The organism is Paraburkholderia sp. A1BS-2L (genome assembly GCF_051125205.1).
GTDB lineage: Bacteria > Pseudomonadota > Gammaproteobacteria > Burkholderiales > Burkholderiaceae > Paraburkholderia.
In genome coordinates, this window is record NZ_CP120428.1 from 2054043 (window position 1) to 2111099 (window position 57057).

A 57057-nucleotide genomic window follows, 5' to 3' on the forward strand; every position below is an offset into this window, starting at 1 on the left:
GGCCGTTTTGCGCGGCAAGCTCGAACAGGCGCGGCGTGCGCGGATCGATCGGCTTATGCAGCGGGTGTCCGAGGCCTGGAATGGGCGTGCCGCGCGCACGCCATGCGGCCACGGTGTCCACCGCGAGCCTTTCAAGGTCGTGGCATGGCGTGCCGTACCGCAATGCTTCGGAGAGCATACGACATGCACCCTCCATGCTGCCCACGAATACCGAGCCCAGCCCGCACAGTCCTGCCGCCACGGCCGCCTGGAGCGACTCGGGCGCGCCGGCATAGGTCATGCGCGCGGCGATCGCGCTGGGCGTCATGCCGTGTTCGACGAGCGTGATGACAATGGCGTTGAACATCGCGGATTGCTGCGGCGTGGCGGTCTTGCCGGTCAGTTGCAAGAACGCGAAGTCGCCGAGGTTCATATGGCCGAGCACTTCGTCGGGCAGGCTTTTGCCGCGCACGACGATGCGATCGGGCGTGCTGTATGCGATATCGGAGCGCACCAGCGGTTTCGGTTGACGGGCCATGACTGCAGTTCCTTTCTGTTCGTGTTCGAATTCGTGTTGAGTTGTGGCGATGAAGTGGGCCATGTTCAGCGCAGCTTCGCGGTGCCGTGGTCGAGCACCACCACGTCGCGCTCGACCACGCGCGTGCGAAAGCTCACGGCCTGGCCGTCGCGCCAGATTTCCGTGCGCAGGGTCTCGCCCGGATAGACCGGCGCGGTAAAGCGCGCATGAAATCGCGCGAGCCGTGCCGGGTCGCTCGCGCACAGCGTCTTGAGCACCGCGTGCGCGGCCACCGCCCAGGTGGCGAGGCCATGCAGGATGGGCCGCGCGAAGCCGGCCGCGCGCGCGACTTGCGGGTCCGCGTGCAGCGCGTTGTCGTCGCCGCACAGGCGGTAGAGCAGCGCCGTCTCCGGCCGCGTCGGCAACGTGCAGACATGATCGGCCGCACGCCCGGGCACGGCGGGCGGCACGGCGGGCGCCTCGTCACTCGGGCCGCCGCCCGCGCTGAAGCCGCCATCGCCACGGCAAAACGTGAGTTGCGTGAGCGTGGCATAGCGCTCGCCGCTCGCTTTGTCGGTAATGCTGCGTTGTATTTCGAGCAGCGCTCCCTTGCCCTCGCCCTTGTCGACCACGCGCGCGATGCGCGAGCGGCCGATCACCGTCGCTTCGCGCGGCAGCGGCTTGTGAATCTCGATGCCCTGCTCGCCGTGCAGCACGCGCACCCAGTCGATGCCGCTCCTCGGGTCGCGCGCCCAGAAGCCCGGATAGCCGAGCACCACCGCGAACGTCGGCGGCACGCGCAGTTCCTCCCCGTAGACGAACGCGAGATCATCGGGATCCAAGGAATTGGCGCCATAGCCCACCGCGAGGCTATAGAACATCGCATCGCGAGCGGTGTAGGTCTGTTCGATGTCCTTGAACGGCCAGTTGCGCAAGGTGTGGTAATCGATCGTCATGGCTGTGCTAAACGATGAAAGACGAAGCGCTCATGCCACCGCTGCGCGCGCGGGCCAGTTCATCTAGCGCCTTGTCGAGCGCCGCGAGCAGATGCACCGGTTCGACGCCCGCGAACTCCACGTCCTCGCGCGCGAGGAACGCTTCGATATGCGCGCCGCACGCCTCGCGCGTGGCAGCCAGCCCCGCGAAGCCTTCCTCGAGCCAGTCCACCGAGCGCAGCGGCCGGGGATGCCAGTCGCCGTTCACGATCGCGCGCTGCACCGCGCCGCGGCGCACCAGCAGGCTCAGCCAGATGAGCCCGGCCGGCGCCTTCTCGCGGCCCCGCACGACCTGGTCGCCGGCCTGCGTGATGGGCCCATAGCGCGTGGCTTCGCTCTTTTGATGGAACCAGGCATCGTCGACGAGTTCGCTCGCGTATTGCTGCGCGTAGGCCCGCTCCGCTTCGCCCAACTCGCCGGGCGCGAGCGCGACGTTGCCGAATGCGCTGCGCACGCAGGCCTGAGCCCAGGCGCGCAATTCGGCCTCGCTCACCGCGCGGCCCAACTCCTGCTCCAGATACGTGTAGCGCGAACCGAGATCCTTGTGCTTCTTGTCCTTGACCTTCTCCGGCGCCATCGGCATCGCGCGCGCGGCAATCGCCGTGTCGATGGCCTTCACGTTCAGCAGGATGCGGAACGTGAGCACGCCGCCCTCGATCTTCATCGACGTGGCGACCAGCTTGCGGCCATCGATCTCGACGTCGTTGAGCGGCCGGTACGCCGCAGCGAGCCCGAACCCCTCGCGCAACGCTTGCGCCACGTGGCCGAGAATGGCCGGGAACGCAGCCGCCGCCGTGGCCGGCACGCCGGGCAAATCGACCGGCAGATACAGCGCGAGAAATGCCGAGCCACGGCCCGCATAGATCGCCCCGCCGCTGTTCACGCGCCGCCGCACGAGCACGTTGTTGGCGCGGCAGAACGGCAGGTCGAGTACCTGGTTCGGGTCTTCGTTCACCCCCACGGTGATGCTGTCGCCGTCGAAGATGCTCAGGAGCACCGTGGGCGGCGCGAGCCGCTCGGCCACGGCGCGCTCGACGGCGGGCGAAACCGAGGTCGAGAAGTCCGCGTAGTTGTGCTGGCCCACGACATAGCGCCACGGTGCGGGTGCGGCTGTTGCGTTCATGTTGTCTGCCTCCGTTCGTCCTGCACGAGCGCCGCGCCTTCGAGCGTGTCGACTGCCTCGATGGCATCGGCGTGAATCAGCGTCTGGCGCCTGAAGCGCTCGGCGATGGCCTCCATGTCGGCGGGTGTACCTTCGACGAGCAGCGTGAGATGGTCACCGCCAAGCGCCTTCGAGCGCACCACGATCCGGTAAGCGCCCGTCGCGCCCGCGACTCCCTGCAGCACGCGCTTCAACTCGGACGGATAGACCTTCACGCCCTTGACCTTCACCATCGAATCGACGCGCTCGAACACCACGCGCGGCAGCGACACCGTGCGGCCATGCACGCTCGCCGTGCGTTCGAGCACGGCGAGGTCGCCGGTGCGATAGCGCACGAGCGGCTGCAACTCTTTCTGCAAATGCGTGAGCACGAGTTCGCCGCGCTCGCCTTCGGGCAATGGCGCGCCGGTGTCGGGGTCGATCACCTCGGCGTGGAGCAGTTCGTCGAAGACATGCACGCCCGTGCCGCCCGGAAACGTCCGCGCCACCGGAAGACATTCGGATAACGAATAACTGTCGATGAGCAGCGTGCCGGGCATGGCAGCCCGCACGCGCGCATAAAGCGCCTCGTTGCCGCTGAACGGCTCGCCGCCCGCGAAGAACACGCGCGGCACGGGACAGCCCGCTTCGATCTGCTTGAGCGCATGCGTGGGATTGCCCGCGAGCACCGTTACGCCGCACTGGCGCGCCACCTGAGCCGCGCGCTCCGTTTCGCCGGGACCGTGCGGGATGCACGCGACGCCGCGCGCCTCCATCTGGCTTTGATAAAACATCCCCGCGACGAACAGGTGATAGCCGAATGTGACCATGCAGACGTCGCCGGGGCCGATGCCGCAGGCGTCCAGATGCTGGCCGCACGCCGATTCCATCGCGCGCAGATCGGCGGCGCTGTGCAGGATCGGCACGAGCGCCGGGCCCATCGGCGTGAGATGAATGCGCACGGGCGGCACGTGAGGCGCGAACGCTCCATAACCCGTCTTGCCCATTTCGGCCACGAACTGGGCGCGCGACATGAGCGGCACGCGTTCGGCGAATTCCGCCGCGCTCGCGATGCTGCGCGGCAAGCGTCCCGCATGGAACGGATGCGCGTGCAGGCGTTCGAGCTGCGCATTGAGCCGATCGATCGGATCGTGCATGTCTCCTCCGTGATTGAGGCTGCCGGCCATGCCGGCCGCCCGCGCCGCGCGCAAGTTCAGACCGGATCCCAGCTAAATACATCGGCGGAAACATCGAGCGGATGAAACGAGCCGCGCAGCGCGGGCATGGCGTGCTCCGCGATCGTCTCGGGCGTCCAGCCTTCGCCGCGATGCACCGAGCGCACGGGACGCGGCTGGCTCATCAGGAAAATCTCGTTATTGCGCACCGCGAAGATCTGCCCCGAGACATCGGCGGCCTGCTCGCTCGCGAGAAACACCGCGAGCGGCGCGATCTTCGCAGGCGTCATCTGCTTGATTTTTTCGACGCGCGCTTGCTGCTCCTGCGAATCGATCTTGATCGAATCGATCATGCGGCCCCATGCGAACGGCGCGATGCAGTTCGATCGCACCCCGAACTTCTGCAAGTCGAGCGCAATGGACTTCGAAAGCCCCGCGATACCGAGCTTCGCGGCGCTGTAGTTGGCCTGCGCGAGATTGCCGATCAGGCCCGAGGTCGAGGTCATGTGCACGAAAGCGCCGCTGCGCTGATCCTTGAAATGGTCGGCGGCCGCGCGCGACACGTGGTAAGAGCCGTACAAATGTACCTTCACGACCGCATCGAATTCCTCCTCGCTCATCTTGTGGAAAAAGCGGTCGCGCAAAATGCCGGCGTTGTTCACCACGCAGTCGACGCGGCCAAACACGTCGAGCGCGTGCTTCACGATGCGGGCTGCGCCTGCGGCTTCGGCCACGCTGTCCGTGTTGGCCGTGGCCTCGCCGCCGAGCGCCGCGATCTCGTTCACCACGGCCTGCGCGGGGCCGTCGTTGTGACCCTCGCCGGAAAGCGAGGCGCCCACGTCGTTGACCACCACCTTCGCGCCCTGACGCGCCATGGCCAGCGCAATGTCACGGCCAATGCCACCGCCCGAACCCGTCACCACCACCACCTGGCCTGCCAGCATCCGTTGCGTCGTCATCGTTCGTGCTCCCGCTGCCCGCATGGTGCGAGCCTCCGTTCGAATGGGTGAATCCGTTATGCCGGCGCGCTTTACCACAGTTCGTCACGCCGCTTGTTCGGTTTGCAGCTTGACGCAACACACGCGCACACACAATTTGAATATGCCGAATGCCCGATTCGTCCACGATTAACCCGTAATTCCGCTAATGGCGCGTATTGCGCTGCGGCGCAATAATGCGCAGAATCCGCGAGACCTTTGTCATTTGCATCTATCGTTCAAACGAACGTTGAATCAGCGGCGCGCTCTCGCGCAGGCTAGAGCACCATCGAGCGAACCCATGCATTTCGATCTTGTCGACCTCAAGCTCTTCACGCACGTGGCGGAGGCCAGCAGCCTCACGCGCGGTGCGGAACGCGCGCATCTCTCGCTGCCCGCTGCGAGCACGCGCATCAAGAATCTCGAAGAGCAAGTCGGCGTGAAGCTGCTTTCGCGCACGAGCCAGGGCGTGACACTCACCGCGCCCGGGGAGACGCTGCTCGCGCACGCGCGGCGCGTGCTCAAGCAACTCGAGCAATTGCGGGGCGATCTTCAGGAGTACTCGGAGGGCGTCAAGGGTCACGTGCGCGTGTTCGCGAACACCACGGCCATGAGCGAATTCCTGCCCGCCGTGCTGCGCACCTATCTCATCAACCATCCCGATGTGTATGCGGACATTCACGAGCGGCTGAGTCCCGACATCGTGCGCGCCGTGCTGGACGGCAGTGTCGACATCGGCATCGTGGCCGGCGACGTGCGCACCGAGGGCTTGCAGGTCATGCCGTACCGGCGCGACCGCCTCGTGCTTGCTACCGCGCTCTCGCATCCGCTCGCACAGGCAAGCGAAATCGACTTTGCCGACACGCTGGACCACGACTTCGTAGGACCACCCGATGAAAGCGCGATCTACGCATTCCTCAAGCGCGCGTCCTCGAATTTGCAGCGCACCATTCGCTGGCGCATTCAGGTCAGCAACTTCGAAGCCGCCTGCCGCATGATCGAAGCGAACATCGGCATTTGCGTGCTGCCCGAGGGCACCGCGCGCCGCCACGCGAAAACCATGGCGCTCAAGATCGTGCCGCTCACCGACGAGTGGGCCGTGCGCAAGCTGCAGATCTGCGTGGCCGATCGCGAGGCGCTGCCGCTGTTCGCGCGCAAGCTCGTCGATCTGCTGGTGGCCGACGGCATCGGCCGGCTCGAATGAGACGGTCAGGGCCTGTGCATACGGATAGCAGGCCTTGAGGCGCTTTTTAAAGCGCTTGCGCGTCGCGCATCATGTTGCGTGCAATGACGATCTGCTGAATCTGGCTCGTGCCCTCGTATATGCGGAACAGGCGCACGTCACGGTAGAAACGCTCGATGCCGTATTCGGCCATATACCCCGCGCCGCCGAAGATCTGCACCGCGCGGTCGGCTACGCGCCCGCACATCTCCGAGGCAAAGAGCTTCGCACACGCGACTTCGGTGCTCACGTTGCGGCCATCGTCGCGGCGGCGCGCGGCATCCAGCACCATGCAGCGCGCAGCGTAGAGTTCGGCCTGGCTATCGGCGAGCATGGCCTGCACGAGCTGGAATTCGCCGATCGGCTGGCCGAACTGCTCGCGCTCCATTGCGTAGCGCAATGCGTCGTCGAGCATGCGCTGCACCACCGCCACGCAAATCGCCGCAATATGAATGCGGCCCTTGTCGAGCACCTTCATCGCGGTTTTGAAGCCCACGCCCTCCTTGCCGCCGATGATGTTTTCGGCCGGCACTTTCACGTTATCGAAGATCACGTCGCAGGTATGCGCCCCCTTCTGGCCCATCTTGCGATCGCGCTTGCCGAAGCTGATGCCGGGCGTGCGTGCATCGACGATGAACGCGGTGATGCCGCCCGCACGCGGCTCGTCGGGGTTGGTGCGCGCCATCAGCGTGAACATGCCCGCCTGCGGCGCGTTCGTGATGAAGCGCTTGGTGCCGTGTACGACGTAGTGGTCGCCGTGGCGCTCGGCGCGCGTCTTGAGCGAGGCCGCGTCGGAGCCCGAGCCCGGTTCTGTGAGTGCGAAGCTCGCGATGACTTCGCCGGTGGCGAGCTTCGGCAGCCAGCGGGCCTTTTGCTCCTCGGTGCCGTCGATCACGATGCCCTGCGAGCCGATGCCCACCGTCGTGCCGATGATCGAACGAAACGCGGGTGACGTTTTGCCGAGCGCGAACATCACAAGCACTTCTTCTTCCATCGTGAGATCGAGGCCGCCGTAGGCTTCGGGAATCGTGAGGCCGAAAAGGCCCATCGCTTTCATGTCGTTCACGATGTCGGCGGGAATCTCGTCGGTTTCTGCCACGCGCTCCTCGTTCGGCACGAGACGCTCGCGCACGAAGCGCGAGACGTTGTCGAGCAGCACGTTCATCGTTTCCTGGTCGCGAATCATGATGTGTATTCCTTATCAGTTTCATGCCGGCATGCGCGGTTCCACCCGGAGCATGCCGCTTCGAATTGACAGGGCGCGCTAGCGGCGGCGCGCGGCGAGTTCGCGCAGCGGCTGCTTTTGCAGCTTGCCGCTCGCGGTGGTGGGAATCATGTCGATGGGCACGATCTGCACGGGCCGCTTGTACGGCGAGAGGCGCTCGCTGATATAGCGCTGCAATGCGTCGACATCGAGTGCCGCGCCCTCTTTCGGCTCCACGAAGGCCACCACTTCCTCATTGCCTTCGGCGTCGGTGCGGCCCACCACGGCCGACAGGCGCACCGCGTCGTACGTGTTGATGACCGATTCCACTTCGATCGGATAGACGTTGAAGCCCGAGCGGATGATGAGGTCCTTCGACCGGCCGACGATAAAGAGCGCGCCATCCGCTTCGAGCCGCCCGAGATCGCCGGTCCTGAGCCATCCATCGGCATCGATCGTCTCGGCCGTGAGCGCCGGATCGCGATAGTAGCCGTGCATGACGCCAGGGCCGCGCACCCACAGCTCGCCCGCTTCGCCGCGCGCGACGCTCTGGCCATCGGGGCCCATGATGCGCAGTTCCGCGCCTTCGACGATCTCGCCCGATGAGGTGTCCTTGCGCGGCCGGTCCATGCGCGTGATGAAGAGCGAGCCCGCGTATTCGGTCATGCCATAGCCATGGTGGAGCGGCATGCCGAAGAGCGCTTCCACCTGGTGCTTCAAGGTGGGATCGAGCGGGCCGCCGCCCGTGTAGAGGTAGCGCAGACGCGGCGCCCGAACCGCCCCGCCGTGCTCGCGCACCCACGCGACGATGCGCGTGAACATCGTGGGCACGCCCTGCAGGATCGAGATTTCCGACGCGCCCAGCGCCCTCACCACTTCCTCGGCCGAGAAGCGAGCGGCCAGATAGAGGCTCGCGCCCGCCTCGAAGGTGGCGAGCAGCAGCGTCGCGAGGCCGAAGATATGCGACATCGGCATGACCGCATAGGCGCAGTCGGCGGGCGTCATGTTGCGCGAGATGGCAGAGACGCGCGCGAAATGCAGCAGCCCGCGATGCGTGGCCATCACGCCCTTGGGCTGACCTGTCGTGCCCGAGGTATAGATGAGGAGCGCGACCTCGCGGGCGAGCGATTCGGGCTCGCGCACGGCTTGCGGTTCGGGGTCCGCCATCATCAGCGGGCCGAGCCCTTGCGGCGCGATCTCTTTCGCGCGCTGACGCACGCCGTGGCGCAGCGCATCGGGCGAGGCCCCATGCGTAAACAGCATCAGACGCGGTCCGCAATGCGCGCGGATCGTTTCGATCTCGCGCTCCGAGAGCCGCGCGTTGACGATGGCCGGCCACGCGCCGATTTCCGAAAGCGCGAACAGCAGCGTGATGACGGCCGGGCAGTTCTCGGCCACGATCATCACGCGGTCGCCGGTGCTCACGCCTTGCCCGCGCAAGAAACGCTGAGCCGCCTCCACATTGCGCCAAAGCTCGCCGAAGCTGGTTTCGCGGCCCTCTTCACGAATCGCCGTGGCCTCGGGCGCGGCCTGTGCCCAATGCCGCGCGATGTCGCTGATTTTGCGCGCCGCCCGCGCCGCCCCTGTCACCACCTTCGCCTCCGATCCTGGCTTGTTCGTTTCCCGCACGGCGCGTGTGCGCGCGCCGCCTCTCGACAGGGCTCAGTGTGGTGGAGCCGCGCGCGACCAACAATTCGTTTTCAAAGAAGCCGGCATTCGTCTGGCCGGAAGTCGGCATTAGTCCCGATGGCCGGAGGCTGTTCCGGCCCCGATGCGCTTGTGCGCCGCCGCTCCACCTCTACAACTCGAGTATCAGCCGTTTGCCTTTTGCGCGCGAGCAGCAGGTCATCATGCGCGTCTGGGTCTCGCGTTCGGCGCGCGTGAGCACCACGTCGCGGTGATCGATCTCGCCCGCCAGCACGCGCACCTCGCACGAGCCGCACAGGCCCTCTTCGCAGTCGCTCTGCACGTCGATATTCGCGGCGCGCAGCGCATCGAGCACGGTCTGGTCCGCCGCCACCTCCAGCACGACGCCCGAGTCCTTGAGCTCGACTTCGAACGCATGCTCGTGTGCCGGGTCGAGCTTGCCCGCGCGCGCGACGAAGTGCTCCATGCGCAACGTGTCTTCCGGCCACGCAGCGCTCGCGGCAGCCAGCGCATCGAGCATGCGCGCGGGACCGCACGCATAGACGCGCGTGGGTCCCTCCACGCGCAGTGCGCCGAAATCGTTGCGCGTGCCTTCATCGGAGACGTAAAGGCGCAGCCGCTCGCCATGCAACTGCGTGAGTTCCGCGACGAACGCCATGCTGCCGCGCGAGCGGCCGCTATAGTGCAGATCGTAGTCGATGCCGAGCTCGCGCGCGCGGCGCGCCATCGCGCTGATTGGCGTGATGCCGATGCCGCCCGCGATGAAAATGGCCCGATGCCCTGACTCAACCGTTTCGTCGAGCCGGAAATGATTGCGAGGTCCGCGAATTCTCACGCGCATGCCCTCGCGCAGCGTGTCGTGTACCCATGCGGAACCGCCCCGGCTTTGCGTTTCGCGCAGCACCGCGATTTCGAACGCGCCCGTATCAGCGGGGTCGCCGCACAGCGAATACTGGCGCGACAGCACACCCTCACGACCGTTGCCATACTCGCCGCATTCGAGGTCGATATGCGCGCCGGGCGCCCAACGCGGCAGCGTCGCGCCCTCGGGCGCGGCCAGACGCAGCCGCACAATGCCAGCCGCCACGGTGTCCATACGCTCGACCACCACGGGGCGGCTCAACGCATGCGACGACGGCTCGCCAATCCGTACGGCCGCCCGCGCGCCAGATGACGCGCAATGGGTGCGCTCGGGGTTTTGCGCCGGGTCCCACTCCACCCACAAATGCTCCGGACCCCGAAACGAGGTATTGGGCACGTAGGTGAACCTCTGCTCCGCGAGCCGCATATGCGGCAACCGCCGCGTGAACTCGTCGAGAAAGATCTGCATCTCCATGCGCGCGAGATTCTTTCCCATGCACTGGTGCGCGCCATAGCCGAACGTAAGGTGATCGCTCGCGTTGTCGCGGCGAATGTCGAACAGATCAGCATCGGCAAAATGCCCCTCGTCGTGATTCGCCGACGAGGTCACGATCAGCAGCTTCGAGCCCGCGGCAATGTCGACGCCTCCGATGCGCACATCCTTCGTCGCAAGCCGCCGCCACGCCGCAATCGAGCCGTTGTGGCGCAGGCATTCCTCCACGGCGTTCGGTATCAGGCTCGGGTCTTCGCAGAGCTCGCGCCACGCGCGCGGGTGCTGCAACAGCAGCTTCATCGCATTGGCCGTGGCGTTGGCCGTAGTCTCGTGCGCGGCCACGATGCCCGCCATCATCATCGAATGCAGATACGAGTCGGTGACGATCTCGGGATGCGCCTGCTGCTTGCGGATGCCGTATTGCATCCATCCATGGCCCTCGGGGTTCTGGCGCATCTTCGCCAGCACCTTGCCCGCGAACTGCCAGAAGTTGCCTACCGCGTGCGCCACCGCCACCTGCTCTTCGGGGCGCGGACGCCCCCAGGTATTGACCGTGTGCGCGATCGAGTAGCGGCGCAGCATGTCCATGTCTTCCTCGGGCACGCCGAGAAAATGCAGCGCCACCGTGAGCGGCACCTCCCAGAGCATCTGGTCGACGAGATCGGCTCGGCCCGTGTCGATGAAACGGTCGACGTACTCGCGCGCGAGGCGCCGCACCAGCGGTTCGTGGCGCTTCAGCTGCTCGGGCGTGAACGGCTCCATCAGCACGCGGCGGCGCGGCATGTGCGCGGGCTCGTCTTCGTTCACGAGCGTGCGGTTCATGGCGTAGCCATACGACTCGAGCACCGCGTTGGCCTCGGGCCCTGTGGGTGTGATCTTTTCGAGCGCGATCGAGGGCGAGAACGTGAGGTTGTCGCGGAAGATCGCCTTGATGTCGTCGTAGCGCGTGACGACCCAATAACCCAGTTGCGGGCTGTAGAACACGGGCTCCTGCTCGCGCGCCCAGCGCACGTACTCGGGCGGGTCCTGCTGGTAGCCATCGCTGAACGGGTCGAACGCTGCCGCGTTCGCGCTCACGGGGCAGCGTGCCCTGGCCTCGCCGGGTGCCTCGATCATGGTGTCGCCTCCTGCATCGCTGTCGCGCATGGGTTCATCTGCGTAACTCTATTACGCCGGGACCGCTGCAAAAGATCGGGGTTAACCTCCAAGCGCACGGCTGGTGCGAAACGGTCGCCCGGAGTGTCGCCGCGGTCATGGCCGGTAGCCGTCGACGAGCGCCTTGAAGAGGTTATGCTCGCGCGATGCCGGTGTTTTCGGTCCGCGCCGCGGCGAGGGGCTATCATGTGCGTTCGAACAGCAGATGGAACGAACGAATCACATGGCCTCCCCTCAGGAAAACGTCAGCATGGCGGTGTTCTGCGACTTCGAGAACGTCGCGCTCGGCGTGCGCGACGCGAAGATCGACCGTTTCGATATCAAGCCCGTGCTCGAGCGGCTCCTGCTCAAAGGCAGCATCGTCGTGAAGAAGGCCTATTGCGACTGGGACCGCTACAAGGGCTTCAAGGCGTCGATGCACGAGGCGAGCTTCGAGCTCATCGAAATTCCGCATGTGCGCCAGTCGGGCAAGAATTCCGCCGATATCCGCCTCGTCGTGGACGCGCTCGATCTCTGCTATACGAAGTCGCACGTGGACACCTTCGTGATCGTGAGCGGCGACTCCGACTTTTCGCCGCTCGTCTCGAAGCTGCGCGAGAACGCCAAGAAGGTGATCGGCGTGGGCGTGAAGCATTCCACCTCCGACCTGCTCGTCGCGAACTGCGATGAGTTCATCTTCTACGACGACCTGGTGCGCGAGCTCGCGCGCGAGCAAAAGGAGCGCGCCAAGGCGCGCGGCGAAAGCGGCGCGAACGCGAAGCGCCAGTCCGGCGACGAGCGGCGCAACGCTGCCGAAAGCGCGGACGAGCGCGGCGAGGAACGCGGCGAAGAGCGCAAGTCCAAGGCCATCACGCTGGTGGTCGAGACCCTCGACGCGCTCGGCTATGAGCGGGGCGACAGCGGCAAGATCTGGGCATCTGTGCTCAAGAGCGCCATCAAGCGGCGCCGCCCCGACTTCAACGAGGCGCGCTACGGCTTCCGCGCGTTCGGCAACCTGCTCGAAGAAGCGCAGGCGCGCGGCCTGCTGGAAGTGGGCCGCGACGAGAAGTCCGGCACCTATGTGACGCGCACGAGCCAGCCGGCGAGCGCCGCGCCCGCGAGCCCGGCGGAAGAGGCAGCTCCGCGCGCGGAGCGTGCGGAGCGCGGAGAACGCGCGGAAGATTCGACGCGCTCGCGCCGCAAGGGCCGGCGCGGCGGGCGCGGCGCGGCGGCTGCCGGCGAGAACGGCCACGAGCAGGCACGCGAGGCGAGCGAAAGCAGCGAAACGCGTGAAGCGCAGGAAACGGCCGAAGCGCGTGTCTCGTTCGAATTCGAGCAAACGCGCGAGTCCGAGGCCAGCGCGGCGATGTCGAACGGCGACCTCTTCACCGAGACCGCCTCGGCGCAATCGCGCGAGGTGCATGCACCGGCTCGCGACGAAGCGCACCACGCGGGCGACATGCCGCGCTTCGGGCAGCCGCAGCACGGCGCGCACGAGCACGCGGCGGCCGATGCACCCGCCGCCGGGGAGCACCCGGAATCCGAAGCGCCCGAGGCACCGCGGCGCGCGCGCAAGACCGCATCGCGCAAGAGCACTGGCCGCAAGAAGGCTTCCGGACCCGCTGCGCAAGAGGCCCACGCCGAGCCGCCGCGCGACGTGACGGAATCTCCCGCGCCCGAAGCGAGCGCCGACGCCGAACCGGCCGGCAAAAAAGCCAAAGCGCCGAAGAAGTCCCCGGCGCGCGCCCGCCGCCCGCGCAAGACGGCGGAAGAAAGCTGATCGCCGCGACCTGAACAGCAAGGCCGCGTAGCAAGCGGTGTCAGGCGCCGCCGAACGGGTTCGCCGGGCGCTTGCGCGGTGGCGGCTCGCTGGCGCCGTCCTTCGGCGACGAAGGGCCGCCGAACGGATCGGCGCTCGCCTTCGAAGCCCCCGCCGGCTGCGCCCCGGCAACCGGATTCGCTGCCGGCGCGGGTCCGGGATTGCCCGATGTGTCGGCGAACGGATCGACTTTCGCCGGCGCATGCGTGCCGCCGAACGGATCGCCTGCTGGAGCGCGCGTGGCCTCGCTCTCCTCCCCCTCTTGCGCAGCAAGGTTGTACTCCGCCTGCATCTGCGCGAGCACGCCGGCGATGCTCGTCTCGAACCCCGCCGCGTTGCCGAAATTGCGCATCGTCCAGTTGCAGCCCGTGCGGTCGGGCGTCTGTGGCTGCGGTCGCGGCACGCCGATCTTCACGCCATCGTCGACGACTTCCTGGAGCCGGTGGATCCGGCGCTTCACTTCTTCCTGCAGCCGCGATGCGTTGAGGGTCTTGCGCAACATCGGCACCTCCTTTTCCATGCTCGAACCGGTGAGCGAGTCTAGCGCATGGCACGGCCGCCGAGCGCGAAACCCCAGGCAGCAAGCAGCACCGATTCGGACAGCGCGAAGTGCAGGCTCACGGCCTGCACCACGACGATGCTCGCCAACAGGAAGCCGCTCAGCAATAGAACGCGGATGATCATTGCCGATCGCTTGAGTCAGGCACGAGCCAGCCATGAGTCACGCGCAAGCGCCGTGCGCCGCGAGCCATACCAGCGTCAGCGACCTCACCCCTTGCGCGCCCCGAATCAGCACGCCCTCGATATCGGCCGTGGCGGACGGCCCGGTCACCAGCACCGCATAGCGCGCGCTGCGAAAATCGTCGCGCCGGTAGGCATCCTGAAGGCCGGCCACGAGCGCGCCGGGATCGAGCAGCACGTAGAGATGTTGCACGAGATAGCCAAGCGCGTTCACCCCGTATTCGCGCTCGGAGAGCCACACCGAACCCGTTTCGGCAACGCCGAAGCGCGCGCGCACGACGCCCACATCCACGTTCTCGAGCGACTCGGGCGGCGTGGCCGGTTCGAGCGCACGCGTGCCCTGCACCTCGGGCGCCGCCGACGCGATCGACACCTGCGCGCCGAAACGCTCGCGTATCAGCGCGAGCACGGCCTCGCCCGAATCGGCCTGTGCCTCGCTGCCACCCATGAGCGCGAGCGCTGCGCCAAAGCGCGCGCGCAATTCGCCGGGCGGCGCGTCGAACAACGGCACCTCGGGCAAGTCCTGGGCCTCGGGCTGCGCCGCGCGCACACGGGCGAGGAACGCTTCACGGCTCGCCATCGTCGCCTCCGTCGTTGTCTCCCTTGCTGCCTTTAGAGCCCTTGCGATGCTTGCGATACCAGGCATGAAAGGTCGTGGACGGAGCCTGCGGCAGCGTGCGTTGCCGGCCCCAGATATTGAGCGGGTTGTAGAGCACAAAATTGGGCAAGAGCCGCAGCGCGCCGTCGAGCGACGACACGGCCGCGCGATACATCGTCGGACTTCCCAGCAACCGCCCCGCCATCTTGAGCACTTCCTGTTTCACGAACGGCACCTCGTGCTGCGCGGCGATCACCGTGCGCCACTGGTAGATCTGCTCGTGAATGTTGATCTTCACGGGGCACACGTTGGTGCAACTGCCGTTGAGGGTGGACGCGAACGGCAACGCGCTAAAGCGCTTCAAGTCGAAGGTCGGGTTGATGATCGCGCCAATCGGCCCCGCATAGGTGCTGCCATATGAGAGACCGCCGCTGCGCCGATAAACCGGGCAGGTATTCATGCACGCGCCGCAGCGGATGCACTTGAGCGAGTACCAGAAGTCGGGCATCGCGAGCCGTGCGCTGCGGCCGTTGTCGACGAGGATGAAGTGCATCTCGGCACCCTCGCGGGGCGCGCGGAAATGCGAGGTGTATTGCGTGATCGGCGAGCCCAGCGCGCTGCGCGAAAGCATGCGGATAAACACACCGAGATCGGACATGCGCGGAATCAGCTTCTCGATGCCCATCGAAACGATATGCAGCGGCGGCACGTTGGCCGAGAGATCGGCGTTGCCCTCGTTCGTGCAGACCACCACCGTGCCGGTTTCGGCCACCGCGAAATTGCAGCCCGTCATGCCCGCGGTCTTCCCGCGCACGAACCACGGGCGCGTGTTCATGCGCTGGCTCTCGGCAAGATAGTGGATGTCGTTGTTCGATGCATCGGTGCCGATCGTGCGGCCGAACACCTGGGCCACGTCATCGCGCAGCTTGTGTACGGCGGGCACGACGATATGGCTCGGCGGCTGGCCGTCGAGTTGCTGGATGCGCTCGCCAAGATCGGTTTCCATCACGGCGATGCCACGCTGTTCGAGGTACGGGCGCATCTCGCACTCGTCCGTGAGCATCGACTTGCTCTTCACGAGCGCGGTCATGCCGCGCTCGCTCAGGATGCGAAAGACCGTCTCGTTGTGCTCGCCCGCGGTATCGGCCCAGTGCACCTGCACGCCGTTCGCCTCGGCGGTGCGCGAGAACTGCTCGAGATAGTCGGCCAGATGCGAAAGCGTGTGCGCCTTGATGGCCGACGCGAGCTCGCGCAGCGCCTCCCATTCGGGAATGGCATGCGCCTGCGCGTCGCGCTTCGTGCGCAAGTCCCAGAGACGCTTGTCGTGGAAATCCACGTGTTCGGGTCGCGCGAGAAATGCGCCGGCGAGCTTCGCGTGCTCGACCCGCTTCGGGCGATCGTTCGGGGCGCTCATTCGCGTGCTCCGTTGAGCACCTGGGCGATATGGATGAAGCGCACATCGGACTGCATGCGCTGCGCACAGCCCTGCTGATGCATGAGACACGACATGTCGCCCGAGACAATGTATTGCGCGCCCGCGCTCACGTGGTCGATGACCTTGTCCTGGCCCATGCGTACCGACACCGCTTCCTCGGTCACGGCAAACGTGCCGCCGAAGCCGCAGCATTCGTCGGGCCGCTGGGGCTGTACGAACTCGATGCCCTTCACGCCCTGCAGCAACGCGAGCGGCTTCGAAAAGGGCTTGCCCGCCACCTCGGAAATAGACGCCTCGTGCAGATGGCGCAGCGCACTGCAGCTGTTGTGCAGGCCCACGCGCCAGGGGAACTCGGCCCACGGGAATTCGCGCACGCGCAGCACGTCGTGCAGGAACTCCACGAGTTCGAAGGCGTTCGTGCGCACGCGCCGCACCGGATCGGTTTGCTCGATGGCGGTGAGATGATCGCGCACATGATTCACGCAGCTGGCCGAAGGCCCGACGATAAAGTCATATCCTTCGAAAGCGCGCGCGAACACGCGCTCCGCGCCGGCCGCCTCGGCTTGCGCGCCGCTGTTGGCCATGGGCTGGCCGCAACAGGTCTGTTCAAGCGGATAGTCGACCTCGCAGCCCAGCCGCTCCAGCAATTCGAGCGTGGCGATGCCCACTTCGGGGTAGAACGCGTCGATGAAGCACGGGACAAAAAGGGCGACTTTCATGCGAGGGCTCGCGCGAGAAAGCGGATCAACTCATTTTAGCGCCGATCGCCCTGCGCTTGCCCGCGAACCGCCCCGCCTGCTCAAAAGTTATGGCGAATGCCCGCAATGACCGCCAATTGCTTGTCGGTGTCCGAATTCACCAGATTCGGAATCTGCGCCAGATTGCGCGTGCCGCCGCCGGCGGCATCGATACCGAGTCCCGCACCCGTTGACTTCTGCCCGATCACCACGGCATAGAGCGCCGTGCGCTTCGAGAGGCTGTACACCGTGCCTAGGTTGATCTGATGGATGCGCGTGGAGGAGCCCTCATCAGGATGCGCGTCGTTGAAGATATAGGCAAAGCCGAATTGCAGCGCGGGCGAGACTTGCCACGTCGTGTTGAGTTCGGCAATATCGAACGCGATGTTCGCGCCTTGTGGCTGCGCCGTGCTCGCGAAATACTGGCTCTGAGAAAGCCGCGTATGCGTGTAGCTCAGTGCGAGCGTCACTGTATCGAGCGCATACGAACCGCCTGCGCCGTAGATATCGATCTTCTGCGCATTGTGCAGTTCGCAATACGAAGCGTCGGCATTCGCGCAACTGAAATCGCCAATATATCCGACCTCCCCACCCAACGCCGCCTGGAGTGGATTGCGCAGTTGCAGATAGCCTGCGGATAGCGAAAGCGGTCCACGCGTGTAGTTTGCGGCGAGCGACCAGCCGCGGTTCTGCGAGAAGTTGCCCGCCACGCCGCCAAAGCTGAACAGACCGCCCACAGTCAGGCCGCCGAAGCTCGGGCTCACGTACTTGATCGAATTGTTGAAGTTGAACGCTTCGTTGAGATTGTCGACATCGCCGAAGTGCGAACCGTAAAGCGTCGCCCAGTTGTTGCTCGATGCATAGACGCCCATGTTGTCGGAGAACGGATCGTACTGGCGTCCCAGCGTGAGCGTGCCATAGTTCGCGTTCGCCACGCCCGCCCAGGCGTTGCGGTTAAAGAGCGTGCCGCCCTGCAGCAACGCGCCGTTCTGCGTAAGGACGCTGTTTTCCAGCGTGAAGTTCACCGTGCTGCCGCCGCCGATGTCTTCGCTGCCGGTCAGCCCCCAGCGCGACGGCACGAGGTTGCCGCCGCCCAGTTGCCAGTTCGAATGCCCTTCGGTGCTGCCATCCGCACGCGTGGTCTGCTGATTCGTCGAATAGACGAGGCCGGCGTCCACCGTGCCGAAAAGTGTGACAGAGGACTGAGCGCAAGCGCCGTGCATGAAGGTGGCTAGAGCGCACGACGCCAGCGTCAGCGCCGTACGCTTGACGAGTGGGTTTTCCATATCGATGTTTTTGGGGTTTGAGGGGGGAGTGAACGCGCCGCGCGCGCCGGGTGCTATTGGCCGAAGCGCGCGTAGATGTCGGGCCGTATGCGCTTGAGCACGAAGCCGAGCACAATGCCGAACAGCGCGACCGCGAACACGATCCACGGGAACGCCCGCACGATGGGACTATCGGAGCCGGAAAGCGCGTCGAGGTTGCTGGTCAGCACGAAGCCGATCCACAGCAGGCCCATCCCGCCCAGTATCGGTGCGACGAACGCGTGCCACAGCCGCGTGTCCCTTTTCGTGACGCGAAAAAATACGACCACCGAGAAACTCGTCACGGCTTGCAGCATCACGATGCCGATGGTGCCGAGCGCCGACGTACAACTGAACACGGTATTGAACGGATCCGCGCCTGCGAGCACATAGAGTCCCATCGGCAACGCCACCGTAAGCGTTTGCAGATAGCTCGCGCGATACGGCGAGCCGTATTTCGCATGCAGGCGGTCGAGCTTCGCGGGCAGTATTCCCTCGACCGAAAGCGCGTGAATGTAACGCACGATCGTGTTGTGAAACGAGAGCAGGCTCGCGAAGATGCTGGAGAGCAGAAGCACGCTCATCGCGGTGGTCATGGCGCCGCCCAGGTACTTGGTGGACTGGATGAACCAGAAGTCTCCGGGCTGCTTCGTCGCGGCCTCGACCACGTCCTTCAGGCCCCAGGCGCACACGATGGCCCACGTAACGAACGCGAAGAACACGAGAATCAGCGTGACCGACACATAGGTCGCGCGCGGCACCGTAACCTTCGGATCGCGGCACTCCTTGCCGTAAATCGCCGTGGCCTCGAAGCCGATAAACGACGCCAGCGCGAACATCACGGCAATGCCCATGTGGCCGCTGAACACCTGCTTCGGTGTGAACGGCGCGAGCGTGAGGCCACTCGGGCCGCCATGGTGAATCACGATGGCGATCGAAAGCACGAGCAGGATGCCCATTTCGAGGCACATCAGCACGCCGAGCAGGCGGCTGTTCAGGTCGATGCCGCGCAGGCCCGTCACCTGCACGACGGCGACGCATGCGAACGAATACGCGTACCACGGCATCGCACTATGCAGGAGCGGCCCAAGCACGACTGTGCAGAAGAATCCGAACAGCCCGTACAGCGCGATCTGGATGCAGGTGTACGAAAGCAGCGCGACGAGCGCGCCCGCCATGCCAAGCGGCCGGCCGAAGCCCGCCGTAATGTAGGCGTAGAACGCGCCGGCGCGCACGATATGCCGGCTCATCGAAGCGAAGCCCACGCTAAAAACGAGCAGCACCGCGCCCGCGATCACAAAGGCGCCAGGAATGCCCGCGCCATTGCCGAGGCTGATGGCGGGCGGCACCGCGCCAAGCATGCCGGTGAGCGGTGCAGCCGCGGAGATCACGAGAAACACGATCTGCCACAAGCCGAGCAGACTGCGCGGCGCGGCGGCGGCATCGTCTGCCATGGCGCTGCCCACGAGCCCGGATGGCGCGACGGGTATTTGCGGTTCGTTCATCGTTGCCTCTGCTGGTGTCATTTTGAATTGCGCCCCGCGACACGATGAAGAACCGCGTCCGCCTGGCGCTCGTGAAAGCGAATCCCGCGTGGTGTATTGCGTGGTCTATTGCGAGATTCGATACGAGCGCATGGTAGGCGGTTAAAAATTCCCGCGATCTGACTGACCGCGCCAAATATTCGATAAATTGCGCCAACCCGTCTGGGGTTTTTACCTAACGTGTTTGCCGCTCAATCGCACCCTGATCGGGGGTTGGCTGCCGATGAAGCAATTGATATGGATGACGAATCAATTTTCACAGACTTTCTTCAAGCACATTTCTTTCCGAAAACAATCAGCAACATTACATTTTCAAATCGAAGCGTCTTTATCCATGCAAACCGGCCTACTCCGACCGCCCCCAGTTACGCGTCGCGCGCCATAGCACTGTGGCATCGGCATAGCCCACCGCGCGCGCAACGGCGGCGTTGGTCATGCCCTCCTGCTCGCGCAGCACTGCCACGCTGCGCTGGCGCTCCTCGCGAATGATCTCGCGCACGGAAGTGCCCGCCTCGTTCAGATGGCGCTGCAGCGAACGGTTCGACAGCCCGAGATCCCGCGCAATATCGGCAACCACGAGTTTTTCGCGTGCGAGCCGCCGCGTGACCAGATCTCGTACCTGATCGACGAGATCGTGCGGCACCGTATCGCGCGAAATAAGATCGGTCGCGTGGCGCTCCATCATGCGCGCCAGTTGCATGTCGGCGCTCTTGAGCGGCGCGTCGAGATCGTGCGGATGCATCACCACACCACTCGCTGGCTGCTGGAAACGCACCGGCACGCGGAAAATACGCATATAGGGTTTGAGATCCGCGGGCGCGGCATGCTCGAAATGGATCTCGACCGGCGCCCACGTCGCGCCGCGCACGAGACGAATCATGTGGCACATCGCGCTTACGCTGTATTCGGCGTCCTGGCGGCGCGGCCAGATCTGGGCCTGCGCAATGCGATAGCTCCACATGGGCCATGCGTTATCGCGCACCAGATCGACGAAGGTACCGCTCTGCCATGAACCGAGTGCATCCGTGAACTTGCGGATGGCCGCGCCCAGCGTGGGCGACGACATGAACACGAGCCCGGCGGGTCCAAGTTCGGTGAGCTGCAATTCGTTGCCAAGACGCAGGCCGAGCCACGGTTCATCGAGCACTTGCGCTGCACGCTCGAAGGCACCGACATAACGCCCGAGCGGCAGGATTTCATAAGGGTCCGAAAGTTGCCTGCGGCTCAGGCCGAACTCGGCCAGCAATGCATCGCAGTCGGCGCCTGCTGCATCGAGCGCGCGCACGATCGGACCCATCACAGCGCCGCGAATCATCGGATACCCGTTGCTGACAGGCCCTGATTTCATGTCTCTCTCCGTTCACCCAATGATGCGCATAAGCGTACGCACCCGGGTTTGTTCGCTCTGTCTTTGGCGCACTCTATCGTCCCTTTGGCGCGGTTTGCAAGCGCGAAAAAAATATGGCGTTTCTACGATGACGTCACGACATCGCCATTGCGGCAATGCCTTCCGCCCCCCAAAAAACGGGGCCTGCCCGCCGCGCTTCCCGCGCTGTTACGGTCCAACGCCATTCTTACGAAATGCTTATGAACACGACTTCGAACTCGCATCCGCTCGATCCGCTGAGCCTTATCGAAATGCAGCTCGCCTGTGACATTGTGAAGGCCGCCGAACAGCTCGACGAACACGCGCGCTTTCCCGTCACCGAGTTGCAAGAGCCGCCCAAGGCCGAAGTGCTCGCGTACCGGCCCGGCAGCTACTATTCGCGCCGTGCGTTCACGATCGCCATCGATCGCACGCGCAACCAGACACTGGAACTGGTGGTCGATCTGCGCGAAAAGAAAGTGGAATCGCGCAAGGCGCTCGCACTGCACCACGCGCCGTTCGGCCAGCCGCCCGTGATGATCGAAGATTTCATGAACGCCGAGCGCATCGTGAAGGAAGACCTCGCGTGGCGCGAGGCCGTCAAGAGGCGCGGCCTCACAGAAGACGATCTCGCGCGCGTGCAGGTCGATCCGTTCTCGGCAGGCGCCTTCGATCGCCCGAACGAAGGTGGCCGCCGTCTCGTGCGCTGCGTGAGCTACTACCGCGAAAACGTCACCGACAACGGCTACGCGCACCCGATCGAAGGCGTAGTGGCCGTGGTGGACCTGCTCGAGCAGAAAGTGATCGAGCTCGTGGACGACGGCCGCATCATTCCAATCCCGCGCGCGAAGCACAACTACGACACGCCAAGCATCGGCAAGCCTCGCGACACCGTCAAACCGCTTTCGATCAGCCAACCCGAAGGACCCAGCTTTGCGATCGACGGCTGGCAGGTCAGTTGGCAAAACTGGACGTTCCGCGTGGGCTTCACGCCGCGCGAAGGCCTGGTGCTGCACCAGATTGCCTGGGACGACGGCAAGAGCGTGCCGCGCCCCATTGTCTACCGCGCGAGCGTGACGGAAATGTGCGTGCCCTACTCCGATCCCACCACGAACCACTACTGGAAAAGCGCCTTCGATGCGGGCGAGTATGGCCTCGGCAAACTGGCGAACCAGCTCGAGCTCGGTTGTGACTGCCTTGGCACGATCCGCTACTTCGACATTCCGTCCGCCGACGACTTCGGCAACAGCTTCACGATGAAAAACGCGGTATGCCTGCACGAAGAGGATTACGGCACGCTCTGGAAACACTACGAATTCCGCACCGGCGTGTTCGAGATGCGCCGCTCGCGCCGTCTCGTGATTTCGTTCTTTGCGACGGTGGGCAATTACGACTACGGCTTCTACTGGTACTTCTATCAAGACGGCACGATCCAGCTCGAATGCAAGCTCACGGGCATCATTCAGACCTCGGCTGTCGCGGATGGCGACACGTATCCGTGGGGCGGCATGGTCACCGAGAACCTCGGAGGCCCGACGCACCAGCATTTTTTCAACGCGCGTCTGCACATGATGGTGGACGGCGAGAAGAATTCCGTGACCGAGCACGAGTTCGTGCCGCGTCCGATGGGTGCGCAGAACCCCTACGGCAACGTCTTCGATACCACGAAGCGCGTGCTCAAGACCGAGCAGGAAGCCGCGCGCAACGCCAACGGCCAAACCGGACGCTTCTGGAAAGTCGTGAATCCAAACGTGAAAAACCGCGTGGGCGCGAATCCTGGGTACAAGCTCATCATCAACGATTCTCCGCTGATGCTCGCCGACCCGAACTCGAAGGTGCGCCAGCGCGGCGGCTTCGCCACGCGTCATGTCTGGGTCACGCCATACGACACGACGCAACGCTACGCGAGCGGCGATTACCCCAATCAGCATGCGGGCGGCGACGGCCTGCCGCGCTATATCGAAGCGAACCGCAACGTGGAAAACGAAGACATCGTGCTGTGGCACAGTTTCGGCCACACGCATGTATGCAAGCCCGAGGACTTCCCGGTCATGCCCGTGGAGTACGCCGGCTTCATGCTCAAGCCGAACAACTTCTTCCACGGCAATCAGGCGATGGATCTGCCGGGCGGGCGCGACCCGCATAGCGTGCAGGACGGCGCACCCGATGCGGGCGCCGCGCCGTCGTGCTGTCACGGCAAGCAGTAAGTTCGCGATGATGCCGCGCGCGCGCCGCTCCGTGACGCCGAAGATTCGGGATGCCCTCGCCGCCGCCTGGATTTGGTGCGCAGTGACGGGCGGCGCCTCGGCGCTCGCGGCGAGCGTCATGCTGGGTGCGATGCAAATTGGCCCGCATGCTGCCGCATTCGCGGGCGGCGCTGCGGCGCTCTTTGCCATGGTATTGCTACCTGCGGCACTCACGCGTTGCTTCGTCTCGCGGGCCACCGTGCCGGTGGCCACCTCGCTCATCCTCGTCATGGCGACGCTGGCGGCAGCGGCCGTGCGGGGACGCACAGGCTTTTTGCCGATCGGCATGCCAGTCGCGCTTGCTTTGGCGGGTCCCGTGATGTTTGCGGCGGCATGGTCGAGCTTGCCGACGCGTCGCACGGAATCTGTCATGCCTCGCCGGCAAATTCATAGGACTGCGTGTCAACTCGTACAACGAGAGTTCACTGCGGCGCTGCAAGGCAGCGCTGCCCTGCTCGTGCCCGCACTGCTGGCTGGGCTTTCCAGCGGCGTGCTCGCGCGCTTCCAGCTCTTCGCCGTGTGCGGCAGCGGACCTTTCTCGCTCGCGCAGTTGGCCGTTTCGCTTGGCGCTGCGGCGGGCCTGGGCCTGCTTGCGGAAAGTATCGACCACCTTTACGCATTGCTGGCGCTCTTCGCGCTGCGCGGCGCGTTGCTTGCCGCGCTCACGCTCGATACGCTCGCACCGTGGGCCGTATTCGCCGCGCCAGCGTTCACCGTGCTCGACGCGCTCACGCTACCGACGCTCCTGCGCATCGGCCACGCGTCACAGGCCGGCTGCCCCGGCTTTGCGCACCACGCGGGCATGCTCGCGGGCGCTGCGTTGGCCACGACTTCCTGGGGTTTCGGCCCCGGCTTCCACACGCTCTTTCTCGCGGGCGCCACACTCAACCTCGTGTGCGCATGCACACTCGCGGCGCGCCGCCAAAGGCGCAGGCCTCACGTTCACGCGCCGGATTCCGCACAGCTGTACTTGCACACGCAGTACTCGACCACGCAGTACTCATCCCGTTCCGCAGCGCACGCCCTTTCATCGGGCGGCGGAATCGACATTCGTTGACACCCAAGCACAGGACCCAATCGAGGAAACCCCATGGACCGCCAGGACTTCACGCACACGATCCGCACGCAGATGTTCGTCGACGGCCGCTTTTGCGCCGGCGGCGACAGCCGCACGTTCGCCGTTTTCAATCCGGCCACAGGCGCTGAAATCGCCCAGGTGCCGGACGCCGCCGATGCCGACATCGACGCGGCCGTCACCGCCGCGCGCCGCGCCTTCGAGGCCGGCCCGTGGCGCCGCCTGCCGCCCTCCGAGCGCGAGCGCCTGCTCCTGAAGCTCGCCGACCTCGTCGAACGCAACGGCGACGAACTCGCCGCGCTGGAAACGCTCAACCAGGGCAAACTGCTCGGCTTCTCGAAGATGCTCGAAGTGGGCGGCAGCGTGCAATGGCTGCGTTATATGGCGGGCTGGGCCACCAAGATCGAAGGCAGCACCGTCGACCTTTCGCTCGCCTTCCCGCCCGGCGTGCGCTACAACGCCTCCACGCGGCGCGTGCCGGCGGGCGTGGTCGCCGCCATCGTTCCGTGGAATTTCCCTCTGCTGATGGCCGTGTGGAAAATCGCGCCCGCGCTCGCCTGCGGCTGCACCGTCGTGCTCAAGCCCGCCGAGGAAACGCCGCTCACGGCGATCCGCCTGGCCGAACTCGCGCACGAAGCAGGCTTTCCGGCGGGCGTGTTCAACGTCGTCACCGGCCGGGGCGAGACAGCGGGCGCGGCGCTCGTGCGTCATGCGGGCGTGGACAAAGTCACCTTTACGGGCTCCACCGAAGTGGGCCGCATCATCGGCAAGCAGTGCGCGAACGATCTCAAGCGCGTCTCGCTGGAGCTGGGCGGCAAGAGCCCGGTGATCGTGCTCGACGACTGCGACCTGCAACGCGCCGTCGAAGGCGCTGCGGGCGCGATCTTCTTCAACCACGGCCAGGTCTGCACCGCCGGCTCGCGCCTCTATGTGCCGCGCGCGCGCTTCGAGGAAATCGTCGAAGGCGTCGCGCAAGTGGCGCGCAACACCGTGCTCGGCTCGGGCTTCGACGCCGCCACCCAGATGGGGCCGCTCGTCTCCTCGCGCCATCGCGACAAGGTGGCCGGCATGATCGCGCAAGGCCGCGCGGAAGGCGCAGAGATCGTGGCAGGCGGCGGCAACGGCAATCGTGCAGGCTACTTCATCGAGCCCACCGTGATTGCGAACGCCGCCAACCAGCCGCTCACAGTGGTGCGCGAAGAAGTGTTCGGCCCGGTGCTCGTAGCAATGCCTTACGACGACGTGGAAGAAGCCATCGCTGCCGCCAACGCCTCCGAATATGGACTCGGCGCGAGCGTGTGGACCAACCAGCTCGATCGCGCGCTGCGCGTGGTGGATGCGGTGCAGGCCGGCACCGTCTGGGTCAACACGCACAACATGGTGGATCCGGCGCTGCCCTTCGGCGGCTTCAAGGCCTCGGGCATCGGTCGCGAGCACGGCCGCGCCATCATCGATGCCTACACCGAGACGAAGTCGGTCTGCATCGCGTATTGACGTGCAACGCCCGCACCAGCAACACCGTGCGGGCGAGCCGAACCGGGCGCGCCTTGCGCTATCGCGGTGCTAAACTCCGGAGTCGAAGGCGCGACAATATCGCGTCCCGCAGCAGGCAACGACCGGCCAACTGGCCATCCAGTGTCGACGCCCCTTGCGCCTACAACGACTCCACACCATGTATCTCTCGATTCTCGCCGTCGGCCTTGGCGGCGCGCTCGGCTCGCTGCTGCGCTGGGTGCTCAGCCTGCGCCTGAACGCTGCTTTCCCCACGCTGCCGCTCGGCACGCTCGCATCCAACATCCTCGCGGGCTACATCATCGGCGTGTCGCTGGCCGTGTTCGCGCGCCTGCCTGATGTCTCGCCGCAGTGGCGCCTGTTCGTCATCACCGGCTGCATGGGCGGGCTGTCGACGTTCTCGAGTTTCTCCGCCGAAGTGGTCGCGCATCTGCAGCATGGCCGCCTCGGCTGGGCCGCGGGCGAAATCGCGATTCACGTGTGCGCGTCCGTGCTGATGACGATACTCGGCATCGCGACGGTCACCGCGGTGATGCGCTAGCGCGGCATGAATCAGGCTTGCGGCCGGCGATACCCGCCCAGCAGGCCGTGCTTCGAAAACACGTACTGCCAGAGCTGAATGTCACGCGCGCGAAACGCGCCCGCGCACGACAGCAGATAGTAGCGCCACATGCGGTAAAAACGGTGCCCCATTTCGGGCGCGAAACGCGGCCACGCAGCCTCGAAGTTCGCATGCCACGCCATCAGCGTGCGGTCGTAATCGGCGCCGAAATTGTGCAGATCCTCGACGACGAAAAGCCCGCCCGAGGCATCCGCGATCTGGCCGATGGTGGGCAGTTCGCCGTTGGGGAAAATGTATTTGTCGACCCACGGATCGGGCGTGGTGTCGCGGCGGTTCTTGCCGATCGTGTGCAGCAAGACGATGCCGTCGTCGACGAGGCAGCGATGCGCCACTTCCATATAGGTGCGGTAATTCTTGGGCCCGACGTGCTCGAACATGCCCACGCTCGCGATGCGATCGAATTTTTCGTCGAGCAGACGATAGTCCTGCAGACGGAATTCCACGGGCAGGCCTTCGCAGCGCTCGGCGCCCAGCGCGGCCTGCTCCTTCGAGATCGTGACACCCACGCAGGACACACCGTAACGTTCGGCGGCAAACTTCATGAGGCTGCCCCAGCCGCAGCCGATGTCGAGCAGACGCATGCCCGGCTCGAGCCCGAGCTTTCTGCAAATCAAATCGAGCTTGGCTTCCTGCGCTTCGTCCAGCGTCCTCGCGCCGCCCGACCAGTAGCCGCAGGTGTAGGTCATGCGCTTGTCGAGCATGGCCTCATAAAACGCGTTGCCGATATCGTAGTGCTGCTGCCCCACCTTCCACGCGCGGCGCACCGTCTGGCGGTTCATGAGGCGCGCCTTGAGCGCGTGGAAAACCAGCCGGGCGGGATCGATCTGTTCGTCCAGATGCGCACGCAGCACGTGCGCGAAGAATTCGTCGAGCCGATCGCAATCCCACTGATCGTCCATGTACGCCTCGCCCAAGCCGAGGTTGCCGAGCGCGACCACGCGCTCCAGCACCTGCGGATTGTGGATACGCATGTCCCACGGGCGCGTGCCGTTGAGCCTGATGTCGGCGCGCGCAAGCAGTTCGGCGGCGAACCGGGAGGCCCCCGACGCGGTGACTTCACGGACGGGCTGCGGCGGCACGGCGTGCTGCGCGGGCTGGACAGGCTGGGCCGGCCGGGTGGATTGGCTAGATTGAGCGGGTTGAGCTGCTTCGAGATCAGTCGTTGCCATACGTTCTCCGTGTAAACCGGAGTTGGCGCTTTGGCTATCGACCGGAATTGCTTTGGCAATGCCTCCGGTCCCATGCAGAGCTCCTGACTCCGATCCCATGCAAGAGGGTGCTTTCAAGACATTTTTCTTCGTCGCGCACGCTGCGATACCTCTAATGATGCACCCACTTCAAAAAATCTGCAGTAACTCCGACGGACGGCCTGGCGTGGGCGATAATCGACGCTGCGGCACGCAAGCGCCGCGCCCGAGACACTACCGAGGAACCCATGGCTTACGACGACAACAACATCTTCGCGAAACTCCTGCGCGGCGAAATCCCCTCCATCAAGCTGTGCGAGAGCGACGCGGCGCTCGCGATCATGGATGTGATGCCGCAATCCGAGGGCCACGTGCTGGTGCTGCCGAAGGAGCCGGCCGAGGAGATTTACGAGCTCTCGCCCGAAGCGGTGGCCGCCTCGATGGCGATGGTGCAGAAAGTGGCCGCGGCCGTGCGCAAGTCGCTCGCGCCGGACGGGCTGATGATCGCCCAGTTCAACGGCGCGGCGGCGGGTCAGACTGTGCCGCACGTGCACTTTCACCTCATTCCGCGCCGCCGGGGGGAGGAACTGCGACTGCATGCGCGCGATATGGCGGACAAGGCTCAGCTTGAAGTAACGGCGGAGCGGATTCGCGCTGCGCTGTGAGGTGACTGGGTGGCGCGAAGTTTGCAGAGAGCCTCCCCCGCAACGCCCAGACTCTGCTATAATCCGACTCCCGCCGGAGAGATGGATGAGCGGTTTAAGTCGCACGCCTGGAAAGCGTGTATAGGTTAATAGCCTATCGGGGGTTCGAATCCCCCTCTCTCCGCCAGAATGATTTGGCAAAAACCCCGTAAAGTCAACGACTTATGGGGTTTTTTGCTTTTCAACCCAGGAATCCGCTATCGAAGCGTGCGGCTATGAAGCGGGTTAGGGATGCCGAATATAATCCACCAGCGCGATCGAATACTCATCCGGCTTCTTATCAACCAAACTCACGATGATGGTCGCCAGAAACCCCGCCGGCACCCCAAACACCCCCGAGCTAATCGGCTCGATCCCAAACCAGCGCGCCCCCTCGAACCCCGTGATCTGCGTAAAAAACGGATACGTCGAGACAATGTAATAGACGCACACCGCCAGCCCCGCCACCATCCCCGCCACCGCGCCCAGCCGTGTCGTGCGCTTCCAGAACACGCCCAGCACGAGCACCGGAAACAGGCTCGACGCCGCCAGCGAAAACGCCGCCCCCACCAGAAATAGAATATTTCCCGCATTGAGCGAAGCCACCCACGAAGCAAACAAGGCCACGCCCAGCAGCAGAATCTTCGACATGGTCACGCGCCGCTGGCTCGACGCATTCGGGTCCACCATGTGGTAGTACACATCGTGCGAGAGCACGTTCGAGATCGTGAGCAGCAGCCCATCCGCCGTGGAAAGCGCCGCCGCGAGCGCGCCCGAGGCCACGAGCCCCGACATCACATACGGCAGCCCCGCAATCTCCGGCGCGGCCAGCACCACCATATCCGGCTGCATCTGAATATCGCTCCAATGCACGATGCCGTCGCCGTTGATATCGGCAATGCCGATCATGGTCGGCTCCATGCGCCGCCATTGCATCACCCAATGCGGCAAATCGGCGAAATGCAGCCCCGTGAGGTGCGAAAGGATCTCGAACTTGATGAGCACCGCCAGCACCGGCACCGTCAAATAGAACAGCGCGACGAAGAACAGCGTCCATCCCACCGAGCGCCGCGCCGACGCCACCGATGTCGTCGTGTTGTAGCGCGTAAGAATGTGAGGCAGGCTCGCCGTGCCGAGCGATAGGCACAGCAGCAGCGACAGAAAATTGCGTTCGTGAATGCGCCGCGCTTCGTCGCTATCGGCGGGAAACGGTTCATGCATCGGCACGGGGGGCGCGGCGCGCGCGAGCAGGTCATCGCGCTGCTGCGTCCACGCCACGCGTGCGGCTTCGGGGTCGCGCGGGAAACGCTCGATTTCGCGCTCGAGCGAATCGATCTCGCGCAGCGGGCCATTGTGGCGGCGCATGTTCGCGAGCGCATCGACGAGGCGCGTCCTCTCTTCCGTGTACGACTGCGGCAGCGCATCGAGCCGCGATTGCCAGAGCGCGGCTCGATGCGCGTACTCGTCGCGCACGTTGGTCTCCGCGCTGGTGTCGCGCACTTCCCGCTCGAGCGTCTCCACGCGCTGCATTACCTTGCCGTAATCGAATTGCGGCAGCCAGCCCAGGCCATTTCGATGCGCGATCAACGAAACCGGGATCAGCATCGCCGCGATCAGGATGATGTATTGCGCCACCTGGGTCCACGTGACCGCGCGCATGCCGCCCAGAAATGAGCACACGAGAATGCCGGCGAGCCCGCAAAAGATGCCAATGGCGAAGTCGACGCCGATGAAGCGCACCGCGATCAGCCCCACGCCCTGGATCTGCGCGACGAGATAGACGAACGAGCAGATGATGGTGGCCAGCACGGCGAGCGCGCGCACGAGGTTGCTGGAGAAGCGCGTGCCGAGGAAGTCCGCGATGGTATAGCGCGCGAGCTTGCGCACGTAGGGCGCGAGCAGGAATGCGACGAGGCAGTAGCCGCCCGTCCACCCCATCAGGTAAGCGAGGCCGTCGTAGCCGCTTGCGTAGAGCGAGCCCGCGAGGCCGATGAACGAGGCTGCCGAGAGCCAGTCCGCGGCCGTCGCCATGCCGTTGAAGAACGATGGCACGCGGCGTCCCGCGACGTAGTACTCGACGAGATCCGAGGTGCGCGAGAGCAGCCCGATGACGGCGTAGACCGCAATCGGCACGAACAGGAACACGTAGCCGATCCACATGCCGGGGCCGGTGGCAAGCTCGATGCGCCACATCACGAAGATGAAGCCGAGAAAGCCGAGCATATAGAGCGCGTAGGAGCGGATCAGCCGGTGCGCGAGCCTCATCGTTGCTGCGCCTGACTGGCCTCGCGAATGGCCGCATCGGCTTCACGCGCGGCCTGCAGTTCGCGGTCGGCGCGCTGCATCAGCACGATGTAGAGCGCCACGAGCCCGATATAAACGAGGATCGCCCCTTGCGCGCCGATATAAAACGGCAGGCTGAAGCCCGCGAAGCGCACGCTGTCGAGCGCGCGCGCGAACAGCGGCACGACGAACGACACCGCAAAGCCGATGCTCATGAGCACAACGATCAGCACGAGGTTCAAGCGCCAGTAGCGCCGATGCGCGAGCGCCATCGCCTCGCTCACCGGCGGCGGCTCGGGCAAGGCGTTGAGGTTGTTTTTTGGAGGAGTATCTGACGCGGCCATGCGCTTGTGTAGCAAAAACGCGCGTGGCCGGCAATCGGGGACATCCGGCCTTGCCGGGATCGGATCGAGTGCATTAGCACCCGATCCGTCAATCAAGCAACGCTCAAAGCGCCTCGCCAAGCTGATCGAGAATCGCCGGGTTTTCCAGCGTGGAGACGTCCTGGGTGATCGCCTCGCCCTTCGCGAGCGAGCGCAAGAGGCGCCGCATGATCTTGCCCGAGCGCGTCTTCGGCAGGTTCTCGCCGAAGCGGATGTCCTTCGGTTTCGCGATCGGCCCGATCTCCTTGCCCACCCACGCGCGCAGTTCTGCGGCGAGCTTCACCGCATCGTCGCCGTGCGGGCGCGCGGCCTTGAGCACCACGAACGCCACCACGGCTTCGCCGGTCGTGTCGTCGGGGCGCCCCACCACGGCGGCTTCGGCCACCAGCGGGTTCGCCACCAGCGCCGACTCGATCTCCATCGTGCCCAGGCGGTGGCCCGAGACGTTCAGCACGTCGTCGATGCGGCCCATGATCGTGAAGTAGCCGGTTTCCTTGTCGCGCACGCTGCCGTCGCCCGCGAGGTACAGCTTGCCGCCGAGTTCCTCGGGGAAGTAGCCCGACCTGTAGCGCTCAGGCTGCCCCCACACGTTGCGGATCATCGCGGGCCACGGGCGCTTCACCACGAGAATGCCGCCCTGCCCGTTGGGCACGTCCTGGCCCGTTTCGTCGACGATCGCCGCCATGATGCCCGGCAGCGGCAGCGTGCACGAGCCCGGCACGAGCGGCGTCGCGCCCGGCAGCGGCGTGATCATGTGGCCGCCGGTTTCGGTCTGCCACCACGTGTCGACGATCGGGCAGCGCTTGCCGCCCACGTTCTCGTAGTACCACATCCATGCTTCGGGGTTGATCGGCTCGCCCACCGTGCCGAGGATGCGCAGCGATGTGAGGTCATAGCTCTTCGGATGCACCTTCGCATCGGCTTCCGCGGACTTGATGAGCGAGCGGATGGCCGTGGGCGCGGTATAGAACACCGTGACCTTGTGCTTCTGGATCATCTCCCAGAAGCGGCCCGCGTTCGGGTACGTGGGGATGCCCTCGAACATGACCTGCGTCGCGCCGATCGTGAGCGGCCCGTAGGCGATATAGCTGTGGCCCGTGACCCAGCCGATGTCGGCCGTGCACCAGAACACGTCCGAGGGCTTGTGATCGAAGGTCCACTTCATCGTTTGCGCGGCCCACAGCAGATAGCCGCCGGTGCTGTGCTGCACGCCCTTGGGCTTGCCGGTCGAGCCCGACGTATAGAGGATGAAGAGCGGATGCTCGGCGCTCACCGGCACCGGCGGGCAGGTCTCGCTCTCGACTTGCGAGAGTTCGTGCATCCAGTGGTCGCGGCCTTCGGTCCAGCCGACCTTGCCGCCCGTGCGCCTGTAGACGATCACGCTTTTCACGGCTTCGCAGCCGCCCATGGCGATGGCTTCGTCGGCGATGTTCTTCAGCGGCAGCGCCTTGCCGCCGCGCATCTGCTCGTCGGCGGTGATGAGCGCGACCGCGCCCACGTCCACCATGCGTTCGTTGAGCGACTTCGACGAGAAGCCGCCGAACACCACCGAGTGCGTCGCGCCGATGCGTGCGCAGGCCTGCATCGCCACCACGCCTTCAACCGACATCGGCATGTAGATGACCACGCGGTCGCCCTGCTTCACGCCGCGTTTTTTCAAGGCGTTGGCGAAGCGCGAGACGCGCGAGAGCAGGTCCTGGTAGGTCACGTTGGTGACGGTGCCGTCGTCGGCTTCGAAGATGATCGCGACGCGCTCGCCGTTGCCCGCTTCCACGTGGCGGTCGAGGCTGTTGTACGAGGCGTTGAGCTCGCCGTCCTCGAACCAGGTGTAGAACGGCGCCTTCGACTCGTCGAGCACCTTCGTGAAGGGCTTTTGCCACGTCAGCGTTTCGCGCGCGAGACGCGCCCAGAAACCCTCGTAATCGCGTTCGGCTTCGGCGCACAAAGCCTTGTATGCGTCCATGCCGGACACCGTAGCGTCCGCCACCGTTTGCGCGGACGGCGCAAACACGCGATGTTCCTGAAGAACCGATTCAATCGCAGACATCGACAACCCCTTGGTGAAGATGAAACGTCAAACTCGTGGACGCGCGCAGGATCTTCGATACCTGCCGCGCGCCGTCTCCTTGCGCCGCCACGCCATGGCTCCGATGTTCTGATGCACCGGCGTGAATGTGGCATTTTTCATTCCCGCGGCCGGGCTTCCCGGCACGCCTCGCGTTGCATGAGTCCGCGCGCGAACTCACGCACGCAAGGTTAAACATGGCAACTTACCCGCTACTTACGCGCACCGCCGCGCGATGACAGTCAGTAAAAGTTAAGCGGACATTTAGAATGCTAACTGATCTGTGTGCCCGGATTCCAGCTTGAACCGCTATTCCTTTTTCCTCGTCGCCGCGATGCTGCTGGTGGGCAGCAATGTCGGCATCGGCAAAACAATCGTTGCGTTTCTGCCTGTTCCGATGTTCGCGCTGCTGCGCTTCGTCATCGCGCTCGCGGTGCTCTGGCCCCTGCTGCGCGTCGCGCGCATGCGGCGCGTGAAGCGCGGCGAATGGCTCAATCTGTTCCTTCAGGCCCTCTTCGGTACATTCGGGTTTACGCTGTTGATGCTCGGCGGCGTGCATCGCACGAGCGCGGTTGCCGCCGGTGTCATCACCAGCACGATCCCTGCGGTGGTCGCGCTGTTCTCGTGGCTGTTCCTGCGCGAGCGACCCGACGCACGGGCGTTCGCTTCGATTGCGCTCGCCATCGCGGGCATTGCCGTCATCAATCTCGCGCATGCGGGCAGCGGCGCGCAAAACGCCGGATCGTTCGATGACAACTTCGCGGGCAACCTGATGGTGCTGGGCGCGGTGTGCTGCGAATCGTTCTACGTGATCCTTTCGCGCCGCCTCACGCAAACGCTCGCTCCGCTCGAAATCTGCGCCTACACCCACCTGTTCGGCTTCTTGCTGATGCTGCCGGTCGGGCTGCCGGGCATGGTGTCGTTCGTCATGTCGAGCGCTCATGCAAGCGTGCCCGCGAGCGTCTGGGCCCTCGTGATCTGGTATGGGCTCTCGGCCAGCGTGTTCTCGTTCTGCCTCTGGATGATGGGCATCCGCCACGTGCCGGGCAGCGTCGCGGGCGTGTTTTCCGCTGTGCTGCCGGTAGCCGCGGCGCTATACGGCATCGCCTTTCTCGGCGAGCGGCCCACGCCCGCGCACGGCATCGCGCTGGCCTGCGTGATCGGCGGCATCGCGCTCGCGAGCCTCAAGATCCGCCGGCCGCCGCCCGTGGCGTCGTAATTATTCTGTAAGGACGACCTGCCGGCATCGCGGCGAAGCGGCGCGCCGACGCGTTACAATGACGCCCGCCCGGCCCTCCCGGCCACAGGTTTGCGCCCGATTTTCGCCACTCCAGAAACATCCATGTCCGCTGCACGCCATCAGCCGCCTTCCGCCGCTCGTCCCCGCCGCATGGGCCTGCTGCCCAGCATCATCTTCATGAGCCGCTGGCTCCAGGTGCCGCTCTATCTCGGGCTGATCGTCGGACAAACCGTCTATTGCGTGCTGTTCGTGAAGGAAGTCTGGCACCTCGTGAGCCATGCCATGTCGCTCGACGAGACCAGCATCATGCTCGCCGTGCTCGGCCTGATCGACGTGGTGATGATCTCGAACCTGCTGATCATGGTGATCGTGGGCGGCTACGAAACCTTCGTTTCGCGCATGGGCCTCGAAGGCCATCCCGACGAGCCCGAATGGCTCGACCACGTGAACGCCGGCGTGCTCAAGGTGAAGCTCGCGATGGCGCTCATCAGCATTTCGTCGATACATCTGCTGAAAACCTTCATCAATCCCGATGCGGTGTCCGAGCGCACGGTGATCTGGCAAGTGGCGATTCACATCGCCTTCCTGCTCTCCGCGCTCGTGATGGCGTGGATCGACCGCATCACCACGCATACGCACCCCGAGCACTATCACGACCTCGCCGCGCGCCATCCGGCGCCGCAAGGCACCGTGGTGCGCGAGGCCGCAACGTCGGAATAGCCACCCGGCGCGCCGCATCCACGCTTGCACGATTTACACGATTCGAAACCCCACTGTCCCCACAGAAGCCAGCCATGACCGTCATCAAACAGGAAGACCTGATCCAGAGCATTGCGGATTCGCTGCAATACATCAGCTACTACCATCCGCAGGATTACATCGAGGCGCTCGGCCGCGCGTACGAGCTCGAACAGAGCCCGGCCGCGAAGGACGCGATCGCGCAGATCCTCACGAACAGCCGCATGTGCGCTGAAGGTAAGCGCCCGATCTGCCAGGACACCGGCATCGTCACGATCTTCGTGAAGGTCGGCATGGATGTGCGCTGGGACGGCGCCACGATGGGCGTGACCGACATGATCAACGAAGGCGTGCGCCGCGGTTACCTCAACCCGGACAACGTGCTGCGCGCCTCGATCGTTTCGCCGCCCGAAGGCGGCCGCAAGAACACGAAGGACAACACGCCTGCCGTGATCCACTACGAGATCGTGCCGGGCGACAAGGTCGACGTGCAGGTTGCGGCCAAGGGCGGCGGCTCGGAGAACAAGTCGAAGTTCGTGATGCTGAACCCGTCCGACTCGATCGTCGACTGGGTGCTCAAGACCGTGCCGACGATGGGCGCGGGCTGGTGCCCGCCGGGCATGCTCGGCATCGGCATCGGCGGCACCGCTGAAAAAGCGATGCTGATGGCGAAGGAATCGTTGATGGAGTCCATCGACATTCAGGACATCATCAAGCGCGGCCCGAAGGACTGGGTCGAAGAGCTGCGCGTCGAACTGCACGAGAAGGTCAACGCGCTCGGCATCGGCGCGCAGGGTCTGGGCGGTCTCGCCACCGTGCTCGACGTGAAGATTCACGCAGCGCCCACGCACGCGGCTTCGAAGCCCGTTGCGATGATCCCGAACTGCGCCGCCACGCGTCACGCGCACTTCGTGCTCGACGGCTCGGGTCCCGCGAAGCTCGAAGCGCCCTCGCTCGACGCCTGGCCGAAGGTCAACTGGGAGCCGAACACGGAAACCAGCAAGCGCGTCGATCTGAACACGCTCACGCCCGAAGAAGTGGCTTCGTGGAAGCCGGGCCAGACGCTGCTGCTCTCGGGCAAGATGCTCACGGGCCGCGACGCGGCGCACAAGCGCATCGCCGACATGCTCGCCAAGGGCGAGAAGCTGCCGGTGGACTTCAAGAACCGCGTGATCTACTACGTGGGCCCGGTCGATCCGGTGCGCGACGAAGTGGTTGGCCCGGCAGGCCCCACCACCGCCACCCGCATGGACAAGTTCACCGAGCTGATGCTCTCGCAAACGGGCCTCATCTCGATGGTGGGCAAGGCCGAGCGCGGCCCCGTGGCGATCGAGGCGATCAAGAAGCACAAGGCCGCGTACCTGATGGCCGTGGGCGGCGCGGCGTACCTCGTTTCGAAGGCGATCCGCGGCTCGAAGGTCCTCGCGTTCGAAGACCTCGGCATGGAAGCCATCTACGAATTCGACGTGCAGGACATGCCGGTGACGGTCGCGGTGGACTCGTCGGGAACCTCGGTCCACAAGACCGGCCCCGCCGAATGGCAAGCGAAGATCGGCAAGATTCCGGTCGCGACGGCTTGATGCACGGCTGATTCAGCCGATGCAAAAAAAACCGGGGCCTGGCGCCCCGGTTTTTTATTGATCGACGTGAAACGGTCTGATTCACGCCCGATTTCCATGCGGATTCGGCCTTGGCTTTTGCGGATCGAGCGTTTATTGTTGGAAACCCGCGTTTGACTCCCGTGGCTAAACCCCGTGGTTGAAAACCGCACGCCCCAAAAAGGACGGAACATCATGCAAGGCGATAAAAAAGTCATCGAATACCTGAACGCGCAGCTCAAGAACGAGCTGACCGCCATCAATCAGTATTTCCTGCATGCGCGCATGTACAAGCACTGGGGCCTCGAAAAGCTCGGCAAGCACGAGTACGACGAGTCGATCGGCGAAATGAAGCATGCCGACCTGCTCATCGAGCGCGTTTTCATGCTCGACGGCCTGCCCAATCTGCAAGACCTGCACAAGCTGCTGATCGGCGAGGAAACCAAGGAAGTCCTCGAATGCGATCTGAAGCTCGAGCAGATTTCTCAGACCACCTGCAAGGAAGCCATCGCCTACTGCGAATCGGTGCGCGACTTCGTCTCGCGCGAGATTTTCGTGACGATCCTCAACGACACTGAAGAACACATCGACTGGCTCGAAACCCAGCTCGATCTCATCGACAAGGTCGGCATCCAGAACTATCAGCAATCGGCGATGGGTTCCGCGCAATCCTGATCACTCACTTGAACGCTCCGGCTTCTTCCTGCGCCGCGCCCATCGGCATCTTCGATTCCGGGCTTGGCGGCCTCTCGGTGCTGCGCGCCGTGCGCGCGCAATTGCCCGCCGAACGCCTCATCTACGTGGCCGACTCGCGCTATGCGCCCTATGGCAAGCGCGACGACGACTTCATCGCCGACCGCACGCTCGCCATTTGCGAATGGCTCGTCGCGCAGGGCGCCAAGGCGCTCGTGGTGGCCTGCAATACCGCCACCGCACAGTCGATCGCGCTCGTGCGCGAGCGGCTCGCGGTCCCGCTCGTGGGCGTGGAGCCCGGCATCAAGCCTGCGGCCGCGCTGTCTAAATCGCGCGTGGCAGGCGTGCTCGCCACCCCGGTGACGCTGCGCAGCGCGCGCTTTCAGGCGCTGGTCGAGCGCCACGCCGCCGATCTGCGCGTGCTGTGCCAGCCGGGCCACGGACTCGTGGAGGCGGTCGAACGCTGCGACGTGAATTCGCCGGCGCTCGTCGAGCTGCTGCGCGGCTATGTGCAGCCGATGCTCGACGCGGGCGCGGACACGCTCGTGCTCGGCTGCACGCACTACCCCTTTCTCGATGCGGCCATCCGCTCGATCGTGGGCGAACGCATGACGCTCGTGGATACGAGCGTGGCGATCGCGCGCCAGCTCGAGCGTGTGCTCGATCAGCATGGATTGCGTGCGCATCCGGCCGACGACGCAGGCGCCAGCGCAGCCGCAGGCACGCCGGCGCGCTTCTGCTCGACCAGCGACGGCGCGCATCTGCGCACGCTTGCGGCGGTCTTGCTCGGCATCGAGGCGCAGGTCGAATGCGTGAGCATCCCCTCGCCGCGCACGCGCGAACCCGAAGTCAACGCCGCCTGAACACCCTCCGGGCCGCCCGCGCCCGGCCCCGCTCCCCGCGCGCGCCTCACTCCAGGCTTCTGCCTTCCAGCCCCATTTCCCGGCAACCCTCCGGGCGCCTGTCCATATTGATCGCACGCAAAACCCGTACTAAGGGTCTGGTTCTGTTACAAAAAATCTGTCTGCATGCTTGCCAAAGCCGGCAAACATAATGATAATAATTCGCATTAACTCTCTTTATTGCGGTCCATCATGATTGTCTGCGTGTGCAAGTCCGTCTCCGACCGAACGATCCGCGCCTCCATCGCGGAAGGCATGGACTCTTTCGACGAGTTGCAGTTCGAACTCGGCGTCGCGACCTGCTGCGGCAAGTGCGAGGAATCCGTGCGCGAAGTGATGGCGCAAAGCGGCGCTTGCGCCACGCACTGCGGCGTGAGCCATGCGCACCCGACAGCCATGCCGCAAGCCGCTCCCCTGACGTTCTACGAGCGCAAGGCCGCCTGATTGCTGCGCCGCGCGCCTCGTCCCTCACCACTGGGGCGCGCGCCTTCGCTGTACCGCTCGCACGCGTTCACGCCAGAGCGCTTTACTGCCCGCCTTACCGCCGACAGCAAGCCAGTTTCACGACCAGCCAGCTAGTCCCCGTGTCCTTTTGAAGAGGAGTGTGCCGGGATGGAATTGCTGATTGGATTCGTGACCACTGTATGCATTTCGCTGTTGATCTTTCGCAAATAAAGCCGCCCGTCGCGAAGCGTTGCCCAGCCTGCGCGCCGTCGCCTTTCGGATGGCCACGCTAACATGCAGGCTTCCCAAACCTCCGCCAACGCGCAAATGCTTCCCGTTTTGCGTCCTTCGGGCACGCAACGCCGCGTCGTGACCGCGTGCGCGATCGTCGTCGCGCTGCACGCCGGACTCATTGCCGTCGCGCTGTACCAACGCAACGCCATCACGCCTGTTTCGCTCGAATCGCGGACCATAACGGCCGAACTGCTCCGGCCCGAACCCGTCGCCGCGCCAGCCGCGATCCAGTCGATGCCCACGCCGCCGCGCCCCACGCCGGTTCAGCGCGTGAGCCGCGAGCAACCCAAGGTCCAGCCCAAACCCAAGCCGACTCCCGCACCGGTGCCGGTCGCCGACGCGCCCTCGCAGCACGTGGTCGAGACGAGCGTGCCCGCCGAACCGGCGCCGCCCATGCCCGCTGCACCCGCTGCACCCGCCGCGCCCGCTCCGGCGCCCGCAACGCAGGCCGCCGCCCCCGCGCAAGGCAAGCCGACGATGGCACATGCCGCGCCCAAAAACGTCTCGCATCTCGACTGCGACATCGTCGAGCCCGACTACCCGATGCTCTCGAAGCGTCGCGGCGAAACTGGCGTGGCCCACGTGCACTTCGTGGTGGGGCTGACCGGCAAGCTCGAAAACATCGAACTAAAGAAGAGCAGCGGCTACAGCCGCCTCGACGACGCCGCGCTAGCCGCGATGCGCAACAGCACCTGCAAGCCGTACATGGAAGACGGTCAGCCAGTGCGCGCGGCCTACACGCAGCCATTCGATTTCAGCCTGCAAAACTAACGACGCAGTCATCTGCGCAGTCATCCGAATTGCACCGTTTAGACGAATTGAAATAGAGGAAAAACCATGCAGAACTACGGTATCGCCCACGTCTGGGCGCAAGGGGATTTCGTGACGCGCGGCATCGCGCTCGCGCTGCTGATCATGTCGGTGCTGTCGTGGTGCGTGATCGTCGTGAAGGGCTGGAACGTCGCGCGCCTGAAGCGCCTCACGAAGAACGCCGAGACCTCGTTCTGGCATTCGGACGATCTCGCCGAAGGCGTGAAAAAGCTCGGTAGCGGCACGCGCGAAGACAACCCGTTCCTCGCGCTCGCGCTCTCGGGCCAGGAAGCCGCCGAGCATCATCATCAGACGCAGCCGCATCTGCACGATCGCATGGACGTCTCGGACTGGATCACGCGCTGCCTGAAGGACACCATGGACGACTCGATCGCGAAGATGCAATCGGGCCTTGCGATCCTCGCCTCGATCGGCAGCACGGCGCCGTTCGTCGGCCTGTTCGGCACGGTGTGGGGCATCTATCACGCGCTGCTGACCATCGGCGCGACGGGCCAGACGTCGATCGACGCGGTGGCGGGCCCGGTGGGCGAAGCGCTGATCATGACCGCATTCGGCCTGTTCGTCGCGATTCCCGCCGTGCTCGGCTACAACGCGCTCACGCGCGCCAACAAGTCGGTCGTCACGAAGCTCAACCGCTTCGCGCACGGCCTGCATGCGTTCTTCGTGACGGGCGCGCGCCTGTCGTCGACGGCGAAGGGTGGCAATCTGCGCGTCGCCGCGCGCAACCACTAATCGAGCGGAGGCCAGCAACATGGCGATGAGCCCCTTTGCCAGCGACGATGACGACGGCCTGATGAACGAGATCAACATGACGCCGCTCGTCGACGTCATGTTGGTTCTCCTGATCGTCTTCATGGTGACGATTCCCGTGATCCGCCACGCCGTGAAGATCGACCTTCCGCATGCGAGCAGCCAGAAGGAAGACGCGAGGCCCGCGCAGATCAACCTCGCGATCGAGGCGGACGGCACGGTGCTGTGGGACGGCGCGGCCGTCGACGCCGACGCGCTCAAGACGAAGATCGCCGCAGCGGCGCAACAGCAGCCGCAGCCCGAGCTGCACCTGAACGCGGACCGCAAGGTCGCTTACGAAAAAGTCGCGCAGGTGATGTCGGCCGCGCAGAGCGGCGGCCTGACCAAACTCGGCTTCGTCACCGATCCCGCCCGCCATTAAGTGGTCGATGAGCGCGCGGAATCGAAGCAACCGGAGACTTCGAAGTCCAAAGTAAAAGGCCCTCATCGTCAGATGAGGGCCTTTTTTCGTGCGCACGCGGCGCATTCGGGCGGTGGCGACGATCCCCGACAATCGTTCGGTTCACATCGGCACATGCGACTTGCCGTGATCGACACGGACTGCGCTTTCAGCCCTGAAGGCTCGCTATGATAGCGGCCATCAATTCCCGCACAAGACCGGTGCTTGGCGAGAGGGATTTCAATATATTCCTCTCGCCGTCCACGTTCAATACTTCGGCCATTGAAAGTAACGATTGCCGGCGGCGCTTAAATGCCTAAACACAAACGGCGCACAAGCAAGGCACCAGCGAGCCACAAAGAGCCCATTTCGCACTATGCGCATCGGCTCGAAATTCGCGCACGCGCAAGCGCGTACATGTTCGCAAAGCTCGTGCTTTCACGTGCGACTCGCCGCGCACATCTCAAACCGTTTCGCTCTTGCGCACAGCCTTCGCTGGCGCCACGCTGCTCCCCTTACCCTGCTCCATCAGCGCGACCACGTCGCTCCTGAGCGGGCATTCCTGCTGCAGGCCCTGCCCCGAATCGAGCACTTCGACCAGATAGTCAACGAACGCGCGCACGGCGGGAACCATGCCCTGGCGCGAGAGAAATACCGCATAAAGCTGCGGCACCGGCAGCGTCCAGCCCGGCATCACCGGCGAGAGCTTGCCGGTGCGCAGCGCGGCGCCATACATCATTTCCGGCATCGCCGCGATGCCGAGGCCGGCCAGCACGGCTTCGCGAATGATCGTGAGGTCGGCGGTAATGAGCCTTGGCTCGTGCTCGTGCGCGTGATGCGTGCCGTCCGGCGCGATCAGGTGGTACACGTGGCGGCCATCGCTCGTGGGCGTGTCGAGGGTCTCGAAGCGCGCGAGGTCCTCGGGCGCGAGCGGCGGCGCGTTCTGCGCGAGCAGGCTGGGCGCGCCCACCAGCATCTGCTCGGTGCGCCAGAGCGGCCGCACCACGATATTGGCGTTCTCCGGCGGCTCCGAGCGCACGCGCAAGGCGATATCGACCGAGTCTTCGAAAAGGTCGATCACGCGGTTCGTCACGCGCATCACCACCCGCACTTCAGGGTAGCGATGCATGAACTCGGGAATGATTTGCGAAAAGATGGTTTGCGACAGCGTGACCGGCACGCTCACGCGCACCGTGCCGCGCGGCGATGAACGCAGCGACTGAACGACGTTCACCGCGGCCTGCGCCTCCGAGAGCATCGCGCGGCAATGCTGGTAGAACAGCTCGCCGGCCTCGGTAAGCGCGAGCTTGCGCGTGGAACGCTGCAACAGACGCACGCCGAGCGACGCCTCCAGTTCGCTCACCCGCCGCGACAGGCGCGACTTCGAAATGCCGAGCACGCGTTCGGCCGCCGAGAATCCGCCGTGCTCCACCACCTGCGAGAAGTACATCAGGTCGTTCAGGTTGTGCGAATCGATTTGCATGTCGTCGTTCCAGCGATGGGACAATCCATTGCGATCAGGCCGCCAAACAGGCCAAATCGGCTACCTATAATAGCGGTTTGTTTCGCATATCGCGTAATTCCCATTTTTTCGAGGTGATATCCATGTCGGCCGTCCGCTCGATCGCCCACGTCTTTCCCGCCGTTCGCACCACCGAGGGCGGTGGCTTCATCGTCAACCGGCCCTTCCCCACCCGCCAGCTAATGGATTTCGACCCGTTCCTGCTGCTCGACGAGATGGGCCCGGTCGACTATGCGCCGGGTGCGGCGAAGGGCGCGCCCGATCATCCGCACCGGGGCTTCGAGACGGTCACCTATATGCTCGAGGGCCGCTCGGGCCACAAGGACTCGGCCGGCCATTCGGGCACGCTCGCGCCCGGCGATGTGCAATGGATGACGGCGGGCGCGGGCGTGGTCCACAGCGAAATGCCCGACCCCGAATTCGTCCGCACGGGCGGCCGCATGCATGGGCTGCAGTTGTGGGTGAACCTGCCCGCCAGCGACAAGATGATCGCGCCGCGTTATCAGGAGATGCCGCACGCGCGGATTCCGCAGGGCCGCTCGGCGGATGGCCGCGCCACGGTCAAGGTGATTGCCGGCGAGTCGCTGGGCGCCACGGCGGCCATCGAGACGCGCACGCCCATCCTGTATTTGCACTTCACGCTTGCGCCCGGCGCGCGCGTCGAGCAGCCCGTGCCCGCGGGCTGGAACGTGTTCGCCTACGGTCTTTCCGGCACGGCGCAATACGGGGCGAATGGCGAGGCGATCGGCGCGCAGCACATGGTGGCGTTCGCCGACGATGGGGACACCGTCGCGATTTCCACGCCCGCCGACGCGGCCGAGCCCGCCGAAGTGCTGCTGATCGGCGGCCTGCCGCTTAACGAACCGGTCGTGCGCTACGGCCCGTTCGTGATGAACACCGAGCAGGAGATCCGCGAGGCAGTGCTCGACTATCAGGCTGGGCGCATGGGGCACATCGCGCACTGAGTGCACAGGGAGCGCGCCGGGCGTTTCGAAATTGCGCGGCGCGCATGGTCGACACCTCCGCAACTTGAGCCGCTTTCCGTCACAATAAGACTTTCCATGCCGCGCCCGACGGGCTGCGGCGTGTTCCCTTTCAACCGTTCCGTCCGCGAGGAGCGCATGGCCGAAACCGCAGTCACCGCACAGATTGGCTCGACCAACTACAAGGTTCAGTTCGACGATGGCACTCACACGTGGTTCGCCGACGAACCGGCATCGGCCGGCGGCGGCGACAGCGGTCCTTCGCCCTTTGCCCTGCTGCTGTCGAGCCTCGGCGCCTGCACTTCGATCACGCTGAAGATGTATGCGCAAAGAAAAGAGTGGCCGCTCAAAGGCGTGCGCGTGAAGCTGTCGATGCAAACCGGCAGCGAAGGCACCACGATCGATCGCCAGATCGCGCTCGATGGCGCACTCTCGAACGAGCAGCGCGAGCGTCTGCTGCAGATCGCCAACGCATGTCCGGTCCACAAGGTCCTGACGAATACGATCACGATCCGCTCGGGGCTTGTCGCCGCATGAGCGGCGACGGACGGAAACAGCCACAAGAAGGCCGCGCCTTGAATTTCGAACACCTCATCCAGATCAACGACCCGCTCAACCCGCTCGTCCTGCCCATGACGCGCGAGCAGCTTTGGGAAGGTCTCGTGCTACGCGCCGAGCAGCCGCAGCTTTTCGTGATCGGTCTCGACGACTGCACGATCCTTTCGCGCGAAGGCAATACGCTCGAACGTGAGCTGCATTACGGCCAGGCCACGGTGCGCGACCGCGTCACGCTCACGCCGAACGACAACGTGCGTTACGACATCCTCCCGACTGCGGACTACGTGGGCGGCTCGCTCACGATGACGATCGAGCAGCCCGACGAGTTGCAGTTGTTCCTGCGCTTCGAGTACCGCACGACGCTGCCGACCGCCGATACGGAAGACGACCGCCAGACCTCGGAGATCGTGAAGTCGGCGTATCGCGAGTCGGATATCGACACCGTGCGGCTCATTCGTCAGTACGTGCAGGGGCTGGGCGAACCGGAAGCGCCGCTGCACTGAGCGGCTGTACTGAGCGGCTGTACTGAGCGGCTGTACTGAGCGGCTGTACCGAGCGGCCGCACTGAGTTGCCGCACTGAGTTGCAGCACACTCCTCGCCACGCGCCCGGCTAGATGCCGGGCGTCGTCTTTTGTGAGCCAAGCTATCGACACAGGATTTCGATGAGTTTCTCGATATTGCAAATGGGAACGATTATCATTTAATATGAACTCATCGAATCGAGATCCAACCCCGTCACGCTCATGACCGAATTCAACCGCTCGTCGACACTCAGCGTGCGCCGCACTGGCTCCGCCCTCACCGGCACGCAAAAGAGCGCCAGCCCGGCCATCGCAAAGACCCACTCGGCGGCCACGGCCGCCCCGCAAACGGGCGCCGATCGCCCGCTCGCCAGCGCCGCGCTGCTGCAGGGCCGCAGCCACGTGAGCATCGTGCATAACGGCGAGACTTACCAGTTGCGGGCAACGCGGCTCGGCAAGCTGATTCTGACCAAGTGATGTTTTAGTTTTCAGTACCGGGTATTGTGGGGACCGCCTCCACCGAGAGGCGTTGGCATTAGCCAGCAACGACGGCTTGCACGCGAGACTAGACCCCTTCGTTCGTGCATCCCTCCTTCAAGCAGCCGTCGCAGCCAGCCAGGCCGTTTTTTTCCCATGCTCAAACCGTAGCGGCACACGAAGCGTTGTCGCACGAAGCAAAAAAGCAGAAAGCCGCGGACGATTGCCGCGGCTTTCTGCTTTTGCTGTCACACGCGTCATGGCGCGATGATCGCCATGCTTACGTGAGGTTCAGCGCCTTGATGCCCGCCAGTGCAATGGCCGCGTCCTGGTCGGCCTTCACGCCCGAGACGCCCACCGCGCCAATCACGTCGCCGTTCGCGATGATCGGCAAGCCGCCTTCGAGCATGGCCGTGAGCGGCACGCTCAGGAACGCCGTGCGGCCGTCGCGGATCATCTCCTCGAAGAAGCGGCTTTCGCGGCGCCCCAGCGCGGCCGTGCGCGCCTTGCCTGGCGCCACGTCGCTGCTGATCGGCGGCGCGCCGTCGAGGCGACGCAAATACAGCAGATGCCCACCGTCGTCGACGATCGAAATCGTCACCTTCCACTCGTTCGCACGAGCGTGCGCAATAGCCGCATCGGCCACTTTGATCACGTCTTCGTCGGTTAGTACTGCTCTGGTTCGCATACGTGTCTCCGAATAGTCAAAAATGGGTGGCGCACCGCCAGTCCGGCTTTTGAGAGTACACGCACACTCGCGCCGTGGCGCTGCCCTTCTTCGTATACCCGTCATTCGCCATCGACGAAGCTATGCGGCCCGGGTCATCCGGGGCTCAATGCGCCCAGCCCCAGAACATGAGCCACCACGCGCTGTCGACCACGGCAAGCGCCGCGCAGAAGCCCGCCAGCGCCAGCGCACGTTGCCACAGACGCGTGCTGTAGCGTCCCGTGACGCGCCACGCGAGCCACGCGCTCCACGCATTGGTGATTACGAGGATTGCAATGCGCACGCTCGAGGCCCAGTCGAGTTGCATGTGCTCGGCGCGCAACAACGAGAGCGTCGTGGCCGACAAGCCGAGGAACACGCCCGCGCCCGCGAGCGGAATGAGCGCCTGCGCAAAGTGATGGAGCCGGCGCATATCGAAACGTCCGACGAATACGGTCGAGAGCGCGAGAGTCGCGAGCAGCACCGTGCCGTAAACGAGCCCCGTCACGACGATATAGCCGACGATCATGGTGCCGTCGAGCCACGAAAACACATCGTTTTGCTCGGGGTAATGCGTGAGCAGGAACCACGGCGCATTGGTGTCGAGCGGCCAGGTGATGTTCTGGTCGATGAGCCAGCCCGCGATCGACTGCTTGAGGTCGACGAACCACCGCGAGGCGGTCCAGTGAAACGCGCCGATCGCAATGCCAAGGAGTCCGTACAGAATAAGTGCGGTGTCCCAGCCGCTCGCCTGCTTGTCGCCGAGCGCCACCACTTCTTCCGAAGGCGAGCGCCACGTGAGCGCGATCGCATCGCGGTGGCCGCTGCAGCGCCCGCACATGTGGCACGCCGCGGCGCCCTTCATGTTGCGCAACGGCACGAGCGGCGCGCAATTCACGGGAATCACGCGTTTGCCGCCATGCTCGCCGTGCGTGTACGAGTTGCGCCACGCGTCTTCATCGACCTTGAAGTGAAACGGCGCGAGACGCGCCAGAAGCGAAAAAACCCCGTTCACGGGGCAGAGATATTTGCACCAGACGCGCTTTTCGCGCCCGTACAGAAAGCCGATCACCATCGCGCCGAGCGTGGAGCCGCCCAGCACGAGCAACACCGCCTTGGGGTACTGATAGACGCTCACCATCTGGCCGTAGATGGTGGTGAGGCCAAACGCCACGAACGGCCAACCGCCCCAGCGCATCCAGTGCGGAATGGACTTGCCGCGCCCGAACTTGCTCGCGAACTCGCTGAGCGCGCCCTCGGGGCACAGCACGCCGCACCACACGCGCCCGAGCAGCACCATCGAGAGCAGCACGAACGGCCACCAGATGCCCCAGAACACGAACTGCGCCGCGAGCGTGAGGTTGTTCCACAGATGCGCCGTATCGCCGGGCAGCGGCATGACGGCGGGCACGAGAATCAGGAACGCATAGACCGCCACAACCACCCACTGCACGGCGCGAATGACCGCACCGTGCCGCTGCATCCATTGGCCCGCCTGAGCGAGCCAGCGCTGCCTCAGCGTCCGCTGGGCCGGGCCTTGGCCCAACGAACAACTCATGCTGCCTTCCTCTTGGTCACGGCGGCGGCACGGCCGTCCGCGCGGCGAGCGAGGAACCACACCACGAGCCAGTACACCGCATAGGCGATCAGGTTCATGAGCGCCGGGTGGGCGCGGTAGCCCGTGAGCGTCGCGACGAGCGAGCCGAAGGTGCCCGAATCGTCGAGGATCGCCGACGAATTCCACACCTGGTCGACGATCGTCGGCAGGACTTCCTTGTCGATGAGCTTGTCCACGCCGGTCTGGAACAGGCCCGCGCCGAGGAACAGCAGCATGATCTCGGTGACGCGGAAGAAGTGGCGCCACGAGAACACCTTGCCGCCCAGTTGCAGCAGGTAGAACGTGAGGAGCGCGAGGCCGAGGCCCAGCAGCACGGCCATGTACTGGCCCGCGTCCACGTGGCCCGACTGGCCAAAGCCGAGGCCGTACAGGAAGATCACCGTCTCGCTGCCCTCGCGCGCGATAGCGAGCGCAACGAGCACCGTGATGCCCCACCAGTTCGCGTCGCGCGTCGTCTGCTCGAGCGACTGCTCCATCTCGCGCTTGAGCGTGCGCCCGTGCTGCTTCATCCACAGCACCATCTGCACGATCAGCACACACGCGACCAGCACCATGCCGGTCTGGAAGTAGTCCTGCGCGTCGCCGGAGAGCACCTCCGTGAAGCCCACGAGCGCCGCGCCCAGCGCGACCGCCGCCAGCACGCCGAGACCCACGCCGGCCCACAAATACGGCAAACCGCGACGCGCATCATCGTCGCCGTTTCTCAGCCACGCATAAAGAATGCCGACGACGAGCAGCGCTTCGACGCTCTCCCGCCAGACGATGAACAAGACCTGACCCATTGATACACCTCCTGCCGCCGGCCGCATTTGAACTGCGGCGCCGGCCACGTTCCCTGCTACGCAACACTCACCTGACGACGCTCATTTGGCGACAATCACGCCCTGCGCCTGCTGATGAAAATCGTCGAAGAATTTGTACTCGCCCGGATCCAGCGGCGCGATCACGACAAACGAGTCCGCGCCTGGCGCAAGCACCTTCTCCTTGCGCAACTGGACGCTCTCGAACTCCGCCGCGCCCTTGCCGGTGTTGCGCACTTCGATCTTGATGCGCTTGCCCGCCGGCACCTCGATGCGCGCGGGGTTGAGCTTGCCGTCGGTCATTTCCAGCTTGAACGTCGGCATATCCTCGGCGTGCGCCAGATTGGCCACGCCCGCGAGCGGCGCGGCAAAAGACGCGCACAGCGCGAGCGTCGCAAAATTCCGGATTCCAGTCATCGGGGTTACCTGCTCCATCGAGTCCAGCGATGTGCCGCGACTAATCGCGACCCGTAACGATTAATAGCCGCCCTTCTTGCCGATGCCCGCGAACGGGAAGTCGTATTCGAGCGTGATGGGCTTGAACCACGGGCCCACGCCGGTTTCCTTGTCGACGTGACGGCCGAACGCCATGTGGCCCGTCTGCATCGGCGCGTCCACGATCAGCTTCAGGTGGTACTTGCCCGGGCCCGCGAGCTTGACGTTATCGCCATAATGCGGGCCGTCGTTCGCGACCATCGGCATCAGGTCGCCCTTTTGCACGTAGCTCGAACCCGGCTTGGTCAACTCGTAGTGAACCTGCAGATACGGCATCCAGTCGCCTTCGGCGAAGCCGGTCGGATTGTTCTTCACCGCGTGAATATCCGACTCCAGGTGGATATCGGACTCCGACGCCTTGCGCATCATGCCCTCCGGCTCCATCGTGATCGGCTGCAGATAGACCGCGCCGATTTCCATGCCGCCCTGGATTTGCTGCTTGCCGATCGGGTATTCGGCCGCCTGGGCCGCGAACGCCGCGCCCGCGGCCGCAATGGCGACAGTGCCGCGCAAGAGAGAATGGATCCGCATCGAAACTCCTGGTGTTCTTATGAGTGACATGACCATCGAACCGTTTCGCACATGTACGCAATAACGATAATGCGAACAATTCTCAATAATGGCCGAGTTTAACACCGAAGTTGATGTGAAACAAAGAGCCGCAAGCGGAAAACTTCACTGCAACAGGGTTTTCGCAACGCTGCCTCAATGCTGCCTCAACGCGGGCTTACGGCACGCGGGCTTACGGCAGCCCGCAGCAAAGGCGCGGCTCGGGATGCTCAGGCCGGATGATCGTCCACATTGGCCCCGAATACGCGCCGGCGCAGCACCGCGAGCTGGTCGCGCGTCTGCGCGGCCTTCTCGAATTCGAGGTTCTTCGCGTAGTCCATCATCTGCTTCTCGAGCTTCTTGATCTCCTTCGCGATCTGCTTTTCATTCATGTCCTCGAACTTCGCGCGCTCCTGCTCCTCGCGCAGCTCGGCGCGCGCCTCGTCCACGTTGTAGACGCCGTCGATGATGTCCTTGATGCGCTTGACCACGCCGCGCGGCACGATGCCGTGCTCTTCGTTGAAGGCGATCTGCTTGGCGCGGCGGCGCTCGGTCTCGTCGATGGCACGGCGCATCGAGTCGGTGATGCGGTCGCCATAGAGAATCGCCTTGCCGTTCACGTTGCGCGCCGCGCGGCCGATCGTCTGGATGAGCGAGCGCTCGGCGCGCAGGAAGCCTTCCTTGTCGGCGTCGAGAATCGCCACGAGCGAGACCTCGGGAATGTCGAGGCCCTCGCGCAACAGGTTGATGCCCACCAGCACGTCGAAGGTGCCCAGACGCAGGTCGCGGATGATCTCCACGCGCTCGACCGTATCGATGTCGCTGTGAAGATAGCGCACCTTCACGCCGTGGTCGGCGAGAAACTCGGTGAGCTGCTCGGCCATGCGCTTGGTGAGCGTGGTCACCAGCACACGCTCGCCTGCAGCCACGCGCTCGTTGATCTCGGCGAGCACATCGTCGACCTGGGTGGCGGCCGGGCGCACTTCGATCACCGGATCGACGAGACCCGTCGGGCGCACCACCTGCTCGGCGATCTGTCCCGTGACTTTTTTCTCGTAGTCGGCGGGCGTGGCCGAGACGAACACGACCTGGCGCATCTTGCGCTCGAACTCGTTGAACTTGAGCGGCCGGTTATCGAGTGCCGAAGGCAGGCGAAAACCGTAGTCGACGAGATTTTCCTTGCGCGCGCGGTCGCCGTTGTACATGCCGTTGAGCTGGCCGATCAGCACGTGCGATTCGTCGAGGAACATCATCGCGTCGGTGGGCAGGTAATCGACGAGCGTGGGCGGCGGCTCGCCGGGCAGCGCGCCCGAAAAATGCCGCGAGTAATTCTCGATGCCCTTGCAGAAGCCCAGTTCCTGGAGCATTTCCAGATCGAAGCGGGTGCGCTGCTCGAGGCGCTGCGCCTCCACGAGCTTGCCTTCCGTGTGGAAGAACTCGAGCCGCTCGCGCAGCTCGGACTTGATCGTCTCGACCGCGCGCAGCACGGTCTCGCGCGGCGTCACGTAGTGCGACGACGGATAAACGGTGAAGCGCGGAATCTTCTGGCGCACGCGGCCCGTGAGCGGGTCGAACAGCTGCAGCGTCTCCACTTCGTCGTCGAAGAGTTCGAGACGCACGGCCATTTCGGCGTGCTCGGCCGGGAAGATGTCGATGGTGTCGCCGCGCACGCGGAAGGTGCCGCGCTGGAAATCCTGCTCGTTGCGCGAGTACTGCATCGCGATCAGGCGCGCGATGACGTCGCGCTGGCCGATGCGATCGCCCTGGCGCAGCGTGAGGATCATCTGGTGGTACTCGGACGGATTGCCGATACCGTAGATCGCCGAGACGGTCGCGACGATCACCACGTCGCGGCGCTCCATCAGGCTCTTGGTGGCCGAGAGCCGCATCTGCTCGATGTGCTCGTTGATCGACGAATCCTTCTCGATGAAGAGATCGCGCTGCGGCACATAGGCTTCCGGCTGGTAGTAGTCGTAGTACGAGACGAAGTACTCGACCGCGTTGCGCGGAAAGAACTCCCGGAACTCCGCGTAAAGCTGCGCGGCGAGCGTCTTGTTGGGCGCAAACACGATGGCCGGGCGGCCGAGGCGTGCGATGGTGTTGGCCATCGTGAAGGTCTTGCCCGAGCCGGTCACGCCAAGCAGGGTCTGAAACGAAAGACCGTCCCCCACCCCTTCGACGAGCGTTTCGATGGCGGTCGGCTGGTCGCCGGCCGGCGGATACGGCTGGTAGAGCTGAAACGGCGAGCCTTCGTACTGAACGAACTTCGACTCGTCGAGCGCGGGCGCGTCGGCGACGGTGTGGTCGGACATGGGTGACATCCTGGGCGCTGAGCAAACAACTATTCTAGCGTCTTGCGCGTTCTTGCCGATGGCCTCGTCAGGGCGGCCGCGACGAGCCATCCGGCGCGCAAGCGTCGGTCGGCATTGAAAAAAATGGCCCCGCCAATGTCGCTGTCGGCGAAAAAACGGCCCGAGGATTCGTTACAATGGCGAGTTGCGTGGCCGGCTGCCCGACGCAACCCGCAACACCCGCAGCGCGCGGCCCACCGAGCTTCTCACTCACTTTTGCCGAACCATCATGTCCCTCTTTTCCGCTGTCGAACTCGCCCCCCGCGACCCGATCCTGGGTCTGAACGAAGCCTATAACGCCGATACGCGCGCGACCAAGGTGAACCTCGGAGTGGGCGTGTACACCAACGAAGAAGGCAAGATTCCGCTGCTGCGCGCAGTGCGCGAAGCGGAAAAGGCCCGCGTCGAAGCCGGTCTGCCGCGCGGCTACCTGCCCATCGAAGGCATTGCCGCCTATGACGCAGCCGTGCAAAAGCTGCTGCTCGGCGACGACTCGCCGCTGATCGCAGCGGGCCGCGTCGTCACGGCGCAGGCGCTGGGCGGCACGGGCGCGCTGAAGATCGGCGCCGACTTCCTGAAGCGCGTGAACCCGAACGCCAAGGTGGCGATCAGCGACCCGAGCTGGGAAAACCACCGCGCGCTGTTCGAAAGCGCCGGTTTCGAAGTGGTCGCCTACCCGTACTACGACGCGCAGACCAACGGCGTGAACTTCGAAGGCATGCTGAACGCGCTCAACAGCTACGCCGCGGGCACCGTCGTCGTGCTGCACGCGTGCTGCCACAACCCGACCGGCGTGGACCTCACGATCGACCAGTGGAAGCAGGTGATCGAGGCCGTGAAGGCGCGCAACCTCGTGCCGTTCCTCGACATCGCTTATCAAGGTTTCGGTGACGGCATCGCCGAAGACGGCGAAGTCGTGCGCCTGTTCGCCGCTTCGGAACTCAACGTGTTCGTCTCGTCGTCGTTCTCGAAGTCGTTCTCGCTGTATGGCGAGCGCGTGGGCGCGCTGTCGATCATCACCAACAGCAAGGAAGAGTCGGCGCGCGTGCTCTCGCAACTCAAGCGCGTGATCCGCACGAACTATTCGAACCCGCCGACGCACGGCGGCTCGGTGGTTGCAGCGGTGCTCGGCTCGGCCGAACTGCGCGCGATGTGGGAAACCGAGCTGGGCGAAATGCGCAACCGCATTCGCGCGATGCGCACGGGCCTTGTCGAGCGCCTCGCGGCAGCGGGCGTGGACCGCGACTTCAACTTCATCAACGTGCAGCGCGGCATGTTCTCGTACTCGGGCCTGACCGCGGCGCAAGTCGATCGCCTGCGCGAAGAATTCGGCATCTACGCCGTGAGCACGGGCCGCATCTGCGTGGCCGCGCTGAACACGCGCAACCTCGACGCCGTGGCTAACGCCATCGTGCAAGTGCTGAAGTAAGGCAATACAGGCACAACCCGGGCGCAGCCCAGGCACAAAGAAAAGCGCCCGTTCGAAAGAGCGGGCGCTTTTTGTTTTCTGGCGCGCGCCGTTTGCTAGCCGCCGTGCTCCCCATTGCCGGGCCCGCGGCTGTCGCGGTGAATGTCGTGCGTGACAAAGCCGGAGTCGTTGTCGGGCTTGTCGAGCCAGTCCGGCTGCGAGAGCGACGCGCGAATGTCCTCCAGACCGCTCGCCCAGTGCTCGCGCATCGTCGAGACGCCGAACTGGAAGTCCTTGAAGTGGCCTTCGTACTCCTTCTGCCGGTAGATCAGGTGGATCACGTTGTACTTTTTCGAGCACGAAAGCTCGTCGGCCAGCTTGACCCACGCGTCGTCCCGATGCTCGGGCGCGACGCGATTGAGCACCTCGCGCAACACGTGCCGGTAACGCTGTGCACGCTGGAGCATGTCGGTCACGAGACGCGTGCGGCTCGAGTACTGAATGTCCTTCACGCGGCCCTGAACGTCGGCGATGCTGTCGGGCACCGGCCCGCGCGCGCTCCAGAGATCCACCTGGAACGCGAGCGTGTCGCGCCGGGGCGAAGTCTGGATCACCTCGTAGAGCGGCGTATTCGACATCAGCCCGCCGTCCCAGTAATACTCGCCGTCGATCTCCACCGCCGCGAAACCCGGCGGCAACGCCCCCGAGGCGATGAAGTGCTCGGACCGCAGCTTCGTGGTGGTGTTGTCGAAGTAGACGAAGTTGCCGCTCGCCACGTTCACGGCCCCGACCGACACGCGAGTCTCGCGTGAATTTATGCGATCGAAGTCGCACAGGCGTTCGAGCGTGGCCTTGAGCGGCTTCGTATCGTAATAGCTCGCCTTCTCCGGATGCCCGGACGCCTGCGGCAGCGGCGGCGGAACGCGCGGCACGAAAAAGCCCTTCTGGCCTTCGACCACCGCGCTCGCCGCCTGCATGGCCGTGAAGGTCTTGCGGATGGCCTCGCCCGAGTTGAACAAAGCGTGCTCGATGAAGGCCGGCAACGGCGGCGTGTAGGCCGGCTGGCAGATCGTCTCCCAGAACTCGCGCAGGCGCGCCACGCGATGCTCGGGCGCATTGCCCGCGATCAGCGCCGTGTTGAGCGCGCCGATCGAGATGCCCGCGATCCAGTTGGGCGTGATGCCGGCCTCGACGAGACCTTCGAATACGCCCGCCTGATAGGCCCCCAGCGCGCCGCCGCCTTGCAGCGTAAGCGCAACGGTCTCCCACTGCGCGCAAGCGCTTGCGCACTTCGAGGCAAACGGCTGCGGGCACGCGGCTGACGACGGCGCAGGCTTTGCGCGCGCCCGCGAGCCCGGCTCCTTATCGGATCGCACATCGGATTGCACATCGGAGCGCAACCCGGTTCCGCTGCGCGCGCCCTCATCTCCAACTGCGCCCGATTCGATCCGCCCTTTCTTGCGCTGCGCCATGGCCGGCTCTCCGCGTTATTGCATGAACCAGCCGTGGCTCACCACGAACGACTGGCCGGTGAAGGCCGCACTCGGAAACGCAGAGAGGAACAACACCGTTTGCGCCACGTCCTCGACCGTCGTGAAGATGCCATCGACGGTGCCGCCCAGCATCACGCGCTTGACCACTTCTTCCTCGGAAATGCCCAGCTCCTTCGCCTGCTCGGGAATCTGCTTTTCCACCAGCGGCGTGCGCACGAAGCCCGGACACACCACATGCGAGCGCACGTTGTGCTTGCCGCCTTCCTTCGCGAGCACGCGCGCGAGACCCAGCAGCGCATGCTTGGCCGCCACATACGCCGACTTGAGCGGAGAAGCCTCGTGCGAATGCACCGAGCCCATATAAATCACGACGCCGCCGCGGTCGTCCTTGTACATGTGCTTGAGCACGGCCTTGGTGGTAAGGAACGCGCCATCCACATGAATGGCCTGCATCTTCTTCCAGTCGGAGAACGCGTAGTTTTCGATGGGGTTCACGATCTGGATGCCGGCGTTCGAAACGAGGATGTCGACCGGGCCAAGCTCGGCCGCCACGCGGTCGATGCCCTGGTTCACGGCCTCTTCGCTCGTGACGTCCATGGCCACGCCGATGGCCTTGCCGCCCGCGCCCTTGATCTCCTCGGCCACGGCGTCGGCGCCGCTCTGGTTGAGGTCGGCGATGGCGACTGCCGCGCCCGCCTGCGCGAGCGTGAGCGCAATCTGCTTGCCGATGCCGCTGGCCGCGCCAGTAACCACCGCAACCTTGCCATCGAGCTTCGTATTCAGAGTGAGAGACGACATCGAGCACCTCCAGGTAGTAGACGAGATGAGACTCCAGCGCACGCATGCCGTCAAACCTGTCGAATGGCTTAAGGATTTGCCTACGCCATTCGGCCGGATGTTGCGCCGCAGCCAACCGCGCTATTGTGCATGAAGCCGCGCACCGCGCACGTCGATCCCGACAATGTCGGCGCGCCGCGAGTGCTCAGCACACCCGCACGGATCATGCTAAGTTGGCCGCTCTACAAGGAGGCGTTCATGAACTATCGGCGACTGGGCCGCTCGGGCCTGCAAGTCAGCGAACTGTCCATCGGCTCGTGGGTCACCTACGGCAATCAGGTCGATCGCAATCTCGCACGCGAATCGCTTGCTGCAGCGCGCGACGCGGGCGTCAACTTCTTCGACAATGCCGAGGCCTACGCGGGCGGCAAATCGGAGGAAATCATGGGTCAGGCGCTCAAGGAACTCGCCTGGCCGCGCGTGAGCTACGTGGTGTCCACCAAGTTCTTCTGGGGCTTGAACGAGGCGCCCAACCAGTATCACACGCTCAACCGCAAGTACCTCATGAACGCCATCGACGGCTCGCTCAAGCGGCTGCAGCTCGATTACGTCGACCTGGTGTTCTGCCACCGCCCCGATCCGAACACGCCCATCGAGGAAACCGTCTGGGCCATGAGCGACATGATCTCGCGCGGCAAGGCGCTCTATTGGGGCACCTCGGAGTGGAGCGCCGACGAAATTCGCGCCGCGTGGGACATCGCGGACCGGCATCACCTTCACAAGCCCGTCATGGAGCAGCCGCAGTACAACCTGTTCCACCGCCGCCGCGTGGAAAGCGAATACCGGCGGCTCTATGAAGACATCGGCCTCGGCCTCACCACGTGGAGCCCGCTCGCCTCAGGCATGCTCACGGGCAAATACCGGGGCGGCGTACCCGCCGGCAGCCGCGCCCTGTTGCAGGGCTACGACTGGCTGCGCAAGGAAGTCACCGACGCCGACAAGAACGAGATCGTCGGCCGGCTCGCGGGCTTCGCGAAGGAGCTGGACTGCACGGTGGGTCAGCTTGCGCTCGCGTGGATTCTCAAGAATCCGCACGTGAGTACGGTGATTACCGGTGCGTCCCGCGTCGAGCAAATCGGCGAAAACATGCTGGCGCGTGAAGTGGCGCAGAAGATCACGCCCGAGGTGAAGGAGAAGATCGAAGCGATAGTCGGCGACAGCTACGATTGAGGCGCGCTGCGCGCATGGCGATCGGCACGATACGCCGTGCCAAAGCGCCGGCGTGGTACCGCGGTTGTACAATACGCGACCTCGTCGGCGCGCCCGCATGCATTACCGGGCCGCGCGCGCACTTGCCTGCATTTTTTCGATCCCCACCGACCTCGCGTCCGCCCCATCATGCTGAGCTACCGTCACGCCTTCCACGCCGGCAATCATGCCGATGTCCTCAAGCACGCCGTCGTCGTGCAACTGCTGCAATACCTCGGCAAGAAGGACAAGGCGTACTGGTACATCGACACCCATGCGGGCGCGGGCGCCTATGCGCTGCGCGAAGGCTACGCCACGAAGAACGCCGAGTTCGACACCGGTATCGGCAAGCTCTGGGGCCGCACCGATCTGCCGGCGATGCTGGCCGAGTATGTCGATGAAGTCGCGGCGCTCAATCCCGACGGCGAACTGCGCTTCTATCCCGGCTCACCCTATCTCGCCTGGCGGCTGATGCGCGAACAGGACCGCATGCGCCTGTTCGAGCTGCACAGCACGGAGATCGACGTGCTGCGCCACCGCTTTCGCGATGCAGGCCGCCGCGTGATGATCCACGCGGGCGATGGCTTCGACGGCATCAAGGCGCTGCTGCCCCCGCCGCCACGCCGCGCGCTCGTGCTGATCGACCCGTCGTTCGAGGACAAGCGCGACTACGCAC

51 protein-coding genes, 1 tRNA gene and 1 pseudogene (2 of these 53 running past the window's edge) are annotated in these 57057 nt (G+C 64.8%); 24 read left to right on the forward strand and 29 right to left on the reverse strand.

The features are described 5' to 3' along the window. The 5 genes from P5W98_RS09260 to P5W98_RS09280 form a co-directional block, all read right to left on the reverse strand. A protein-coding gene (locus tag P5W98_RS09260) for a citryl-CoA lyase (RefSeq protein ID WP_421024279.1) crosses the window boundary here: on the reverse strand, positions 1-517 show its 5' portion. 272 nt of this gene lie to the left of the window's left edge; only the first 517 of its 789 coding nucleotides appear in the window; it begins with the start codon at positions 515-517; its stop codon lies beyond the left edge, outside the window. 65 nt (positions 518-582) lie between these two features. Next, a complete protein-coding gene (locus P5W98_RS09265) occupies positions 583-1452 on the reverse strand; it encodes a MaoC/PaaZ C-terminal domain-containing protein (protein WP_421024280.1) in 870 nt (289 codons plus the stop codon). Positions 1453-1459: 7 nt separating this feature from the next. Further along, positions 1460-2614 (reverse strand): lipoate--protein ligase family protein, encoded by a 1155-nt coding sequence (locus tag P5W98_RS09270; protein ID WP_421024281.1) that lies wholly within the window; start codon positions 2612-2614, stop codon positions 1460-1462. Next, positions 2611-3789 (reverse strand): phenylacetate--CoA ligase family protein, encoded by a 1179-nt coding sequence (locus P5W98_RS09275; RefSeq protein WP_421024282.1) that lies wholly within the window; start codon positions 3787-3789, stop codon positions 2611-2613. Before P5W98_RS09275 ends, P5W98_RS09270 begins: the two co-directional genes overlap by 4 nt. A gap of 56 nt (positions 3790-3845) precedes the next feature. Continuing rightward, positions 3846-4751 (reverse strand): SDR family NAD(P)-dependent oxidoreductase, encoded by a 906-nt coding sequence (locus P5W98_RS09280; RefSeq protein ID WP_421025233.1) that lies wholly within the window; start codon positions 4749-4751, stop codon positions 3846-3848. 334 nt (positions 4752-5085) lie between these two features. Here P5W98_RS09280 and P5W98_RS09285 point away from each other — a divergent pair, with 334 nt between their 5' ends. Further along, positions 5086-5988: a LysR substrate-binding domain-containing protein gene (locus P5W98_RS09285; protein ID WP_421024283.1), complete on the forward strand. Its 903-nt coding sequence runs from the start codon at positions 5086-5088 to the stop codon at positions 5986-5988. A 46-nt stretch (positions 5989-6034) separates the two neighbouring features. Here P5W98_RS09285 and P5W98_RS09290 read toward each other — a convergent pair whose 3' ends face one another. The 3 genes from P5W98_RS09290 to P5W98_RS09300 form a co-directional block, all read right to left on the reverse strand. Further along, positions 6035-7192 (reverse strand): acyl-CoA dehydrogenase family protein, encoded by a 1158-nt coding sequence (locus P5W98_RS09290; RefSeq protein ID WP_421024284.1) that lies wholly within the window; start codon positions 7190-7192, stop codon positions 6035-6037. A 78-nt stretch (positions 7193-7270) separates the two neighbouring features. Then, positions 7271-8800 (reverse strand): class I adenylate-forming enzyme family protein, encoded by a 1530-nt coding sequence (locus tag P5W98_RS09295; protein WP_421025234.1) that lies wholly within the window; start codon positions 8798-8800, stop codon positions 7271-7273. A gap of 208 nt (positions 8801-9008) precedes the next feature. Continuing rightward, positions 9009-11327: a cytochrome P450/oxidoreductase gene (locus P5W98_RS09300; RefSeq protein WP_421024285.1), complete on the reverse strand. Its 2319-nt coding sequence runs from the start codon at positions 11325-11327 to the stop codon at positions 9009-9011. Positions 11328-11589: 262 nt separating this feature from the next. Between P5W98_RS09300 and P5W98_RS09305 the strand changes: the two genes are divergently transcribed. Further along, positions 11590-13125 carry an NYN domain-containing protein gene (locus P5W98_RS09305; RefSeq protein ID WP_421024286.1) on the forward strand — a complete coding sequence of 512 codons (1536 nt, stop codon included), beginning with the start codon at positions 11590-11592 and terminating at the stop codon, positions 13123-13125. Positions 13126-13375: 250 nt separating this feature from the next. Here the strand turns inward: P5W98_RS09305 and P5W98_RS09310 are convergent. From P5W98_RS09310 to P5W98_RS09345, 8 genes and pseudogenes are all read right to left on the reverse strand, one after another. After that, positions 13376-13666 (reverse strand): annotated as a pseudogene (locus tag P5W98_RS09310) (hypothetical protein); the annotation flags it as partial. A gap of 38 nt (positions 13667-13704) precedes the next feature. Further along, positions 13705-13848, reverse strand: a complete 144-nt coding sequence (locus P5W98_RS09315) for a hypothetical protein (protein WP_421024287.1) — start codon at positions 13846-13848, stop codon at positions 13705-13707. Positions 13849-13885: 37 nt separating this feature from the next. After that, positions 13886-14485, reverse strand: coding sequence for a LutC/YkgG family protein (locus tag P5W98_RS09320; protein WP_421024288.1), 600 nt, complete (start codon positions 14483-14485; stop codon positions 13886-13888). Continuing rightward, positions 14472-15917: a lactate utilization protein B gene (locus tag P5W98_RS09325; RefSeq protein ID WP_421024289.1), complete on the reverse strand. Its 1446-nt coding sequence runs from the start codon at positions 15915-15917 to the stop codon at positions 14472-14474. Before P5W98_RS09325 ends, P5W98_RS09320 begins: the two co-directional genes overlap by 14 nt. After that, the gene (locus P5W98_RS09330) at positions 15914-16657 is read right to left on the reverse strand and encodes a (Fe-S)-binding protein (RefSeq protein ID WP_421024290.1); all 744 of its coding nucleotides are present in this window, start codon (positions 16655-16657) and stop codon (positions 15914-15916) included. Before P5W98_RS09330 ends, P5W98_RS09325 begins: the two co-directional genes overlap by 4 nt. Before the next feature lie 80 nt (positions 16658-16737). Continuing rightward, positions 16738-17961 (reverse strand): porin, encoded by a 1224-nt coding sequence (locus P5W98_RS09335; RefSeq protein WP_421024291.1) that lies wholly within the window; start codon positions 17959-17961, stop codon positions 16738-16740. 53 nt (positions 17962-18014) lie between these two features. Then, positions 18015-19484: an APC family permease gene (locus tag P5W98_RS09340; RefSeq protein WP_421024292.1), complete on the reverse strand. Its 1470-nt coding sequence runs from the start codon at positions 19482-19484 to the stop codon at positions 18015-18017. Positions 19485-19869: 385 nt separating this feature from the next. After that, positions 19870-20871 carry an AraC family transcriptional regulator gene (locus tag P5W98_RS09345; RefSeq protein ID WP_421024293.1) on the reverse strand — a complete coding sequence of 334 codons (1002 nt, stop codon included), beginning with the start codon at positions 20869-20871 and terminating at the stop codon, positions 19870-19872. A gap of 239 nt (positions 20872-21110) precedes the next feature. Between P5W98_RS09345 and P5W98_RS09350 the strand changes: the two genes are divergently transcribed. The 4 genes from P5W98_RS09350 (at position 21111) to crcB (ending at position 26263) form a co-directional block, all read left to right on the forward strand. After that, a complete protein-coding gene (locus P5W98_RS09350) occupies positions 21111-23096 on the forward strand; it encodes a primary-amine oxidase (protein ID WP_421024294.1) in 1986 nt (661 codons plus the stop codon). Between the two features lie 31 nt (positions 23097-23127). After that, the gene (locus P5W98_RS09355; protein WP_421073809.1) at positions 23128-24192 is read left to right on the forward strand and encodes a hypothetical protein; all 1065 of its coding nucleotides are present in this window, start codon (positions 23128-23130) and stop codon (positions 24190-24192) included. A gap of 33 nt (positions 24193-24225) precedes the next feature. Further along, entirely contained in the window at positions 24226-25704 is a 1479-nt protein-coding gene (gene styD / locus P5W98_RS09360; protein ID WP_421024296.1) for a phenylacetaldehyde dehydrogenase StyD, read from the forward strand. Between the two features lie 178 nt (positions 25705-25882). Continuing rightward, a complete protein-coding gene (crcB, locus tag P5W98_RS09365; RefSeq protein ID WP_421024297.1) occupies positions 25883-26263 on the forward strand; it encodes a fluoride efflux transporter CrcB in 381 nt (126 codons plus the stop codon). Between the two features lie 11 nt (positions 26264-26274). Here the strand turns inward: crcB and cfa are convergent, their stop codons facing one another. Then, a complete protein-coding gene (gene cfa, locus P5W98_RS09370) occupies positions 26275-27513 on the reverse strand; it encodes a cyclopropane fatty acyl phospholipid synthase (RefSeq protein WP_421024298.1) in 1239 nt (412 codons plus the stop codon). Positions 27514-27779: 266 nt separating this feature from the next. Between cfa and P5W98_RS09375 the strand changes: the two genes are divergently transcribed. Both P5W98_RS09375 and P5W98_RS09380 read left to right on the forward strand, forming a co-directional pair. Then, on the forward strand, positions 27780-28196 hold the full coding sequence (locus tag P5W98_RS09375; protein WP_421024299.1) for an HIT family protein: 417 nt from the start codon (positions 27780-27782) through the stop codon (positions 28194-28196). A gap of 75 nt (positions 28197-28271) precedes the next feature. Then, positions 28272-28362 (forward strand) — tRNA-Ser (locus tag P5W98_RS09380). 98 nt (positions 28363-28460) lie between these two features. Here P5W98_RS09380 and P5W98_RS09385 read toward each other — a convergent pair. The 3 genes from P5W98_RS09385 to acs form a co-directional block, all read right to left on the reverse strand. Further along, on the reverse strand, positions 28461-30479 hold the full coding sequence (locus P5W98_RS09385) for a sodium:solute symporter family protein (RefSeq protein WP_421024300.1): 2019 nt from the start codon (positions 30477-30479) through the stop codon (positions 28461-28463). Next, on the reverse strand, positions 30476-30841 hold the full coding sequence (locus P5W98_RS09390) for a DUF4212 domain-containing protein (RefSeq protein ID WP_421024301.1): 366 nt from the start codon (positions 30839-30841) through the stop codon (positions 30476-30478). The genes P5W98_RS09385 and P5W98_RS09390 overlap by 4 nt, the downstream gene beginning before the upstream one ends. Positions 30842-30944: 103 nt before the next feature. After that, positions 30945-32927, reverse strand: a complete 1983-nt coding sequence (acs, locus tag P5W98_RS09395; RefSeq protein ID WP_434718054.1) for an acetate--CoA ligase — start codon at positions 32925-32927, stop codon at positions 30945-30947. A gap of 319 nt (positions 32928-33246) precedes the next feature. Between acs and P5W98_RS09400 the strand changes: the two genes are divergently transcribed. From P5W98_RS09400 to P5W98_RS09440, 9 genes are all read left to right on the forward strand, one after another. Beyond that, positions 33247-34164, forward strand: coding sequence for a DMT family transporter (locus tag P5W98_RS09400; protein WP_421024303.1), 918 nt, complete (start codon positions 33247-33249; stop codon positions 34162-34164). Positions 34165-34287: 123 nt separating this feature from the next. Then, entirely contained in the window at positions 34288-34905 is a 618-nt protein-coding gene (locus P5W98_RS09405) for a TIGR00645 family protein (RefSeq protein ID WP_421024304.1), read from the forward strand. 74 nt (positions 34906-34979) lie between these two features. After that, positions 34980-36503 (forward strand): fumarate hydratase, encoded by a 1524-nt coding sequence (locus P5W98_RS09410; protein WP_421024305.1) that lies wholly within the window; start codon positions 34980-34982, stop codon positions 36501-36503. Positions 36504-36716: 213 nt separating this feature from the next. Beyond that, the gene (bfr, locus tag P5W98_RS09415; protein WP_421024306.1) at positions 36717-37196 is read left to right on the forward strand and encodes a bacterioferritin; all 480 of its coding nucleotides are present in this window, start codon (positions 36717-36719) and stop codon (positions 37194-37196) included. A gap of 8 nt (positions 37197-37204) precedes the next feature. Then, positions 37205-38077: a glutamate racemase gene (gene murI, locus P5W98_RS09420; RefSeq protein WP_421024307.1), complete on the forward strand. Its 873-nt coding sequence runs from the start codon at positions 37205-37207 to the stop codon at positions 38075-38077. Between the two features lie 231 nt (positions 38078-38308). Further along, complete coding sequence (locus P5W98_RS09425; RefSeq protein ID WP_421024308.1) at positions 38309-38560, forward strand: (2Fe-2S)-binding protein; 252 nt, start codon at positions 38309-38311, stop codon at positions 38558-38560. 294 nt (positions 38561-38854) lie between these two features. Beyond that, entirely contained in the window at positions 38855-39625 is a 771-nt protein-coding gene (locus P5W98_RS09430) for a TonB family protein (protein WP_421024309.1), read from the forward strand. Between the two features lie 66 nt (positions 39626-39691). Continuing rightward, on the forward strand, positions 39692-40417 hold the full coding sequence (locus P5W98_RS09435) for a MotA/TolQ/ExbB proton channel family protein (RefSeq protein WP_421024310.1): 726 nt from the start codon (positions 39692-39694) through the stop codon (positions 40415-40417). A gap of 19 nt (positions 40418-40436) precedes the next feature. Then, positions 40437-40856, forward strand: a complete 420-nt coding sequence (locus P5W98_RS09440; RefSeq protein WP_421024311.1) for an ExbD/TolR family protein — start codon at positions 40437-40439, stop codon at positions 40854-40856. 481 nt (positions 40857-41337) lie between these two features. Here P5W98_RS09440 and P5W98_RS09445 read toward each other — a convergent pair whose 3' ends face one another. Continuing rightward, complete coding sequence (locus tag P5W98_RS09445) at positions 41338-42357, reverse strand: LysR family transcriptional regulator (protein WP_421024312.1); 1020 nt, start codon at positions 42355-42357, stop codon at positions 41338-41340. Between the two features lie 122 nt (positions 42358-42479). Between P5W98_RS09445 and P5W98_RS09450 the strand changes: the two genes are divergently transcribed. From P5W98_RS09450 to hemP, 4 genes are all read left to right on the forward strand, one after another. Further along, the gene (locus P5W98_RS09450; RefSeq protein ID WP_421024313.1) at positions 42480-43361 is read left to right on the forward strand and encodes a pirin family protein; all 882 of its coding nucleotides are present in this window, start codon (positions 42480-42482) and stop codon (positions 43359-43361) included. Between the two features lie 156 nt (positions 43362-43517). Continuing rightward, positions 43518-43916: an OsmC family protein gene (locus P5W98_RS09455; RefSeq protein WP_421024314.1), complete on the forward strand. Its 399-nt coding sequence runs from the start codon at positions 43518-43520 to the stop codon at positions 43914-43916. Positions 43917-43954: 38 nt separating this feature from the next. Then, positions 43955-44440 (forward strand): SRPBCC family protein, encoded by a 486-nt coding sequence (locus tag P5W98_RS09460; RefSeq protein ID WP_035523086.1) that lies wholly within the window; start codon positions 43955-43957, stop codon positions 44438-44440. Between the two features lie 241 nt (positions 44441-44681). After that, positions 44682-44936, forward strand: coding sequence for a hemin uptake protein HemP (gene hemP / locus P5W98_RS09465; RefSeq protein ID WP_421024315.1), 255 nt, complete (start codon positions 44682-44684; stop codon positions 44934-44936). A 280-nt stretch (positions 44937-45216) separates the two neighbouring features. Here the strand turns inward: hemP and P5W98_RS09470 are convergent, their stop codons facing one another. The 6 genes from P5W98_RS09470 to uvrB form a co-directional block, all read right to left on the reverse strand. Next, a complete protein-coding gene (locus P5W98_RS09470) occupies positions 45217-45624 on the reverse strand; it encodes a GlcG/HbpS family heme-binding protein (protein WP_421024316.1) in 408 nt (135 codons plus the stop codon). A 145-nt stretch (positions 45625-45769) separates the two neighbouring features. Beyond that, a complete protein-coding gene (locus tag P5W98_RS09475) occupies positions 45770-47200 on the reverse strand; it encodes a 4Fe-4S binding protein (RefSeq protein WP_421024317.1) in 1431 nt (476 codons plus the stop codon). After that, positions 47197-48042, reverse strand: a complete 846-nt coding sequence (locus P5W98_RS09480; protein WP_421024318.1) for an FTR1 family iron permease — start codon at positions 48040-48042, stop codon at positions 47197-47199. The genes P5W98_RS09475 and P5W98_RS09480 overlap by 4 nt, the downstream gene beginning before the upstream one ends. An 81-nt stretch (positions 48043-48123) precedes the next feature. Then, the gene (locus P5W98_RS09485) at positions 48124-48477 is read right to left on the reverse strand and encodes a cupredoxin domain-containing protein (protein ID WP_421024319.1); all 354 of its coding nucleotides are present in this window, start codon (positions 48475-48477) and stop codon (positions 48124-48126) included. A gap of 60 nt (positions 48478-48537) precedes the next feature. Then, entirely contained in the window at positions 48538-49086 is a 549-nt protein-coding gene (locus tag P5W98_RS09490; RefSeq protein ID WP_421024320.1) for an iron transporter, read from the reverse strand. 248 nt (positions 49087-49334) lie between these two features. Further along, the gene (uvrB, locus tag P5W98_RS09495; protein WP_421024321.1) at positions 49335-51416 is read right to left on the reverse strand and encodes an excinuclease ABC subunit UvrB; all 2082 of its coding nucleotides are present in this window, start codon (positions 51414-51416) and stop codon (positions 49335-49337) included. Positions 51417-51684: 268 nt separating this feature from the next. On the opposite strand from uvrB, the gene P5W98_RS09500 reads away from it, so the two are divergent. Beyond that, positions 51685-52884 carry an amino acid aminotransferase gene (locus P5W98_RS09500; RefSeq protein ID WP_421024322.1) on the forward strand — a complete coding sequence of 400 codons (1200 nt, stop codon included), beginning with the start codon at positions 51685-51687 and terminating at the stop codon, positions 52882-52884. A 95-nt stretch (positions 52885-52979) separates the two neighbouring features. Here the strand turns inward: P5W98_RS09500 and P5W98_RS09505 are convergent, their stop codons facing one another. Further along, entirely contained in the window at positions 52980-54335 is a 1356-nt protein-coding gene (locus P5W98_RS09505; protein WP_421024323.1) for a DUF3734 domain-containing protein, read from the reverse strand. 15 nt (positions 54336-54350) lie between these two features. Then, positions 54351-55154 carry a 3-hydroxybutyrate dehydrogenase gene (locus P5W98_RS09510; protein ID WP_129562382.1) on the reverse strand — a complete coding sequence of 268 codons (804 nt, stop codon included), beginning with the start codon at positions 55152-55154 and terminating at the stop codon, positions 54351-54353. 237 nt (positions 55155-55391) lie between these two features. Between P5W98_RS09510 and P5W98_RS09515 the strand changes: the two genes are divergently transcribed. Together P5W98_RS09515 and P5W98_RS09520 are read left to right on the forward strand one after the other, a co-directional pair. Then, positions 55392-56363: a potassium channel beta subunit family protein gene (locus P5W98_RS09515; protein ID WP_421025235.1), complete on the forward strand. Its 972-nt coding sequence runs from the start codon at positions 55392-55394 to the stop codon at positions 56361-56363. Positions 56364-56531: 168 nt separating this feature from the next. After that, positions 56532-57057, forward strand: the 5' portion of a protein-coding gene (locus tag P5W98_RS09520; protein ID WP_421024324.1) for a 23S rRNA (adenine(2030)-N(6))-methyltransferase RlmJ. It continues 320 nt past the right edge of the window; only the first 526 of its 846 coding nucleotides appear in the window; the start codon lies at positions 56532-56534; its stop codon lies beyond the right edge, outside the window.

What these genes read in the sequence shown, in the direction of transcription:
- P5W98_RS09265 (WP_421024280.1), bottom strand. Translation starts at nt 1,452, where the DNA reads ATGACGATCGATTACCACACCTTGCGCAACTGGCCGTTCAAGGACATC.
- P5W98_RS09270 (WP_421024281.1), bottom strand. Translation starts at nt 2,614, where the DNA reads ATGAACGCAACAGCCGCACCCGCACCGTGGCGCTATGTCGTGGGCCAG.
- P5W98_RS09275 (WP_421024282.1), bottom strand. Translation starts at nt 3,789, where the DNA reads ATGCACGATCCGATCGATCGGCTCAATGCGCAGCTCGAACGCCTGCAC.
- P5W98_RS09280 (WP_421025233.1), bottom strand. Translation starts at nt 4,751, where the DNA reads ATGCTGGCAGGCCAGGTGGTGGTGGTGACGGGTTCGGGCGGTGGCATT.
- P5W98_RS09285 (WP_421024283.1), top strand. Translation starts at nt 5,086, where the DNA reads ATGCATTTCGATCTTGTCGACCTCAAGCTCTTCACGCACGTGGCGGAG.
- P5W98_RS09290 (WP_421024284.1), bottom strand. Translation starts at nt 7,192, where the DNA reads ATGATTCGCGACCAGGAAACGATGAACGTGCTGCTCGACAACGTCTCG.
- P5W98_RS09300 (WP_421024285.1), bottom strand. Translation starts at nt 11,327, where the DNA reads ATGATCGAGGCACCCGGCGAGGCCAGGGCACGCTGCCCCGTGAGCGCG.
- P5W98_RS09305 (WP_421024286.1), top strand. Translation starts at nt 11,590, where the DNA reads ATGGCCTCCCCTCAGGAAAACGTCAGCATGGCGGTGTTCTGCGACTTC.
- P5W98_RS09315 (WP_421024287.1), bottom strand. Translation starts at nt 13,848, where the DNA reads ATGATCATCCGCGTTCTATTGCTGAGCGGCTTCCTGTTGGCGAGCATC.
- P5W98_RS09320 (WP_421024288.1), bottom strand. Translation starts at nt 14,485, where the DNA reads ATGGCGAGCCGTGAAGCGTTCCTCGCCCGTGTGCGCGCGGCGCAGCCC.
- P5W98_RS09325 (WP_421024289.1), bottom strand. Translation starts at nt 15,917, where the DNA reads ATGAGCGCCCCGAACGATCGCCCGAAGCGGGTCGAGCACGCGAAGCTC.
- P5W98_RS09330 (WP_421024290.1), bottom strand. Translation starts at nt 16,657, where the DNA reads ATGAAAGTCGCCCTTTTTGTCCCGTGCTTCATCGACGCGTTCTACCCC.
- P5W98_RS09335 (WP_421024291.1), bottom strand. Translation starts at nt 17,961, where the DNA reads ATGGAAAACCCACTCGTCAAGCGTACGGCGCTGACGCTGGCGTCGTGC.
- P5W98_RS09340 (WP_421024292.1), bottom strand. Translation starts at nt 19,484, where the DNA reads ATGAACGAACCGCAAATACCCGTCGCGCCATCCGGGCTCGTGGGCAGC.
- P5W98_RS09345 (WP_421024293.1), bottom strand. Translation starts at nt 20,871, where the DNA reads ATGAAATCAGGGCCTGTCAGCAACGGGTATCCGATGATTCGCGGCGCT.
- P5W98_RS09350 (WP_421024294.1), top strand. Translation starts at nt 21,111, where the DNA reads ATGAACACGACTTCGAACTCGCATCCGCTCGATCCGCTGAGCCTTATC.
- styD (WP_421024296.1), top strand. Translation starts at nt 24,226, where the DNA reads ATGGACCGCCAGGACTTCACGCACACGATCCGCACGCAGATGTTCGTC.
- crcB (WP_421024297.1), top strand. Translation starts at nt 25,883, where the DNA reads ATGTATCTCTCGATTCTCGCCGTCGGCCTTGGCGGCGCGCTCGGCTCG.
- cfa (WP_421024298.1), bottom strand. Translation starts at nt 27,513, where the DNA reads ATGGCAACGACTGATCTCGAAGCAGCTCAACCCGCTCAATCTAGCCAA.
- P5W98_RS09375 (WP_421024299.1), top strand. Translation starts at nt 27,780, where the DNA reads ATGGCTTACGACGACAACAACATCTTCGCGAAACTCCTGCGCGGCGAA.
- P5W98_RS09385 (WP_421024300.1), bottom strand. Translation starts at nt 30,479, where the DNA reads ATGAGGCTCGCGCACCGGCTGATCCGCTCCTACGCGCTCTATATGCTC.
- P5W98_RS09390 (WP_421024301.1), bottom strand. Translation starts at nt 30,841, where the DNA reads ATGGCCGCGTCAGATACTCCTCCAAAAAACAACCTCAACGCCTTGCCC.
- acs (WP_434718054.1), bottom strand. Translation starts at nt 32,927, where the DNA reads ATGTCTGCGATTGAATCGGTTCTTCAGGAACATCGCGTGTTTGCGCCG.
- P5W98_RS09405 (WP_421024304.1), top strand. Translation starts at nt 34,288, where the DNA reads ATGTCCGCTGCACGCCATCAGCCGCCTTCCGCCGCTCGTCCCCGCCGC.
- P5W98_RS09410 (WP_421024305.1), top strand. Translation starts at nt 34,980, where the DNA reads ATGACCGTCATCAAACAGGAAGACCTGATCCAGAGCATTGCGGATTCG.
- bfr (WP_421024306.1), top strand. Translation starts at nt 36,717, where the DNA reads ATGCAAGGCGATAAAAAAGTCATCGAATACCTGAACGCGCAGCTCAAG.
- P5W98_RS09425 (WP_421024308.1), top strand. Translation starts at nt 38,309, where the DNA reads ATGATTGTCTGCGTGTGCAAGTCCGTCTCCGACCGAACGATCCGCGCC.
- P5W98_RS09430 (WP_421024309.1), top strand. Translation starts at nt 38,855, where the DNA reads ATGCAGGCTTCCCAAACCTCCGCCAACGCGCAAATGCTTCCCGTTTTG.
- P5W98_RS09435 (WP_421024310.1), top strand. Translation starts at nt 39,692, where the DNA reads ATGCAGAACTACGGTATCGCCCACGTCTGGGCGCAAGGGGATTTCGTG.
- P5W98_RS09440 (WP_421024311.1), top strand. Translation starts at nt 40,437, where the DNA reads ATGGCGATGAGCCCCTTTGCCAGCGACGATGACGACGGCCTGATGAAC.
- P5W98_RS09445 (WP_421024312.1), bottom strand. Translation starts at nt 42,357, where the DNA reads ATGCAAATCGATTCGCACAACCTGAACGACCTGATGTACTTCTCGCAG.
- P5W98_RS09450 (WP_421024313.1), top strand. Translation starts at nt 42,480, where the DNA reads ATGTCGGCCGTCCGCTCGATCGCCCACGTCTTTCCCGCCGTTCGCACC.
- P5W98_RS09455 (WP_421024314.1), top strand. Translation starts at nt 43,518, where the DNA reads ATGGCCGAAACCGCAGTCACCGCACAGATTGGCTCGACCAACTACAAG.
- hemP (WP_421024315.1), top strand. Translation starts at nt 44,682, where the DNA reads ATGACCGAATTCAACCGCTCGTCGACACTCAGCGTGCGCCGCACTGGC.
- P5W98_RS09470 (WP_421024316.1), bottom strand. Translation starts at nt 45,624, where the DNA reads ATGCGAACCAGAGCAGTACTAACCGACGAAGACGTGATCAAAGTGGCC.
- P5W98_RS09475 (WP_421024317.1), bottom strand. Translation starts at nt 47,200, where the DNA reads ATGAGTTGTTCGTTGGGCCAAGGCCCGGCCCAGCGGACGCTGAGGCAG.
- P5W98_RS09480 (WP_421024318.1), bottom strand. Translation starts at nt 48,042, where the DNA reads ATGGGTCAGGTCTTGTTCATCGTCTGGCGGGAGAGCGTCGAAGCGCTG.
- P5W98_RS09485 (WP_421024319.1), bottom strand. Translation starts at nt 48,477, where the DNA reads ATGACTGGAATCCGGAATTTTGCGACGCTCGCGCTGTGCGCGTCTTTT.
- P5W98_RS09490 (WP_421024320.1), bottom strand. Translation starts at nt 49,086, where the DNA reads ATGCGGATCCATTCTCTCTTGCGCGGCACTGTCGCCATTGCGGCCGCG.
- uvrB (WP_421024321.1), bottom strand. Translation starts at nt 51,416, where the DNA reads ATGTCCGACCACACCGTCGCCGACGCGCCCGCGCTCGACGAGTCGAAG.
- P5W98_RS09500 (WP_421024322.1), top strand. Translation starts at nt 51,685, where the DNA reads ATGTCCCTCTTTTCCGCTGTCGAACTCGCCCCCCGCGACCCGATCCTG.
- P5W98_RS09505 (WP_421024323.1), bottom strand. Translation starts at nt 54,335, where the DNA reads ATGGCGCAGCGCAAGAAAGGGCGGATCGAATCGGGCGCAGTTGGAGAT.
- P5W98_RS09510 (WP_129562382.1), bottom strand. Translation starts at nt 55,154, where the DNA reads ATGTCGTCTCTCACTCTGAATACGAAGCTCGATGGCAAGGTTGCGGTG.
- P5W98_RS09515 (WP_421025235.1), top strand. Translation starts at nt 55,392, where the DNA reads ATGAACTATCGGCGACTGGGCCGCTCGGGCCTGCAAGTCAGCGAACTG.